At 59.5% G+C, this 56,439-nt stretch carries 64 protein-coding genes (2 of these 64 only partly in view); 38 read left to right on the top strand and 26 right to left on the bottom strand.

All coding sequences use genetic code 11. The features are described from left to right. Positions 1-509, bottom strand: partial view of a methylated-DNA--[protein]-cysteine S-methyltransferase gene (locus tag B1781_RS02420; protein WP_078118155.1) — the 5' portion only. The gene continues 415 nt to the left of window position 1, outside the view; 509 of the gene's 924 nt are visible here — the first part of the coding sequence; its start codon is at positions 507-509; its stop codon lies beyond the left edge, outside the window. A 164-nt stretch (positions 510-673) separates the two neighbouring features. On the opposite strand from B1781_RS02420, the gene B1781_RS02415 reads away from it, so the two are divergent. Beyond that, positions 674-1,741, top strand: a complete 1,068-nt coding sequence (locus B1781_RS02415) for a metal-dependent hydrolase (protein ID WP_078118154.1) — start codon at positions 674-676, stop codon at positions 1,739-1,741. A gap of 36 nt (positions 1,742-1,777) precedes the next feature. Here B1781_RS02415 and B1781_RS02410 read toward each other — a convergent pair whose 3' ends face one another. The 6 genes from B1781_RS02410 to B1781_RS02385 all read right to left on the bottom strand — a co-directional run bounded on the left by B1781_RS02410 (position 1,778) and on the right by B1781_RS02385 (position 7,640). Continuing rightward, positions 1,778-2,587 carry an ABC transporter permease subunit gene (locus tag B1781_RS02410; RefSeq protein ID WP_078118153.1) on the bottom strand — a complete coding sequence of 270 codons (810 nt, stop codon included), beginning with the start codon at positions 2,585-2,587 and terminating at the stop codon, positions 1,778-1,780. Then, on the bottom strand, positions 2,584-3,522 hold the full coding sequence (locus tag B1781_RS02405; protein WP_078118152.1) for an ABC transporter permease subunit: 939 nt from the start codon (positions 3,520-3,522) through the stop codon (positions 2,584-2,586). The genes B1781_RS02410 and B1781_RS02405 overlap by 4 nt, the downstream gene beginning before the upstream one ends. Continuing rightward, complete coding sequence (locus tag B1781_RS02400; RefSeq protein ID WP_078118151.1) at positions 3,500-4,633, bottom strand: ABC transporter ATP-binding protein; 1,134 nt, start codon at positions 4,631-4,633, stop codon at positions 3,500-3,502. Before B1781_RS02400 ends, B1781_RS02405 begins: the two co-directional genes overlap by 23 nt. Positions 4,634-4,639: 6 nt before the next feature. After that, positions 4,640-5,734: a polyamine ABC transporter substrate-binding protein gene (locus tag B1781_RS02395; RefSeq protein WP_078118150.1), complete on the bottom strand. Its 1,095-nt coding sequence runs from the start codon at positions 5,732-5,734 to the stop codon at positions 4,640-4,642. A 123-nt stretch (positions 5,735-5,857) separates the two neighbouring features. Continuing rightward, a complete protein-coding gene (locus B1781_RS02390) occupies positions 5,858-7,210 on the bottom strand; it encodes an MFS transporter (RefSeq protein ID WP_334223857.1) in 1,353 nt (450 codons plus the stop codon). A 199-nt stretch (positions 7,211-7,409) separates the two neighbouring features. After that, a complete protein-coding gene (locus B1781_RS02385) occupies positions 7,410-7,640 on the bottom strand; it encodes an EF-hand domain-containing protein (protein WP_078118149.1) in 231 nt (76 codons plus the stop codon). Between the two features lie 339 nt (positions 7,641-7,979). On the opposite strand from B1781_RS02385, the gene B1781_RS02380 reads away from it, so the two are divergent. The 3 genes from B1781_RS02380 to B1781_RS02370 all read left to right on the top strand — a co-directional run bounded on the left by B1781_RS02380 (position 7,980) and on the right by B1781_RS02370 (position 9,636). Further along, a complete protein-coding gene (locus tag B1781_RS02380) occupies positions 7,980-8,393 on the top strand; it encodes a YbaN family protein (RefSeq protein WP_164513223.1) in 414 nt (137 codons plus the stop codon). A gap of 57 nt (positions 8,394-8,450) precedes the next feature. Continuing rightward, positions 8,451-9,326 carry a protease HtpX gene (htpX, locus tag B1781_RS02375; protein WP_078118147.1) on the top strand — a complete coding sequence of 292 codons (876 nt, stop codon included), beginning with the start codon at positions 8,451-8,453 and terminating at the stop codon, positions 9,324-9,326. 106 nt (positions 9,327-9,432) lie between these two features. Continuing rightward, entirely contained in the window at positions 9,433-9,636 is a 204-nt protein-coding gene (locus B1781_RS02370) for a YjfB family protein (RefSeq protein ID WP_078118146.1), read from the top strand. Here B1781_RS02370 and B1781_RS02365 read toward each other — a convergent pair. Next, positions 9,626-10,684 carry a hypothetical protein gene (locus tag B1781_RS02365; RefSeq protein ID WP_078118145.1) on the bottom strand — a complete coding sequence of 353 codons (1,059 nt, stop codon included), beginning with the start codon at positions 10,682-10,684 and terminating at the stop codon, positions 9,626-9,628. The two genes, B1781_RS02370 and B1781_RS02365, sit on opposite strands and share 11 nt — an antisense overlap. Next, the gene (gene yidD, locus B1781_RS02360) at positions 10,668-10,907 is read right to left on the bottom strand and encodes a membrane protein insertion efficiency factor YidD (protein ID WP_078118144.1); all 240 of its coding nucleotides are present in this window, start codon (positions 10,905-10,907) and stop codon (positions 10,668-10,670) included. The genes B1781_RS02365 and yidD overlap by 17 nt, the downstream gene beginning before the upstream one ends. A gap of 158 nt (positions 10,908-11,065) precedes the next feature. Between yidD and B1781_RS02355 the strand changes: the two genes are divergently transcribed. Next, positions 11,066-11,668, top strand: a complete 603-nt coding sequence (locus B1781_RS02355; RefSeq protein WP_125931837.1) for a zinc ribbon domain-containing protein — start codon at positions 11,066-11,068, stop codon at positions 11,666-11,668. Positions 11,669-11,686: 18 nt separating this feature from the next. Here B1781_RS02355 and B1781_RS02350 read toward each other — a convergent pair whose 3' ends face one another. The 6 genes from B1781_RS02350 to B1781_RS02325 all read right to left on the bottom strand — a co-directional run bounded on the left by B1781_RS02350 (position 11,687) and on the right by B1781_RS02325 (position 16,583). Further along, positions 11,687-13,225 carry a GGDEF domain-containing protein gene (locus tag B1781_RS02350; RefSeq protein ID WP_125931836.1) on the bottom strand — a complete coding sequence of 513 codons (1,539 nt, stop codon included), beginning with the start codon at positions 13,223-13,225 and terminating at the stop codon, positions 11,687-11,689. 17 nt (positions 13,226-13,242) lie between these two features. Beyond that, on the bottom strand, positions 13,243-14,067 hold the full coding sequence (locus B1781_RS02345; protein WP_078118141.1) for an endonuclease/exonuclease/phosphatase family protein: 825 nt from the start codon (positions 14,065-14,067) through the stop codon (positions 13,243-13,245). Between the two features lie 2 nt (positions 14,068-14,069). Next, positions 14,070-14,711 (bottom strand): thiol:disulfide interchange protein DsbA/DsbL, encoded by a 642-nt coding sequence (locus B1781_RS02340; protein WP_164513222.1) that lies wholly within the window; start codon positions 14,709-14,711, stop codon positions 14,070-14,072. 260 nt (positions 14,712-14,971) lie between these two features. Beyond that, positions 14,972-15,577, bottom strand: coding sequence for a c-type cytochrome (locus B1781_RS02335; protein ID WP_078118139.1), 606 nt, complete (start codon positions 15,575-15,577; stop codon positions 14,972-14,974). 90 nt (positions 15,578-15,667) lie between these two features. Then, positions 15,668-15,979 (bottom strand): c-type cytochrome, encoded by a 312-nt coding sequence (locus tag B1781_RS02330; RefSeq protein WP_078121883.1) that lies wholly within the window; start codon positions 15,977-15,979, stop codon positions 15,668-15,670. A 139-nt stretch (positions 15,980-16,118) separates the two neighbouring features. Then, positions 16,119-16,583 (bottom strand): hypothetical protein, encoded by a 465-nt coding sequence (locus B1781_RS02325; protein ID WP_125931834.1) that lies wholly within the window; start codon positions 16,581-16,583, stop codon positions 16,119-16,121. A gap of 141 nt (positions 16,584-16,724) precedes the next feature. Between B1781_RS02325 and B1781_RS02320 the strand changes: the two genes are divergently transcribed. Next, positions 16,725-17,471 carry a ferredoxin--NADP reductase gene (locus B1781_RS02320; RefSeq protein ID WP_078118137.1) on the top strand — a complete coding sequence of 249 codons (747 nt, stop codon included), beginning with the start codon at positions 16,725-16,727 and terminating at the stop codon, positions 17,469-17,471. 31 nt (positions 17,472-17,502) lie between these two features. Here the strand turns inward: B1781_RS02320 and B1781_RS02315 are convergent, their stop codons facing one another. Together B1781_RS02315 and B1781_RS02310 are read right to left on the bottom strand one after the other, a co-directional pair. Beyond that, complete coding sequence (locus B1781_RS02315) at positions 17,503-17,940, bottom strand: PilZ domain-containing protein (RefSeq protein ID WP_334223856.1); 438 nt, start codon at positions 17,938-17,940, stop codon at positions 17,503-17,505. A gap of 96 nt (positions 17,941-18,036) precedes the next feature. Next, a complete protein-coding gene (locus B1781_RS02310) occupies positions 18,037-18,729 on the bottom strand; it encodes a pseudouridine synthase (protein WP_078118135.1) in 693 nt (230 codons plus the stop codon). Positions 18,730-18,849: 120 nt separating this feature from the next. On the opposite strand from B1781_RS02310, the gene B1781_RS02305 reads away from it, so the two are divergent. The 5 genes from B1781_RS02305 (at position 18,850) to B1781_RS02285 (ending at position 22,224) form a co-directional block, all read left to right on the top strand. Further along, a complete protein-coding gene (locus B1781_RS02305) occupies positions 18,850-19,434 on the top strand; it encodes a CBS domain-containing protein (protein ID WP_164513221.1) in 585 nt (194 codons plus the stop codon). A 59-nt stretch (positions 19,435-19,493) separates the two neighbouring features. Further along, the gene (locus B1781_RS02300; RefSeq protein WP_125931832.1) at positions 19,494-19,844 is read left to right on the top strand and encodes a hypothetical protein; all 351 of its coding nucleotides are present in this window, start codon (positions 19,494-19,496) and stop codon (positions 19,842-19,844) included. A gap of 59 nt (positions 19,845-19,903) precedes the next feature. Next, positions 19,904-20,194, top strand: a complete 291-nt coding sequence (locus B1781_RS02295) for an EF-hand domain-containing protein (RefSeq protein WP_078118132.1) — start codon at positions 19,904-19,906, stop codon at positions 20,192-20,194. A 113-nt stretch (positions 20,195-20,307) separates the two neighbouring features. Then, positions 20,308-20,439 carry a DUF3149 domain-containing protein gene (locus B1781_RS02290; RefSeq protein WP_078118131.1) on the top strand — a complete coding sequence of 44 codons (132 nt, stop codon included), beginning with the start codon at positions 20,308-20,310 and terminating at the stop codon, positions 20,437-20,439. 540 nt (positions 20,440-20,979) lie between these two features. Then, positions 20,980-22,224, top strand: coding sequence for a diguanylate cyclase domain-containing protein (locus tag B1781_RS02285; protein ID WP_078118130.1), 1,245 nt, complete (start codon positions 20,980-20,982; stop codon positions 22,222-22,224). 8 nt (positions 22,225-22,232) lie between these two features. Here B1781_RS02285 and B1781_RS02280 read toward each other — a convergent pair whose 3' ends face one another. After that, positions 22,233-23,123 (bottom strand): DMT family transporter, encoded by an 891-nt coding sequence (locus B1781_RS02280; RefSeq protein ID WP_078121882.1) that lies wholly within the window; start codon positions 23,121-23,123, stop codon positions 22,233-22,235. Positions 23,124-23,417: 294 nt separating this feature from the next. After that, positions 23,418-23,603: a hypothetical protein gene (locus B1781_RS02275; RefSeq protein ID WP_078118129.1), complete on the bottom strand. Its 186-nt coding sequence runs from the start codon at positions 23,601-23,603 to the stop codon at positions 23,418-23,420. A gap of 576 nt (positions 23,604-24,179) precedes the next feature. On the opposite strand from B1781_RS02275, the gene B1781_RS02270 reads away from it, so the two are divergent. Genes B1781_RS02270 through B1781_RS02260 form a run of 3 tightly spaced genes read left to right on the top strand, consistent with a single transcriptional unit; the run spans position 24,180 to position 26,996 of the window. Then, entirely contained in the window at positions 24,180-24,941 is a 762-nt protein-coding gene (locus B1781_RS02270; protein ID WP_078118128.1) for a (Fe-S)-binding protein, read from the top strand. Continuing rightward, the gene (locus B1781_RS02265; RefSeq protein WP_078118127.1) at positions 24,938-26,359 is read left to right on the top strand and encodes a LutB/LldF family L-lactate oxidation iron-sulfur protein; all 1,422 of its coding nucleotides are present in this window, start codon (positions 24,938-24,940) and stop codon (positions 26,357-26,359) included. The genes B1781_RS02270 and B1781_RS02265 overlap by 4 nt, the downstream gene beginning before the upstream one ends. Continuing rightward, positions 26,352-26,996 carry a LutC/YkgG family protein gene (locus B1781_RS02260; protein WP_078118126.1) on the top strand — a complete coding sequence of 215 codons (645 nt, stop codon included), beginning with the start codon at positions 26,352-26,354 and terminating at the stop codon, positions 26,994-26,996. Before B1781_RS02265 ends, B1781_RS02260 begins: the two co-directional genes overlap by 8 nt. A gap of 15 nt (positions 26,997-27,011) precedes the next feature. On the opposite strand, the gene B1781_RS23080 is transcribed toward B1781_RS02260, so the two are convergent. After that, positions 27,012-27,464 carry a tellurite resistance TerB family protein gene (locus B1781_RS23080; RefSeq protein ID WP_164513220.1) on the bottom strand — a complete coding sequence of 151 codons (453 nt, stop codon included), beginning with the start codon at positions 27,462-27,464 and terminating at the stop codon, positions 27,012-27,014. A gap of 390 nt (positions 27,465-27,854) precedes the next feature. On the opposite strand from B1781_RS23080, the gene B1781_RS02250 reads away from it, so the two are divergent. Continuing rightward, the gene (locus B1781_RS02250; protein ID WP_078118124.1) at positions 27,855-28,181 is read left to right on the top strand and encodes a PilZ domain-containing protein; all 327 of its coding nucleotides are present in this window, start codon (positions 27,855-27,857) and stop codon (positions 28,179-28,181) included. A gap of 72 nt (positions 28,182-28,253) precedes the next feature. Here B1781_RS02250 and B1781_RS02245 read toward each other — a convergent pair whose 3' ends face one another. Beyond that, a complete protein-coding gene (locus B1781_RS02245) occupies positions 28,254-29,579 on the bottom strand; it encodes a glycerophosphodiester phosphodiesterase family protein (protein ID WP_078121881.1) in 1,326 nt (441 codons plus the stop codon). A gap of 54 nt (positions 29,580-29,633) precedes the next feature. On the opposite strand from B1781_RS02245, the gene B1781_RS23075 reads away from it, so the two are divergent. From B1781_RS23075 to B1781_RS02185, 13 genes are all read left to right on the top strand, one after another. After that, positions 29,634-29,957: a hypothetical protein gene (locus B1781_RS23075; RefSeq protein ID WP_164513219.1), complete on the top strand. Its 324-nt coding sequence runs from the start codon at positions 29,634-29,636 to the stop codon at positions 29,955-29,957. A 42-nt stretch (positions 29,958-29,999) separates the two neighbouring features. Next, positions 30,000-30,272 carry a hypothetical protein gene (locus B1781_RS02240; protein WP_078118120.1) on the top strand — a complete coding sequence of 91 codons (273 nt, stop codon included), beginning with the start codon at positions 30,000-30,002 and terminating at the stop codon, positions 30,270-30,272. A 486-nt stretch (positions 30,273-30,758) separates the two neighbouring features. After that, a complete protein-coding gene (locus tag B1781_RS02235) occupies positions 30,759-31,031 on the top strand; it encodes a hypothetical protein (RefSeq protein ID WP_078118123.1) in 273 nt (90 codons plus the stop codon). Positions 31,032-31,688: 657 nt separating this feature from the next. Beyond that, positions 31,689-31,961: a hypothetical protein gene (locus B1781_RS02230; protein WP_078118122.1), complete on the top strand. Its 273-nt coding sequence runs from the start codon at positions 31,689-31,691 to the stop codon at positions 31,959-31,961. A gap of 510 nt (positions 31,962-32,471) precedes the next feature. Then, a complete protein-coding gene (locus B1781_RS02225; RefSeq protein WP_078118121.1) occupies positions 32,472-32,744 on the top strand; it encodes a hypothetical protein in 273 nt (90 codons plus the stop codon). 404 nt (positions 32,745-33,148) lie between these two features. Next, the gene (locus tag B1781_RS02220; RefSeq protein ID WP_078118120.1) at positions 33,149-33,421 is read left to right on the top strand and encodes a hypothetical protein; all 273 of its coding nucleotides are present in this window, start codon (positions 33,149-33,151) and stop codon (positions 33,419-33,421) included. Between the two features lie 445 nt (positions 33,422-33,866). After that, complete coding sequence (locus tag B1781_RS02215) at positions 33,867-34,139, top strand: hypothetical protein (protein ID WP_078118119.1); 273 nt, start codon at positions 33,867-33,869, stop codon at positions 34,137-34,139. Between the two features lie 359 nt (positions 34,140-34,498). After that, positions 34,499-34,771, top strand: coding sequence for a hypothetical protein (locus B1781_RS02210; RefSeq protein WP_078118118.1), 273 nt, complete (start codon positions 34,499-34,501; stop codon positions 34,769-34,771). Between the two features lie 544 nt (positions 34,772-35,315). After that, complete coding sequence (locus tag B1781_RS02205; protein ID WP_078118117.1) at positions 35,316-35,588, top strand: hypothetical protein; 273 nt, start codon at positions 35,316-35,318, stop codon at positions 35,586-35,588. Positions 35,589-36,267: 679 nt separating this feature from the next. Then, positions 36,268-36,705, top strand: coding sequence for a DUF7716 domain-containing protein (locus tag B1781_RS02200; RefSeq protein WP_125931831.1), 438 nt, complete (start codon positions 36,268-36,270; stop codon positions 36,703-36,705). A gap of 46 nt (positions 36,706-36,751) precedes the next feature. After that, positions 36,752-36,898, top strand: coding sequence for a GH-E family nuclease (locus B1781_RS23525; protein ID WP_408646327.1), 147 nt, complete (start codon positions 36,752-36,754; stop codon positions 36,896-36,898). A gap of 5 nt (positions 36,899-36,903) precedes the next feature. Beyond that, a complete protein-coding gene (locus B1781_RS02190; protein ID WP_078118114.1) occupies positions 36,904-37,398 on the top strand; it encodes an ankyrin repeat domain-containing protein in 495 nt (164 codons plus the stop codon). Between the two features lie 193 nt (positions 37,399-37,591). Further along, entirely contained in the window at positions 37,592-38,386 is a 795-nt protein-coding gene (locus B1781_RS02185) for a hypothetical protein (protein ID WP_078118113.1), read from the top strand. Between the two features lie 218 nt (positions 38,387-38,604). Here B1781_RS02185 and B1781_RS02180 read toward each other — a convergent pair whose 3' ends face one another. Next, on the bottom strand, positions 38,605-39,459 hold the full coding sequence (locus tag B1781_RS02180; protein ID WP_078118112.1) for a DUF1266 domain-containing protein: 855 nt from the start codon (positions 39,457-39,459) through the stop codon (positions 38,605-38,607). 425 nt (positions 39,460-39,884) lie between these two features. Here B1781_RS02180 and B1781_RS02175 point away from each other — a divergent pair, with 425 nt between their 5' ends. Continuing rightward, positions 39,885-40,949 carry a DUF1266 domain-containing protein gene (locus B1781_RS02175; protein ID WP_078118111.1) on the top strand — a complete coding sequence of 355 codons (1,065 nt, stop codon included), beginning with the start codon at positions 39,885-39,887 and terminating at the stop codon, positions 40,947-40,949. A 414-nt stretch (positions 40,950-41,363) separates the two neighbouring features. Here the strand turns inward: B1781_RS02175 and B1781_RS23070 are convergent, their stop codons facing one another. Then, positions 41,364-41,801, bottom strand: coding sequence for a hypothetical protein (locus tag B1781_RS23070; protein ID WP_164513218.1), 438 nt, complete (start codon positions 41,799-41,801; stop codon positions 41,364-41,366). Positions 41,802-42,021: 220 nt separating this feature from the next. Between B1781_RS23070 and B1781_RS02160 the strand changes: the two genes are divergently transcribed. From B1781_RS02160 to B1781_RS02145, 3 genes are all read left to right on the top strand, one after another. Next, on the top strand, positions 42,022-42,267 hold the full coding sequence (locus B1781_RS02160) for a hypothetical protein (RefSeq protein WP_078118108.1): 246 nt from the start codon (positions 42,022-42,024) through the stop codon (positions 42,265-42,267). 137 nt (positions 42,268-42,404) lie between these two features. Beyond that, positions 42,405-42,737, top strand: coding sequence for a hypothetical protein (locus B1781_RS02155; RefSeq protein ID WP_078118107.1), 333 nt, complete (start codon positions 42,405-42,407; stop codon positions 42,735-42,737). Positions 42,738-43,680: 943 nt separating this feature from the next. Continuing rightward, complete coding sequence (locus B1781_RS02145; protein ID WP_078118105.1) at positions 43,681-43,953, top strand: hypothetical protein; 273 nt, start codon at positions 43,681-43,683, stop codon at positions 43,951-43,953. Positions 43,954-44,087: 134 nt separating this feature from the next. Here the strand turns inward: B1781_RS02145 and B1781_RS23065 are convergent, their stop codons facing one another. Then, the gene (locus B1781_RS23065) at positions 44,088-44,321 is read right to left on the bottom strand and encodes a hypothetical protein (protein WP_164513184.1); all 234 of its coding nucleotides are present in this window, start codon (positions 44,319-44,321) and stop codon (positions 44,088-44,090) included. On the opposite strand from B1781_RS23065, the gene B1781_RS02140 reads away from it, so the two are divergent. From B1781_RS02140 to B1781_RS02115, 6 genes are all read left to right on the top strand, one after another. Beyond that, on the top strand, positions 44,308-45,678 hold the full coding sequence (locus tag B1781_RS02140; protein WP_334223855.1) for an efflux transporter outer membrane subunit: 1,371 nt from the start codon (positions 44,308-44,310) through the stop codon (positions 45,676-45,678). The two genes, B1781_RS23065 and B1781_RS02140, sit on opposite strands and share 14 nt — an antisense overlap. Positions 45,679-45,764: 86 nt before the next feature. Beyond that, positions 45,765-48,335: an FHA domain-containing protein gene (locus B1781_RS02135; RefSeq protein WP_078118103.1), complete on the top strand. Its 2,571-nt coding sequence runs from the start codon at positions 45,765-45,767 to the stop codon at positions 48,333-48,335. After that, positions 48,332-49,711, top strand: coding sequence for an HlyD family efflux transporter periplasmic adaptor subunit (locus B1781_RS02130; RefSeq protein ID WP_078118102.1), 1,380 nt, complete (start codon positions 48,332-48,334; stop codon positions 49,709-49,711). Before B1781_RS02135 ends, B1781_RS02130 begins: the two co-directional genes overlap by 4 nt. A gap of 78 nt (positions 49,712-49,789) precedes the next feature. After that, a complete protein-coding gene (locus B1781_RS02125) occupies positions 49,790-50,545 on the top strand; it encodes a peptidylprolyl isomerase (protein ID WP_078118101.1) in 756 nt (251 codons plus the stop codon). 63 nt (positions 50,546-50,608) lie between these two features. Next, positions 50,609-53,659: a peptidase domain-containing ABC transporter gene (locus B1781_RS02120; protein ID WP_078118100.1), complete on the top strand. Its 3,051-nt coding sequence runs from the start codon at positions 50,609-50,611 to the stop codon at positions 53,657-53,659. Next, positions 53,656-54,948, top strand: a complete 1,293-nt coding sequence (locus B1781_RS02115; RefSeq protein ID WP_078118099.1) for a sigma-54 interaction domain-containing protein — start codon at positions 53,656-53,658, stop codon at positions 54,946-54,948. Before B1781_RS02120 ends, B1781_RS02115 begins: the two co-directional genes overlap by 4 nt. A gap of 10 nt (positions 54,949-54,958) precedes the next feature. On the opposite strand, the gene B1781_RS02110 is transcribed toward B1781_RS02115, so the two are convergent. Continuing rightward, complete coding sequence (locus B1781_RS02110; protein ID WP_078118098.1) at positions 54,959-55,741, bottom strand: PP2C family protein-serine/threonine phosphatase; 783 nt, start codon at positions 55,739-55,741, stop codon at positions 54,959-54,961. Positions 55,742-55,762: 21 nt separating this feature from the next. Continuing rightward, positions 55,763-56,439, bottom strand: partial view of an FHA domain-containing protein gene (locus B1781_RS02105; protein WP_078118097.1) — the 3' portion only. Its footprint extends 232 nt past the window's final position; the window shows 677 of its 909 coding nt (coding positions 233-909); the start codon falls outside the window, past its right edge; the stop codon is at positions 55,763-55,765.

The following is a 56,439-nucleotide window of genomic DNA, read 5'->3' as shown; positions in this document are numbered from 1 at the left end:
CAGGTCGACGTCAACGCCTGCAGCGCTGCCGACTCATCGCCCTCGGCAACGAACGACAGATGACAGATGCCGCGTGCGGTGAACGCCACCAAGGCCTGGCCGAACGGCGAATCGCCGAAACCGTAGCGGATGTCGGCACCGGCGGCAGCCTGCTTGAATTCACCCGGCGACATCGCCTCCATGTTGACGAACAGGTCGTGCAGGCGGCCAGGTCCGGACAGGCCGCTGTCCAGGGCCAGACCCAACAGGTCGCCGGTCTCACGCATACGCGATTTTGCGTATTCGACGGTCAGAAACTGTAAGAAGCGTTTGGGGCTGATGCCGGCCCACCGGCTGAACAGGCGCTGGGTCTGCGAGGCGCTCAATCCGAGATACGCAGCCAATTCGGGCAAGGCCGGCTGCGCGTGCCGGTTGTCGCGCAAAAAGGCTATTGCGCGCTCGATGCGCCGAAAGGTCTCCGCAGACTGCACGTCGCAGCCGGCATCGGTGAGTTCGATCAATCCGTCCATCGCAGTGAATTTATAAGGCGCGACAGCGTCTAACCACCCGTTTCTTGCATTCAGCCGGCAATCGGCCACCGGCGCGGTCACATCATCGCGATTTGCCGGGTATTTTGCCAAGGCCGAAGCGGCCGAGCGGTTTATGCTTGCACGGGTATTTGGAGGAGACGGATTTGGATTCGGTCACACAGGCTGCGCTGGGCGCCGCCGTCGGCGTCGCCGTCATGGGCAGAACGACAGCACCGTGGAAAGCGGCACTGGTGGGCGGCATGGTCGCCACCCTGCCCGACCTCGATGTGTTCATCGACAAGGGCAATGCGGTGGACGACATGCTGCTGCACCGCGCCGAAACCCATGCCTTCTTCTGGCAGTTGCTGGTGTCGCCCCTGATAGCGGCGGTGATCGCACTGCTGACCCGCTCATTCGAACGCTACGGGCGCTGGTGGTTGCTGGTCGCGCTCGCCCTCGTGACCCACTCGATGCTCGACGCGATGACGATCTACGGCACGCGTGTGTGGTTGCCGTTCAGCGCAACGCCGGTCGGCCAGGGCAGTCTGTTCATCATCGACCCGCTGTACACCCTGCCCCTGTTGATCGGCGTCTTGATCACTGCGTTCAAACGGTCCGGCCGAACCTTCGCCAACACCGCCGGACTCGTGTTGTCCACGGGCTATGCATTATGGTCGGTCGCGGCGCAGACCTACGTCACAGAGGTCGTCGAAAACTCACCGCAGGCGCAGGGCTTGGGCGGCGAACAGATCATGGTCACGCCGACGCCGTTCAATACGGTGCTGTGGCGCGTGGTACTGATGCGCGATGATCACTACGAAGAAGGTTTTTACTCGCTGCTCGACCCGCTGGTTGCCGCGGATCGTCCGCTGAAGTTCACGCAATACGACCGTGGCAGAAACCTGGAGGCACGGACGCGCGAATTCGATTACGCCAATGCGATCCGCGACTTCTCCAAGGGCTTTTATGTGCTCGCCGACGATGGGAGATATCTGAGCATCTCCGACCTGCGTATGGGACAACACCCCTACTACGCCTTCAATTTCCTGTTCGCCGAACACCACAGCGAACCGGTCGTCGCCATCACGCCCAAACGCATCGCCCGCCGCATCCCGTTCGAACCGGGCATTCAATGGCTGTGGCAACGCATGCTGGGAATGGATGTTGCCCCTCCGGGCACCGAATACCGCGAAGTCAGCAATCGCAACGACAACCCGTCCGGAGATACCTGAAGCCACGCGGCGGAACATCCACCGCAACACCATGCTTCACGCCTCGCGTTTCGCCTTGCGCTGCATCGACCAACCTGCGATCACGATGCCGGTCGTAACAATCACCACGAGCACGGTCGCCAAGGCGTTGATCTCCGGGCTGACGCCCAGGCGCACGCTGGAGTAAACCTTCATCGGCAGGGTCGATGCACCCGGCCCGGAGGTGAAGCTCGCGACCACCAAGTCATCCAGCGACAGTGTGAACGCCAACAACCAGCCTGCCGCGAGTGCCGGCGCGATCAGCGGCAGGGTGACGACAAAGAACACCTTCCACGGACGCGCACCGAGATCCATGGCCGCCTCTTCCAGCGAGGGGTCGAGCCGGGTGAGGCGCGACTGCACGATGACTGCGACATAGGCCAAGGAGAAGGTCACGTGGGCAATCGTGATCGTCGTCATACCGCGCCCGGCCGGCCAACCGATTGCCTGCTCCATCGCGACAAACAACAGCAGGGAGGCCAGGCCGAGAATTACATCGGGCATGACCAGCGGCGCACCGACCATCAATGCCAACGCGGACCGTCCGCGAAAGCGGCCGAAACGCACCAGGGCGACGCCGGCCAGGGTGCCAAGCACCACGGCCAAGGAGGCATTCATGACGGCGATACGCAGACTCACCCAGGCCGCACCAAGGAGTTCCTCGTTGTGCATCAGGCTGACGTACCACTTGGTCGAGAACCCGGCCCACACGGTCACCAGACGTGATTCGTTGAACGAATAGATCACCAGCGACACGATCGGCGCATACAAAAAGGCGTAAGCAAACGCCATCAGCGAGAACACGAGCACCGGTCGGCGCGCTGTCATGCGTCCTGCTCCTTCTCGCGGTAGCGCTCAAACAACATCACCGGCACGACCAACAGCGCAAGCAGACCGACCGCGATCGCGGCCGCTACCGGCCAATCGCGATTGTTGAAATATTCAGTCCACAGGACCTTGCCGATCATCAGGCTGTCCGATCCACCGAGCAGATCGGGGATAACGAATTCACCCACTGCCGGCACGAACACCAAAAGCGAGCCGGCGATGATGCCCGGCATCGTCAACGGCACCGTGACCCGCCAAAAGGCACAGGTCGGCCTGCAGCCCAGGTCGGACGCGGCCTCCAGCAGGCTGTCGTCCAGGCGGGACAGGCTGGCGTACAGCGGGAGCACCATGAACGGCAGGTAGGCATAGACAATGCCGAGATAGACCGCGAACTCGGTGTACAACAGGTGCAGCGGCTGATCGATGATGCCGAGCGACATCAACAGGTTGTTGAGCAGCCCGTTGTCCTTGAGGATACCGATCCAGGCATACACGCGGATCAGAAAACTGGTCCAGAACGGCAGGATCACCAACATCAGCAGCGGCACCCGCCAACTCGCCGGTGCGCGCGTGATACCGAGCGCCAAGGGATAGCCGAGCAGTAGACACAACAGTGTTGCCGAGCCGGCAATGCGCACCGAGTTGAGCAGCGCATCGACGTAGGTATTGTCTTCCCACAACAACAGATAACTGGCAAAACTCAGACGCAGCTGGACGATGGCGTCGCTGCCCCATTCAAGCAGATCGGAATACGGCGGCACGCCAACGACGGCTTCGGACAGACTGATGCGCGCGACGATCAGAAACGGCAAGCCGAAGAACAGTGCCAGCCAGAACAGTGGCACCCAACCGACGGTTGCCTTGCCGGGGCTCAAACGCTTCGCAATAGAAGGTGCGATGCGCTTGGCGGCGTTACTCAAGGAGGGCAATTGCATCGTCTGCGCTCCAGGCAACCCACGCCTCGTCACCCCAGGTGAGCGATGCCGAAACGTGGCGTGCCCGGTTCGTGACCTGCGCCTCGATCAGCGCGCCGCCCGGCACGCGCACATGGTAGATCGAGACATCGCCGAGATAGGCAATCTCTTCGACGGATCCCTTGAGGTGATTATCGGCACCTTCGGGTCTGTCGATGCTGATGCGCACCTTTTCCGGGCGCACCGCAACGCCCAGCGGCGTGCCCGGTGCCACCGCGTGCTGCGTCGTGACATGCAGCTCACCCTGAACCGATTCGGCATGCACAGCCAGCGTGGCGTCGTGTTGTTCGACTACCCGCCCTTCGAATTGATTGACTGCACCGATGAAACCGGCAACGAAGCGGTTGGCGGGAAACTCGTACAGCTCGCTGGGAGTACCCAGCTGACGGATACGCCCTTCGTTCATCACCGCCATGCGGGTCGACATGGTCATCGCCTCTTCCTGATCGTGCGTAACCATAACGAAGGTGATGCCGAGACGTTCCTGCAGGTTGACCAGTTCGAACTGCGTGTGTTCGCGCAGCTTGCGGTCGAGCGCGCCGAGCGGCTCGTCGAGCAACAGCAGCTTCGGCTGTTTGATCAAAGACCGCGCCAGGGCCACTCGCTGGCGCTGACCGCCGGATAGCTGGTGCGGTTTGCGTTTGGCAAAGCTCTCGAGGCGCACCAACTCGAGCATGGCCTCAACGCGCTGCTTCACCTCATTACGTGCCACGCCCTCCTGGCGCAGGCCGAACGCCACGTTCTGCGCGACCGACAGGTGCGGGAACAAGGCATACGACTGAAACATCATGTTGACCGGCCGGTGATACGGCGGCATCTCAGTCACATCCTGCCCGGCGATCAACAGGCGGCCTTTATCGGGCCGCTCGAATCCAGCCAGCATGCGCAGCAGTGTCGTCTTGCCGCAGCCGGAGGCACCGAGCAGGGAGAAAAATTCGCCAGGGTAGATGGTCAGCGAGAGGTCATCGACAGCGTAAACGCTGTCGAAGGTCTTGGTGACATTCTGGATCTCGACCAGCGGCGCAGCAGAAGGATCCTGCCACGCCGCCAGGGTCGGTTGCGATCCCGCCATCGGTCGTCAGCGACCCGTCTTGACACGCGTCCAGGCGCGCGAGCGTGCGCGCTGCACGGCCGGCCCGAGCTGCGCCGGCGAACGCAGTTTTTCCTGGACTTCCTTCGGCGGGAAGATACCCGGATCGTTGCGCACTTCCTCTTCCAACAACGACAAAGAAGCGGGCACGGCATTGGCAAACGAGACATAGTTGGTGATCTTGGCAACCACATCCGGACGCAGCACGAAGTTGATGAACTTCTCCGCGTTCTGCGGATGCTTGGCATCTGCCGGGATCACCATAACGTCGACCGCCAGGATCGCGCCTTCGCGCGGTATCGTCAGTGCGACCTTCACGCCGTTTTTCGCCTCATCGGCACGATCACGCGCCTGCAACACATCACCCGAATAGCCATGGGCAACGCACAGGTCGCCATTGGCGAGGTCGTTGATGTACTGCGAGGAATGGATATAGCGGATATACGGCCGAATCTTCTTGAGCATCTCGGTGGCCGCGTCGAGGTCGGCCTTGTCGGTGCTGTTGGGATCTTTGCCCAGGTACATCAGCGCCGCGCTGATCACCTCGGTGGAGTCGTCGAGCAGGCTGATACCGCAATCGGCCAACTTCTCGGCATTGGCCGGATCGAAGATCAGTGACCAGGAGTCCAGCTTGGCGTCCGTACCGAGGCGCTCGGCAACCTTGTCGACGTTGTAGCCGATGCTCGTCGTGCCCCACATGTAGGGCACGGCGTACTCGTTGCCTGGATCGATGTCGGCCAGGTTGCCCAGAATAACCGGGTCGAGATTGTCGTAGTTGCTCAGCGCCGACTTGTCGAGCTTGCGGTAGATGCCCGCCGCAATATGGCGCTCCGCGAAGGGACGCGCGGTCGGAAACACCAAATCGTAACCGCTGTGCCCGGCGAGCAGCTTGGCTTCGAGAACCTCGTTCGAATCGTAGACGTCGTAGACGACCTTGATGCCGGTCTCTTTCTGAAACTCCTCCAGCACCTCATTGGTGATGTAGTCGCTCCAGTTATAGATGTTCAGCTTCGCTTCTTCAGCCGCTGCATCGCCTGCGAAAATCGCCAAAACCAACGAACCCAACAACAGATACCGTTTCACCGTTTCAGCCTCCGCGGCCGATCATAAAGGGGAGGATAGCGTGCACCTAATTGTAGGCAGTCGTCACCTGATTTTTTTGCGGTCGGCGCAAAGCCGTCGGTCGGCACTGCCGGCGGCCACCGGTTATCGGCCCTCGCTGACTTCAGACAGGCGCAACGACTCCACAGCCGCCAGCAGCGACCACGCGCCAAGGAGCGCGATCACGGGCACGACACCCAACCAGTCACCGATCAACCCGACCAGCCCGCCGAGCAACATCGCAACGCCGATCACGCTGTTGGATACCGCGACATACGCGGCGCGCGTCTTCTCGGTGGCCATGTCGACCAGGTAGACCTTGCGGCCGAGACGCACACCACTGTGCATGATGGTCAGCAACATGAAGATCACCGCGTGCACCCAACCGTGTTGCAGCCAGCTCAACCCAGTAAAAGCCGCGATGCTCACGAACAAGGCCAGAACACCGGCGCCGGCGGCGGCAAGCGCCATGACGGTCCGGCTCGATCGATCGCCCAAGGCGCCCCAGAACGGCGAACTGAGGGCTGACGCCAGGCCGCTGGCAATCACCATCATGCCCAGCCCGGCCAAGTCGCCGTCGGCTTTCTGATGCGCCAACAACACAAAAAACGGCGGCGCCAACGCCACCGCGAGCAACGACATGCGACCGAATACGAATTGGCGAAAGGGCTTGTCGTCGCGCAGCATGCGCAGGTTTTCCAGCGCAACACTGAAGGCATTGCCGCCACCTTCCGTGGCACCGGGCTGTTCACGGATCACGTTGAACGACAGCAGCGCGATCAACCACAGCAGGCCCCCGCCGGCGAACATCATGGCAAACACGCTCGGACCGAAGCGATCGAGCGGCACCCCGCTGAGCACCAATCCGAGCACCAGGGTGAAGACGCCGCCGATACCGGCACTCCAACCCATCAAGCGGCCGCGCCGGCTCTTGGATACGGTCTTGCCGAGCACATCTTTGGCCGACACCGAGCACAGACCGCGGGCCAAGCTGAATAACACCAGCATGCCGATCACGGCCCACCCCGCCGCAGCCCCGTCGAGGGTCAGCGCCGCCGCGGCTATGCCGAACAGCGCCAGGGCCGAAAGCAGCGCGCCCACCAGCCATACGGGCTTGCGCAGGGGCATACGGCGCACATAGGCGGCCACCGCCATCTGCGGCACGAGCACGCCAGACTCGCGGATCGGCACCAGGAAGCCGGTGAAGGCCGCCGGCACACCAAGGCTGCCGAGCATCCACGGCAGCACCAGCTTGGCGCTGCTCAGCTCGTCGGCAACCTTGTTGAGGGTATTCGCACTGAGGTAGGCAAAAAAGTTTCTCGGCTGGTCGTCGCACGATTCGCTCGGAATGTCTTTGCAGACCCGGGCATCTTCATCGCCGGTAACCAGGTTGTAGATTCGGTCGAGCCGGGTTTCCTGCAGGTCGCTCACGCCTGCCGCGTTCAACGGGTCACTCACCACCATGGCCTCAAATGCTGCTGCGACTTGCGCAACACATCAATGCAAGTCGCTGTCAGTCGATCAAACCATAAAGTGACGCGGGGCGGAAATACGGCACGTGCCGACGTCGGGCGAGAAACGCGAACGCCCCCGTGAACAGTTGTTCAGCGGGGGCGTTCAATGTGGCGCCGTGGCGAAACCAAGGCGCCGATGGCGCTTATTCGCAGTCTTCTTCGGTAGCGGCCATGTACTCGTCTTTGTTCAACGAGCCGTCGCCGTTCTTGTCGATTTTCTCGAACTTGCGCTCGATCTTGGTGGCGGCGAATTCAGCGGCGTCGACGCTGCCGTCGCCGTTGGCGTCGGCTTTCTTGAACGTCGGGGCAGCACCCGCCACACCAGACAAAACGAATGCAGAGGCTGCAGCAAGGGTCAAAAGGGTCTTTTTCATGTGTTCATCCTGGTTTCATGCAGAATCAGTGCGCAGATCAGCCAAAATGCCGCAGGCTGAGAAACGACGGGTACTGTAGGCCGATCGCCGAGTCTGCGTCGACCCCAGCGCGCCCCAGAAACGCTGTTGTGAACCGGTTCTTTAATCTTAATCAAGAACTTGCAACTCAGGCGTTTCGACTTCGTCTGAATAAAGACCTCTAAATTTCAGGGATGTTCCGACGTTTGACGCGCCAATTTCCGACGCCGGATCGCGCTAAAGTTAAGTATGGCGGCGCCCGACATAGAGGCAACGGACCATGGCGGGGCTTTTGCGGCCGCACACATTGAGGCGAACAGAGTGCCAGACAGCAAGAACGGAAAATTGGGCAGACACTTTTGCCTGGCATTGGGCTGGGTGTGTGTTGTGCTCGGGATCATCGGCGCCCTGCTGCCGTTGATGCCGACGACCGTGTTCCTGCTGATCGCCGCCTGGGCGTTCTCGCGCTCGTCCGAGCGCTGGCACCAATGGCTTCGCCAGCATGCCAGGTTCGGCGAAACGATCCGCGCCTGGGAAGAGCATCACGCCATGCCGCGCCGTGCCAAGCGCATTGCATTTCTCGCCCTGGCCGCTTCCTACGGCTTCACCGCCTTCATCTACGGCCCGTTTTCATGGGCGGCACTGATCGGCGGCGTATGTATCGCCGGGGTCGCACTGTACATCGCCCACATCCCGGTACTGGTCAAACCCAGCGAGCAGACCGCCGAGTCTTGACTTCGGCCCCACCGGGCCCCATATCTCCGACAATCTTTTTGTTTGGAGAACGCCCCGATGATGCGTCTTCTGCTTTTTCTCGGCACCAACGTCGCCATCATTGCGCTGATCAGCATTACGTTTCGCGTACTGGGGATCGACGACCTGCTGGCAGAAAACCGTGTTGACCTGGACATGAATGCGCTGCTGATCTATTCGGCCATCATCGGATTCTCCGGCTCGTTCATCTCGCTGTTTCTGTCCAAGTTCATGGCCAAGAAGACCATGGGCGTGCACATGATCGAAGAGCCACAGAACCGCGATGAACAGTGGCTTCTGCAAACCGTAAAACAACAGGCGGACGCCGCCGGCATCAAGATGCCGGAGGTCGGCATCTTCCAGGGATCGCCGAACGCCTTTGCCACCGGCTGGAACAAGAACGACTCGCTGGTGGCGGTCAGTACCGGTCTGTTGCAGAGCATGAACCGCGATGAGGTCGAGGCGGTATTGGCCCACGAGATCAGCCACGTGGCGAACGGCGACATGGTCACGCTCACGCTGATCCAGGGCGTGGTCAACACCTTCGTGGTGTTCTTCTCGCGGGTGATCGGTCACGTCGTCGACCGGGTGGTGTTCAAGGTCGAACGCGGTCATGGCCCGGCGTTCTGGATCACCTCGCTGATCGCGCAGTTCGTGCTGGGCATTCTCGCGTCGATGATCGTCATGTGGTTCTCGCGCTGGCGCGAGTACCGTGCCGATGCCGGCGGTGCCAATCTTGCCGGACGACACAAGATGATCTCGGCATTGCGCCGCCTGCAACAGGCCAGCGGCGCCCAGCCGCTGCCGGACGAGATGGCCGCTTTCGGTATCACCGGCGCCGGCCTCAAGGAGCTGTTCGCCAGCCACCCGCCGCTCGAGGCCCGTATTCAGGCGCTGCAGCAAGCCAACGGCTGAGCAGGCCCAGAATGCGGCCGCGGCCGGTGCGTCGGCGGCACTGCCCTCCGGGGAAACGCGTTCTCAGGTTGTTCAAGAACCCTGAGAACGCGTCGTTATCCAGGGTATGAACATCTCCAGCATTCCTAGCAGCCTGCTGCAGCAAATCAACAACGGTGCCACCCAGACGGGTGATGCCGTGGCGATCTCGGTCATGCGGAAGACGCTCGATATCCAGGCGTCGCAGGCAAGCCAGTTGATTTCAGCAGCAGCGCAGGCTGGGCCCGACCCATCCAACCCAGTGGGTCAGAACATCAACATCAAGGTGTGATCGCCAGCGCCCGCAGCTCGGCGTCGATGTCGCCGGCTGTCAGGCGTTCGAAATCGGCTTCGTCAAACACCGTCACCGCACCCGCAGTCTCCGACCACGCGAATCCGCTGGTCCACTCACTTTGGCGATAGCTACCCTGCAACGCGCGCACTATCAGGTACATATCGCCCGGGCGATAGATCAGGTTATAGGTACTCCCCCGATCGTGAAGCTCCTGGATCGAATGCCAGGCGAGTGACGCATCGTCGAAACGACTGACCCTGAGCGGGTATGCCTCGTCACCGCCGTTATGCAGCCATTGGCTGCCCTCGATTGGATAAACCGTGTGCTCGGCCGTGACGTAGAACTGAAAATGCAGATGGTTGACCGACGCAAACGCACCGTAGGCGTTGTAGGCGACCCTCACGCCCGGCAGACCGCTCCCGAGACCGGCGGTGGCCTGCCATACCTTGTCGTGAATCGCGCGGGTCAGAAACTGCGGATGTTCCGCGGACGGCTGCGGCACCAACAGACCGTGCAGCGGCGCAAACGGAAACTTGTTGAACAACAGGCGCCACGGCACGTCCGACAGCTCGCCCTCCCAGAAGATCTCTTTACGCAAAAACGGTTTGTTGAAATGAAACGCGTCGCGTTCGAATGGCCGGCGCAGGCTGTCGACCGTACTGCCGCTCATCCGCGGTGGCCGGAATGCCCGCATCGGATTGAACTGCAACAACCACGGTCCCACGTTTCGCCAACGCGTCGGCGTGAGGTTGTCGAAGCCGTAGCGGCATAGCTGCTCGAACACCCGTTGATCGTCCGGCGCAGCCTCTGTCACCAAGGGGTCGCCCTTATCCAGGCGTTGCTTCCATACGGCGAATGCTGTGGCGAGCGCGCGGTGCATGCGCTCGAACATTGCAGACTCGAAACTCGCGTTGGCCAGCACCAGAATGAACACGCCCAACTGATCGATGTCGAGCATCGCCTGCAACCGTTGCTCGAACGCCGACTGCAGCGCATTCAGCGATGCGAATGGCGGCGTGCTTCCCTGCTCAGTGTTTGTGTTCATGTTCGGGAGGATCCGGCACAGGGTCGTAACCGCCTTCATGGAAGGGATGGCAACGACCGACACGCCGAATCCCCATCCACAGCCCGCGCAGCGGACCCCATTTTTCCATCGCCTCGATGGTGTAGGCGGAGCAGCTCGGCATATAACGGCAGTTGTTGCCGAGTACCGGGCTGATCAACAGCTGATACCCTCTGACCAGTTTGATCAGGATGGTCTTGAACATCGTTTCCTCAACATGTGCGGCTGGTTATGCCGTGCATTCAGTCTCGCCGAACCGACCAAGCTGCTTGTCGCGCAGCGTACCCGGTCCATCACTTCGCCGTGCCTGTCGGCCTACCATCCCGCCCGCACTGCGGGTGTGTCAACACGCGGCGCCCCGCCTTGCCAGTCTCACGCCCCTACGGCACCATGCGCGCCATGGCCGATCTGACCAGTCTCTTTCTCGCCCCGCAGGATCCGTTCGCCGATGCGTCTGGCCACGCAGTGTCGCAGGTGTTGCGCGAGCTGAAGATCATTGGTGACACTCTGGGCGACGATCTCTACCGCGCGGGCGACAACTTCAGCCGGCACGTGGTGTTTGCCGGCTGTTCGCCGCACCTGGTCATGGAGCCACCGGAAGGCGGCAGTCGCCGTTTCTGCCACGTCGCGCTACATGGTCCGTTTGCGCAACCGAAATTGGTAACGGGGCCGAATACGGTCAAGCCGCGCTGTCCGCATTGTCGCAAACGATTCGACGACTGGCGCGAACACTTGCAGCAATGGCTGCGCAACGGTCAGCAGGTGCGATGCGGGCACTGCGGCACGGTAAACAGCGTGCATACGATCGATTGGCGCGAACATGCCCTGAGCGGTCGCTACCTGATAGAACTGCGCAACGTGTTTCCCGGCGAAGCCACGCCCAGTGATGTGTTCCTGCAAACGCTCGAACAGGAAAGCAAGATGCCGTGGCGCTATGCCTGGGCGGCGTATCTCGACATCGATTGACCGCGCAACGCCGCGTGCTCAGTTGGCAACGACGCGATTCTTGCCCTGATGCTTGGCGTCGTACAACGCCTTGTCGGCGCGTTCGAAGACCTTCTCCGGATCGTCGCCTTCGGCGAATGCCGACATGCCACCCGACACGGTGAGCTTGACCGGTTTCCCATGCGAATGCAGACCGATATTCTCGATCGCCTGACGCATCACATCGGCGACTTTCAGCGCATCCTTCGGTGATGCGCCAATGAACACCAACACGAACTCCTCACCCCCGTAGCGGGCGAGAAAGTCGGTTTCACGCAGCCGCGTGGTCAAGGTCTTGGCGACCATCGCCAATGCGCGGTCACCGGCCTTGTGGCCGAAGGTGTCGTTGAGTTTCTTGAAATCATCGACGTCCCATACCAGCAACGCCAGCGGCTCACCAAAGCGTTTCCAGCGGGCGAACTCTTGCGCAATGCGCTCGTCATAAGCACGCCGGTTGGGCAGCCCGGTGAGCGCATCGCACATCGCCTCCTGGTAAGTCTGCGCCACCTCGCGGCGCAGATCGAAGGTATCGCGTTCGAGCTGATTCAACTGCTGGCGCAACTCGCCGGCCTCGGTTTCGGCCTTCTCGCGACGTGCATTCTCGTCATCGAGGTGGGCACGCACGTGGGCATGCATCCGGTCGAGACTGCCGAGCACACTGGCCTGCAGCTGAGCAAGATCGACGCTGTCGCGCACACTGGCCGACAGTGAAACGACCTCGCTGTTCATCTGTTCGCCGAGCCGCTTTCCACTCTCGCGCGATTCTTCACGCCGACCGCCTTCGTCGAGCATATGCTGATCGAAGGCCAGCAGGCGCTCACTCAGTTCGTTGAGGAAGGTTTCTGCGGTTTGCGCGTTGACGTGCGCCTGCTCCATGGCGCGCAACACCAGGTCGCTGATCTTGCGCACCACGTCGACCCAGGCATCGCGCTTGGCCTCGCCGGACAGGGCGCTGCGGAATTCTTCGACCTCTTCGGCCAGGTGATTCGGCCACTCGATGCTCTGCAACAGCTCGAGCAAGGCCTGATTCGGCGGAGTTCCGATATCGGAAGGCGACTTGCCGACCAAACGGGACAGCAGGCCGCCGCTTTTTGTCTCGGCAGCAGCGGGCGCAGCGGATGCATCGAGCGCCTTGCTGAGCAGTTCGGTCAAGCGGTCGAGCGTCTTGTTATCGACCTTCGCCGGATTGGTCTGCGCCTTGGCCCACAGCTTCATCACTTCGTCTTGTTCACGCTGCGCCAGCTTGGCCCGCTGCAGAAGTTGCTGCAGCAAGTTAGGCTGCACACGGTCTTCCGAAGCGCGCATCAGGTCGTCAGCGAGATCGCCGGCCTGACGCAACAGGGCATCGGTCTTGCCGGTGCGGGCGACATTGCGCAGGCGTTCGAGATGGGGGTCGAGCCCGGCATCCAGACCGGATACCGCAACGCACAGACGGGTGATCAGTCGCGTGAAATCTTTGCCCGCCTCTTCGAACTGGGCGGCTTCACGTTCGTGACGATCGGCTAGTTGGAGGTAACGTTCGCGCCAGTCGTCGGCCATGACGTAACCGCCGGTGCTCACGCAGCCAGACGGAGCCCCTCCGGCAACAGCAGTTCGACGCAGATCGGCAGGTGATCGGACAGCGCATAGTCAACGACGCGCGTGTTACGCACCTCGAGGGTCTGCGATACCAGGATGTGATCGATACGACGCACCGGTCGCCAGCTGGGGAACGTGGCCTGGTCGCAGGCGGGTTCGGTAAGCCCTGCCTTGTCGATGAACGAACGCACCTCGGTGCTTTCACAGCCGGCATTCAGATCGCCCATCACGACGATGTGGCGATGCTCACCGACCAGTTCATTGATGAAATCGAGTTGGCGTGCGCGCACGCGCCGGCTCAGTGCCAGGTGCATACTGCATACGACCAATGCATCCGGGCCTTCGCCGAATTCGAGCAGCATCGCGCCACGGCCATTGCCCGGCGGCAGACGGTGATTGCTTACACGCGTCGGGCGGATGCGGCTGAGAAAGCCATTGCTGTGTTGGGCTAGCAGGCCCATGTTGCGATTGACCTGGCGATACCAGTGCTGATAACCGCTGCGGTGAGCCAGGTACTCAGTCATGTCGACGAAACCGCTGCGCAGGCTACCCGAATCGACTTCCTGCAGGCCGACCAGGTCGTAACCACGCAGCATCTCGGCGATCAGGTTCAGGTTGCGCAGGCGTTCGCGGTTGGGCAGCAGATGCTTCCAACCCTTGGTGACGTATTCGCGATAATGGCGGGTATCGATGCCGGCCTGGATGTTGTAACTCAGCAGGCGAAGACTGCGCCCGTCGGCCGCCGTGGGCTCAACGGCTTCGTCCTGATACGGCGCATTCATGGCGGCTCCCAGACCCAACATCGTTATTTTGCCTGCTCCTGGCGTTGTGCAAGAACCTTATCGACCATGTGATCCGCAACTTCAGTCATTTCCTGGTAGCTGGCGAATCCCTTTCCACTACGATAGCGCCCATCGACGACCAGCGCAGGAACACCGCGTATGCCGTAGCGACGCATCAAGGCGCGTGCACGATTGACCTTGGCCGCCACCGCAAACGAATTCATGGTGCGCGAGAACTGTTCGATGTCCACGCCGTTTTCTTGCAGAAACGCCTCGATTTCCGCCAGCGAGCGCAGCTTGAGCTTCTGCACATGCATCGCGTGGAACAGTTTCTCGTGCAGCCGCTGCAGTTCACCCATGCTCTCCAGCGAATAGTACATCTGGGCATGCAGGTCGGCCGCACCACCGAACATCACCGGCACCTGTGAGAATTTGACGTTTTCGGGCAACGATTGCGCCCACTGCGAGACGGTAGGCTCGAAGTCGCGGCAGTGCGGACAGCCGTACCAGAAGAACTCAACCACCTCGACTTCGTTGCCAGTACCAACGGCAGGTTGAGGTTGGATCGGTACGTATTGCAGACCCTCTTCGAACGACTTGGCGATCGACGGTGCCGTCGCGAGTATCACAAGGCCGCTCAACAAGGCCGCTAGCAGTTTTTTCACAGTTTCGACTCCGGTTTTCATTCACCGCCTATCAGACCGGTGCGAGCGCCCTGAGTTCAGCGACAACTTTTTGTTCGATGGGGCATTTTTGCCCGTAAAGACGACCCGTCGCAACCGCAAAAGCAAACTTGAGCCAAGCGCGACGCAAGGATCACGGACGCGTCTCACGACAACAGCGACGTACAACTGATTTTGCCGGCACAGGGGCACAAAAAAAGGCGGCCGAAGCCGCCTTTTTCGACGTCAAGCGTCGCTGTCGATCAATGCAGTCCCTGAACGTACTGGGCGACTGCTTCGATCTCCGCGTCGGTCATCTTGGCCGCGATGTTGCGCATCATGGAGCCTGCATCGTTGGCACGCGCACCGGCGCGGAAGTCCTTGAGCTGCTTCATGGTGTAGTCGGCATGCTGACCGCTGAGGCTGGGGAACTTCGCCATCGGATTGCCGGCGCCGGTCGGGCCGTGGCACGCGGCACAGGCCGAAACGCCACTGGCGCTGTTGCCGGCACGGTAGACGGTCTCACCCGCAGCCACCTTGTCTTCGGCAGCCTGGCCTTCGGTCGCTTTCTGTTTGGAGTAGAAGGCAGCGAGGTCTTCCATGTCCTGATCGCTCAGCGCGGCGGCCATGCCGTTCATGGTCGCGTCTTTACGCTCACCACTCTTGAACTCTTTAAGTTGTTTGACGATGTAGTCGGGATGCTGACCGGCAATCTTCGGAAAGTTCGGAGCAGCACTGTTGCCGTCGGTTCCGTGACACGCCATACACGTGGCTGATTTCGTTTTGCCCGCTTCGGCATCACCGGCAGCGTGCGCAGTACCCAGCGCAGCGACGCTGGCGAGAGAGACCATCAACAACAACTTTTTCATATCTGTCATCCGACTAGGGTTGTGTATATATGTTTCAGCCTCGGGACCGGACCCACATTGCAGTCCTGTCCCGAAACCCTTGGTGCAACCTTATTTCAACGTCGCGACGTAGGCGGCGAGGTTGTCGATGTCCGCGTCGTTCAGACCGGCGGTCATCGCTTTCATGGTCGCGTTGTCGCGTTTGCCCGATTTGAAGGCAAGCAACTGCTCTTTGACAAACGCGGCATCCCGGCCCGCAAGTTTCGGGTACTTCAGTGCCTCGTTGCCAGCGCCGGTCGGACCATGACAACCTGCGCACACGGCGAATTTTGCTTTACCGGCAGCGACGTCGCCTGCAGCGACAGCGGTGCCGATCGATCCCGCCAACATCAAGGCTACGGCGGCGATAACGCACTTCTTCATCTCTTTCATCTCCTGGCCTGTCCAGTCTTTTTTTGTCGTGAAAGCCCGTAATTCGGGTGAGCCGAGCCTGCTTAATTCGGCACGCGTTTATATCAGAATGCACTTAATTAGGCAAACTAACCACGCTCCCATTAGGGCTTTAGGGGCGCACGGTGTGGAACGCAAAAGGCACTTCAAGTCGCTGATTAGCTTCCAAAAGTACCGCTGCCTCCCATTCCATCCGCTTTTGACTGCACACCGGAAGGATGGTTTCGCCCTCCCACATGCCATCCGCCGATTTGTTCAGGACGGTACGGTTCAATCCCATCTCCATGTTCAGCCCGCGAATCTCCACCACAACCGCGGTGGGCTCAAGACCCTGCGCACTGACGATCAGGCGCAGCGGCTTCATCAATGGAATGCTCTCCGGCGCGATCGCGAAAACGACGCCGCCGCCCGGCACCGGCTCGCGACACGGGCCCGCTCGCAGGTTGCACAGATGCTGCGCTTCGACGCGCGTGTAATCGGATTGCGAGGTCTGCCAGTAGCGGGCGCCGAAGTAAGCCGCCGCGCTGAGGGCGACCGCAGCGACCAGCACAAACAACCCTCTCGTCTTTTCGCTCACCGCTCACACCTCATCCGTTTCCTGCCGCCCGCCAGTCTGGCGATTCCCCAATACCCGGCGAGGGCCCGGGTTGCTTTCGCGCCGCAGGCCACTAGCTTGCAGTAGGGAGCGCGCATTTTAGAACCAACGAGGCGGAATTACATGACCCGATGGATCGAGGGGCGGATTGCCCGTAAAACCCGGTGGAACGACACCCACTATTCGCTCGCTATCGACGCCGAGGCACCGACATTCACCGCCGGCCAGTTCGTGCGCATCGGCCTGGATATCGGCGACGAGCGTGTCGGGCGGCCCTATTCGTTGGTCAACCCGCCGCAAGAGCCGCTGCTCGAGATATTTTTCAACACCATTCCCGAAGGGCCTTTGAGCAACCGCTTGGCGGCGTTGGATACCGGGGACACGATCTGGCTGACCGACGCGGCGAACGGCCTGTTGACGCTTTCAGAGGTTCCCGACGAAAGCAAAGACCTCTGGTTGCTCGCTACCGGCACGGGCGTGGGGCCCTTCCTGTCGATGCTGCAAACGGCCGAACCCTGGGAGCGTTTCGACAAAGTCGTGCTGGCCTACGGTGTACGCCAGACCAAGAACCTCGGCTATCTCGACCTGATTGAACGCTTTACTCGCGAGCACCCGGACAAGTTCCATTTCGTGCCGTTCGTAACCGCCGAATCAGTGGAAGGGGCATTCAACTGCCGAATCCCGGAAACCCTCGCCAACGGCGCGCTGGAACAACGCCTGGGGTTGCAATTGCAGGCAGAACGCAGCCACGTGATGTTGTGTGGCCATTCGGGCATGATCAGCGACGCGGTCGAGATCCTCGAATCACGCGGACTCAGACGTCACCGGCGCAAACAGCCGGGACACATCAGCACCGAGAAATACCACTGAATCATCAGAAACGGGCGCTGCGAACGCAGCGTCAGTGCAGGCCGGGAAACTTGTCGGCGAAGCGCTCGATCCATTCCCGCGCGGCCTCTTCGCTGGTGAGGTAACGCCCCTCATCCTGCTGAACCTGCTGGCGATAGTCTTCGATGTAGCACAACTGCTCCACCATGCGCACGCTGAAGCGATCCTGTGAGGTGGTGAAGCGCACGCCAATCTCGAAGCCGCTGCCCGCCGGAGCCGGACGACACCAGGCGACGCTGCCTTCCACCTCGAATTGCTGCCCGAGCACCGGGATCGTTACCCGGATCAATACGCCGGCATCCAGTTCGATCTGCGAGGCGAAACACAGACCGCCTTCGCTGACGTTGCGCAGGTATTCCTCGCGCCGCGGCATGTCACCCTGGATATCGAATCGAATCGGCATCCTCGACGGATGACGAATGTACTGCCTTTCAGCAAACGGAGTCTTCACGCGATGCTTTCCCATGCAGCGTCCATACCCGGTCGTTGTTGGTTGCTTATTTGACCGTTTAGCGGCTCGCTAGCAGTTTAGTCCATTCATTCACATCTAAGCCAAACAATCGCGTTCTTCGCGAGTGAGTTCACGCCATTGCCCGGTCTGCAATCCGGCATCGAGATGAAGGCGGCCAATGCGCTCACGATGCAGGCTCAAAACCCGGTTGCCGAGTGCGGCAAACATGCGACGGACCTGGTGATACCGACCTTCGGAAATCGAGATCTTCACCTGCGTGGCACACAAGCGTTCAAGAATGGCCGGTTTGGTTGGCTGGGCCTCGTTACGCAGCAGCAAGCCCGCCGCCAAGCGCTGCTCGGCATCCTCGACCAACGGCTCGGCCAGCTCGGCCACGTAGGTTTTGTCGATCGCGTGTTTCGGTGACGCAATGCGGTGCGACCAGGCGCCGTCATCCGTCAGCAGCAACAGGCCGCTGGTGTCCTTGTCTAGGCGACCGACCAAGTGAACGCGCGCGGCGAGTTCCGGTGGCAGCAGCGACAACACGGTTGCCTGCTCGCGATCCTCGGTGGCGCTGAGCAATCCGCAAGGCTTGTTCAACATCAGGTAGACGGGACGCGGTAGTTCGAGGCACAGATCGCCGCGGGTAACTGTTTCGGCTTCACCGACCGGGCGCGCGGCATCCTTGGCGACCTCGCCGCCAACGCTGATTTCCCCGCGCCGGATCAGCAACCGCGCCTGGCTGCGCGATATCCCCGCGGACTGACTGATGAAACGGTCCAACCTCACGTCTGCTTACCTCGGCCACATTGCAAAATCGTGTTCCCGACCTACCTTTGAAGTGATAACGACGAGACAGATGCCGTGATTCCTGCCCCGCCGGAAATGTACATTCTCCGGAGACCGCCGATGAGTCAATTCCGCACCCTTACCGCAGGCACACTCGACAGTGGCGCCAAGTATCAACGCCCGCGCCAGACGCTGCCCGACCACGTCACACTCGACAGCCCGGCAATGGATGTGATGACCGATCTGGCCAAGGTCGCGGCTGAGACCGTGCCGGCCAACGCCTCGGTCGACGAAGCCGAGGAACGCATGATCGCCAGCGGAGTCCGTCTGCTGTTCGTTACCAATCAGCTCAATCAGGTGATTGGCATCGTCACGTCGAAAGATCTCAGCGGCGAAAAGATCCTGCGTTACATCAACGACTCGAACAGCGCACGCAAAGACCTGATCGTGCGCGACATCATGACCCCGCAACACAAGGTCGAGGTGCTCGAGATGGGCGACGTCGCCACGGCACGCGTCGGCGACATCGTCGCGACCATGAAACGCATGGGACGACAGCATGCCCTGGTGGTCGACCGGAATGCCGATAATCGACAGACGATCCGCGGCCTGTTGTCTACCACGCAGATCAGTCGACAGCTCGGACAGGCGATCGAAACGACTGACATTGCCGGAAATTTCGCCAATCTTGCGAACGCGGGTTGATCGCTGACGCGGCTGCGGGGGTAAACTTCCGCCGATATGATCAGGCAGGTAGCAAGCGCGTGAAGTTTTCCCAGGTTCGCCCCGGCGCCCGTTTCGAGTTCGGTGGCACCGTCTACACCAAAACCGGCCCACTGCAGGCCAGCGCCGAAGGCTCTGCGGTCAATAAACTCATCCCACGATCCGCTGAGGTTGTGCTGCTCGATGCGAGCGGCGCGCCGGTTGTGATGAAGCTGCCGGATACGCTCACCAGCGACAGCGTCGAAAAGGGCGTCGCAACATTGTTGGAGAGCTACGCGCGATCGTTGGGTAGAATCGAACCGAAGCTGAGCGACGAGCAGAAAAACCGCCTGATGGACGCTTTGCACGAAGCGCATCAGCACTTCGTACACACCCTCACGCTCGAATCCTGATACCCGCTCGCCGGATCGGCGCAGCCCGATCCGACCTGAATCAACGGAGACCCCACCTGGTGAAAAAAGCCTTAATCGTCGCCGCGCTGCTCAGCGCCCCCGCCTTCGCTCAACAGCCCCCGCAGATGCCGAACCTGGAAGAGATGTTCTTCAAACAGTTCGACGCCGACGGCAACGGTGAAGTCAGCAAGCAGGAATTCATGAAGCCGACCGAAGCGCAGTTCGACCACATGGACAAGAATGGCGACGGCAACCTGGATAGCAGTGAAGTCGCGGCGTTCAACAGCGAAATGAAACAACGCATGCAGGAGATGCAACAGCAGATGCGTCAGCGCATGCCGCAACGTTAACCTGTGATAACTAACCCGGGCAGGCAAAACGCGCGCGATTGACGATTGTCAGATCGCCGCGGCCGAACTGGGCCTAGCATGATCGCCATCCTCAACCGTGTGCGGAGGCTGTCATGGAACTGTTCTCAGAATTGTTTTCCGACTGGGTCGGCATTCTGTCTTTCGGCGTTATCGCCTTCATCCTCGTCATGGGCGGGTTCTTCCTCTGGTTCTTCCTGTCGCGCTCGTCTGACCCGAACGCCTGAGCTGCCCTCAAATGGCGGCCTTCGCCCAGGCTGCAGTTCGCCTGGGCGATCCGCACCATGAAGTCGTCCCTGCACTGGACCGGCGGGCGGTCTTGCCTCGCTGAAAACGCCGCGCTCAGCCCCTCGGCAAACCCGTCCGTCCGTGGCCGTTCGGCTGCCGCCCCCCCGCACCAAGCGATACACCGTAAGCCGATTAACCTAGGTTTCGGCCGGCAATTTCCGACGGGCCTATACTGAAGCCGTGGGTTTTGTACCGGGGCGTTTCCGGCGTGATGTTGTGTGCCGAGTGGCGCAGCTGCTTTCACTGAGTGACAGCCCGTATCCACGCACCACCCCATGCCGGGCACCCCATGAGCAGGAGCGAACCGGCACTGCCGATCGGCCGATAGTCTTTGAATTCCCAAATATCAGTAAAACGCCCTACGGCCGCTAACGTTGGGAGGACTCCGGCAACCGGTTGGTACCGGCCACGGGTTCGGCTGTCTGGCATTTGAGGTAACGCCCACCAACGGGCCCGAGAAACGAGAGATCCACCGGCACATGCCAACCGGGAACCGAAAACGAACCAAGTTGCTGGCGAGTTGCGATCCGCACGACGAACACGCCCAGACAGCAACGATCGAGCAGATGGTGCAGCAACGGCTGGTGCGCCAGATGTTGGCGAGCGTCCAGTCGACGCTGGTCGCCGGGCTCGTGGTTTCGTACGCGGTGGCCCTGGCGGTTTACCGCACGATTCAATCGGACTACGTGCTGCTGTGGATCGTCGCCATGACCGCCCTCACCTTCGGGCGTATCGGCTATATCCGGCTGCTGAGAAAAAAGCAGAATTCGAGCAGCCCTGAATGCGTCGGTCGGCAATATGCCCTTACCTCGCTGTTGGCGGGGCTGGCCTGGGCATCCATCATCTTGCTGGATCACCCAGATCACCCGATCGCGACCCGCCTGTTGATCCTGATCACACTGCTTGCCATGCCGGTCGCCAGCCTGTCGTCCAATGCGATGTACCGGCCGGTGTTCTATGCGTTCTCGGTACCGATCTTTGCCGGGATGCTGGCCTGGTCGTGGTGGTTCAGCCCCGAGGTCAATATCGAGTTCGTGCTGATTTCGATCGGCTACATTGCCTTGGTGGCGGTCATGGCCAACCGCTATAACGAGAACCTCAAGCGCAGCATCCAGCGCGATATCGAAAACGAACGCCTGCTGCACGAGGTGAGCAGCATGAACGCGGAACTGCAGCGGCTGGCCTATGAAGACCCGCTAACCGGCCTGTCCAACCGGCGGAGCTTCGAGGAGTCGGCCACCGAACTGCTGCAACGCCTGCGCGGCGGCGATGTGATCGCCCTGATGCTGATCGACATGGACAACTTCAAGTGGATCAACGACTCGCTCGGGCACGCCGCCGGAGACGAGGCGCTGGTGACCCTGTCGCGACGTATCGACGAGAATTCACGGCTGACCGAAATGATCGCCCACACCCAGATGGGTGCCGCACGTATCGGCGGCGACGAGTTCATCGTGCTCTACCGTATCGCCACCGAATCGGAGGTCGAACCGCTGGCGAAACGCATCCTGGATGCCGTCACCGCGCCGATGTCGTTCGATGGCATCGACTACGAACCCAGCGTGAGCATCGGCATCGCGCTCGCACCGACGCACGCAATGACGCTCGACGAACTGCTCAAGCATGCAGACACGGCCATGTACCAGGCCAAGAGCCGCGGCGGTCACTGCTATGTCGTCGCCAAGGTGCCGATGGAACCCACCGGCACCCAGGCGAGCGCCTGATACCGCGCTCAATTGGTCGCGGCCGACCTGCCTCGACGCCATCCATCTCCCCACTGATAGCTGGCAAGGCCGGCCATGATCACCAAGGCGCCCATCCATTCACGCGCAGTCACCGCTTCACCGTTCAGCCATTGGCCGATCACCAGCGCAATAACCGGGGTGACCAGCGTGACCAAGGCCACGCGGCTGGCGAGGCTATGGCGCAGTACGTAGAAGTACAGGGTGAAACTGAGCACCGAACCGAACACCGCCAAGTAGAGGATCGAGCTCAGCGTGCGTTGCGAGACATCGTCCGGCCACTGGCCGTCGCCGGCCCACCAGGTGAGCAGGTAGAGCGGCACCGCAACGATCAACGCACCGGTGGTCGTCTCTAGCGGCGGCGTACGCTCGCCGAGCCGCTTGACCAGCACCATGCTCAGCGAGTGCGCGGCGACCGAACCCAGGATCGCGAGCATGCCCCACAAGGCCGACTGGCCGAACGCCGGTGCCTGACCAAAGATCACCACCAGGCCGGTCAAGCCAAGCAGCATTCCCAACACGCGAAACGGCGTGAACACCGGTTCGTGCAACCACACGGCCGCCATCCAGCCGGTGACGACCGGGGTCAGCCCGAACAAAACGGAGACCAGGCCGGAAGGGATCTGCTGCGCCCCCCAGTAGACGCCCGTCATCGCCGCCCACATCCCCAGCCCGGCGACCAGGTAGGTCATGAACGCGGCACGGTGCCAACGCATACGGCGGCTGAACAGCGCGACCAACAGCAGACAGATGACCAGACTGATCACCATCCGCCCGGCCACACCGAACAGAAAGCCCACACCTTCACCGCTCCACTTGATTCCCAACGGGGTCGTTGCCCAGATCAGGATCAATCCTGCATAAGCTGCCGGGACAGACACGTTTTCCTCCTTGCGTAAAAACAAAAAGGCCGCAGCTTTTTGGGCTGCGGCCTTTTCAGAAACAGATGAATAATCTGTTTATAAAGGCACGCCGCCTCCTTTCCAACCGTGCGCTACACGGCGGATATAGAGGCAAACAGACATGGCGAAACCTTTATTCATGGGCTCAGTGTGCATCAGGCCGTTGCCATCAGGCAAGGCAGAAATCACGGTTGGCGAACAACTCGCCGGTATCGGATCGGCATCAAACATTTATGACCGTCGTCGACGTCGCGACGCGGCGACGGCTGTTACTCAGTTGTAACCCGGAATCGCGAGATGCTCCTTCACGCGCGCATCTTCGCAATCTTCATGCGCCAGATACTCGCGCACCATGCGCTTCTCGAACTCTTCCTCGCGATGATGGCGGCGATCGATCCTGCGGGATGCTGCTTTGATTTCATCCCAGCTGGCAGGAATGCCATCGTTTTCAAAAGACATGCAAGCTCTCCTTAGAGCAAAAAAAGTTAAACACGATCTAAGGTGCTGAATATTCAGCACATAGGCACAACCATAGACCAGCTTTCAGGCAGGCGCACCAATATGGTTCGACAATTCGGTGTCGCTTCACACTGGCAACCGCAATGTGCATTTGCACATGCCGGAGTACTACATCGTAAGGCGTGTGATCTTCTGATCGACCGTCGGTTCCACTTCTGTAGACCGGTGTGCGAACTAAACGTTTTCACCCCGTCAGAAGTTGAGCCAGATCATCTCCCGAGACCGACAAACTATTCCTCTCGTCGCATCGCTCGGCCTGTTTCACTGCCCCTACAAGAAACATCATGTCTCGCAACGTGCTTTTCAAGGACTTCGCGTTGCCTTGAACAGCTTGTCGGGCAGCCGGCGTCCATCACCGCTATGCTGGCAGCAGGTCGGGCGCAATCTCGACCGCCCGATACGTCGGCAGCGAGGCTTGCCGCCACATGCATCTTGTCGGTTACGATGCCTGGGGCCGGAGGGACGGCGAAACGTTTCACACACGCGCACAAACTGAGCACACAATCACAACAAGGCATGAGTTCGAATAACGAAAACCCGCCCGAGGCGGCACCGCAACGTATCTACTTCTTCGCCACCTGCCTGATCGATCTGTTGTATCCGAACGCCGGCCTGGCCGGCATGCAGTTGCTGCGCCGCGCCGGGGTCGACGTGGTCCTGCCCGAGGCCCAGACCTGTTGCGGACAACCGGCGTTCAACAGTGGCTACCGCCAGGAGGCCCTGTCGGTTGCCCGCGCGCAGCTTCGCTGTTTCCCCAACGATTACCCGGTCGTGGTCCCTTCCGGCTCGTGTGCCGGCATGATCAAACATCACTGGCCGGAGCTGTTCGCCGGGGAACGCGACGAGCAGCAGGCGTTGCGCATCGCGCGCAACACCTACGAACTCACCGAATACCTGGTCGATATCGTCGGCATCGAGCTGACCGACCTGGGCCGGCCGACCAAGGTAGCCATCCACACCTCCTGCTCGGCGCGCCGCGAGATGGGTGTCGCCGATCGTATCGAGCGTTTGGTCGGACAACTCAGCGCAGTCGACGTGGTGGAGCAGGAACGTAAGGCGGAATGCTGCGGTTTCGGCGGCACCTTTGCGGTCAAGCAGGCCGACGTGTCCGGCGCGATGGTCAAAGACAAAACGGCCGCCTTGAAAGCCACCGGCGCCGATATCGTCGTAAGTCAGGACGTCGGCTGCCTGATGAACATCGGCGGCGCCCTCGATCACCAGGGCGACGACACCAAAGCGCAACACATCGCCGAGTTTCTCTGGGACCGCACCTCATGAATCAGACCGAGGCGTTCCACGAGCGCATCGACGAAGCGCTGCACAACGACCAGATGCGGCGCAACTTCCGCTCGGCGCTGTCGGGCATCCAGGCGAAACGCGAACAACAGTTTCCCGATGACGCCCAACTGCAGGCGTTGCGCGAGCAGGCACGCGCGGTGCGGGCCAATGCGCTGGTCAAGCAACCCGAGCTGCTCGAACAGCTCGAAGCCAAGCTGACTGAGAACGGCATCCGGGTGCATTGGGCGGAGAATCCGGAGCAGGCAAACCAGATCATTGCCGACATCCTCGACGCCGCCACCGCCAAAACGGTGGTGAAAGGCAAGTCCATGGTGTCTGAAGAGACCGGCCTGAACACCTATCTCGAACAGCGTGGCATCGAGGTGGTCGAATCAGACCTCGGCGAGTTCATCATCCAACTGGCCGAGGAACCGCCGTCGCACATCGTCGCGCCGGCGATCCACAAAAACCGCCAGGAAGTGGCACAGCTGTTTCACCGCTTCTACCCTGACCTGCCGTACACCGAAGACATCAACCAGCTGACCGAAACCGCGCGCCAGATACTGCGCGACAAGTTTGCCCACGCTGATGCCGGCATATCCGGCGTGAATTTCGCGGTGGCCGAGACCGGCACGCTGTGCCTGGTCGAAAACGAGGGTAACGGGCGGCTGAGCACGACCGCGCCGCGCGTGCATATCGCGATCACCGGCATCGAAAAGGTCGTCGAGAAACTCTCCGATGTGCCGCCGCTGCTCGAGATCCTCACCAAATCGGCTACCGGCCAGCCGATCACCACCTACTTCAATATGATCAGCCGGCCACGCCAGGCCGGCGAACTGGACGGGCCGCAGGCAGTGCACCTGGTGTTGCTCGACAATGGCCGCACCCGCATCAAGGTCGACGAGCAACTGTTGGATACGCTGCGCTGCATCCGCTGCGGCACCTGTATCAATTATTGCCCGGTGTATGTACAGCTGGGCGGCCACGCCTACGGCACCGTCTATCCCGGCCCGATCGGGATCGCGCTCGAACCGCAGCGGCTCGGCATCGACCAGGTCGGCAGCCTGACCTCCGCATGCACCTTGTGCGGTGCCTGCGGCCAGGTCTGTCCGGTCGAGATACCGCTGCCGAAACTGATCAACCGCCTGCGCGCCGAGGCAGTCAATGCGGGGCGCGAGGCCAGCCCCTTGATCGGTCGAGGCGCACTGCGCAACAAGACAGAGGCAACCAGCTGGAAACTGTGGCGTTTGGTATACGCCAATGCCTTTGTGTACCGCTTGTTCGCGCTCGCCGCGACGCGCCTACGCTGGTTGACGCCGAAGAAACTGGGCGGTTGGACCCGCTACCGTAGCGCACCCAAACCGGCAAAGCGCACGCTGAACGAACTCGCCCGGCAAAAGGGGTTTCGCAGTGAGTAAGACCCGCGACGCCATCCTCAGACGGCTGCGTGACAACCGGCCGACGGACCAGCCGCTACCCTCGCCCTACCGCAAACCGCTTGGCTGGGATAGTGAACAGCGCATTGCATCGTTCACCGAGCGTATGCGCGCCGTGCGCGGCGACGTGTATAGGACCACACCTGCCGACTGGGCGAGAACGGCGGCGAAGCTGTGTGAAGAACGCGGCCTCAAGCAGGCCCTGGTGGGTCACGGACCGATCGCTGACCAGTTCGTTGCCGATGCCTCCGACAGTGTCGACATCCGTCGCTACGCCCAACCGGTCGAGGAATGGAAACCGACGTTGTTCCGTGCGGTCGATGTTGCCGTGACCGGCTGTCGCGCCGGCCTGGCCGAGAGCGGCTCCTTGGTGTTGTGGCCCGACCGCAATGAGCCGCGCCTGATGTCGCTGGTACCGCCGGTGCACATAGCGGTACTCGACGCCACCCGCCTGTACGAGAACTTCGCGGAGATGCTCGCGGTTGAACAGTGGGCTGCCGGCGGCATGCCGACCAATGCGCTATTGATCTCCGGCCCGTCGAAAACCGCAGACATCGAACAGACACTGGCCTACGGCATCCATGGCCCCAAGTCGCTGATCACCCTGATCGTTGAGTAGTGCAGCGCGACGTGGTCAATCCGTGCCGCGCGCGTCGAGCGCCAGGTGCTTGGTGCGGATGAAATCGGAGTGCGACACATACATCAGATCGGCCAGGCGGCGTATCAGCAGTTCTTCGTAGTGGTGAATCTGGCCGTCGGCGCAGGCGACACCCCACAGCCCTTCCATCAAAGCGAGCTTGCGCGGCATATCGAAGTTGCCGTTGATCAGGTCGATCTGCTGGTGCAGCGAGGTGTGCTGTTCGGCCTTGTCGCGCGCGACGTCGACCAAGTCTGCAAGGTCGGCATCGCTCAGACCCCATTCCTTCTGCAGCACCCCCCTGAGTTGGTCGAGCTCGAGTTTATCCAGCGAATGGTCGGATTTGGCGACCTCGATCAGCAGTACCGCGGCCGCAAGGTGTAACGCAGCATCGTTGTCTTGCGATGCTTCGGGCTCGGTCGTGAAAAAGCTTTTGAGTTTGTTCAGCATATCGGTTGGGCACCTGTGGCCAGGCGCAATCATTATTGCGTTTTGATTAGTTGAGACCATCGCAATGCGCACAAGTGCCCAATACGCTGGCCGACCGCGTTCGGCAGACGCCCCGGGCAAATCGGCTGGCGCTGACTGGGCCGGCCCGACGGTTGCACAGTCACCTAGCCGAGCAGTCAAAAGCAAGGCATTGCACCGGCAAAGCAGCCCAAGGGCTCGCCACCGGCAATCGCGATGTCGGCAACATGATCCCATGTCTTCGACAACACGCCACAATAAGGCCGATGCATTACTTTAATTCCTTACGAGGCGTGGCGTCTTCGTCTAGTCTCCCCAAGCAGTGGTGGTCGAATAACGCGTAATCCCAATATCTTGTGAGGAGTGGGACGAATGATCGATTATTCGGAAAAACGGAACTTCATCCGTATGCCGATGAACTGCCCGATATCGATGCTGACGACCGGAAAGGACGAAGCAGACTATGGGCAATTGCTGGACCTGAGCGCCAGCGGCATGCGTTTCATCAGCCCGCGCGAACTCGACCGCGGCGATCGCCTGCAGATCGGCGTCAGACCAATGCGCCCGATCACCCCACCGCTCGAGGCCGAGATCGAAGTGGTGAGGTGCACCGAACGCAGCGACGGCTTCGATATAGCCGCATCGATCGTCGAATTGCAGCCACCGGCCTACGACGACACAAACACGCTACCCATCTGATCGCGCAACACTCAAAAGAACGCCGGCTCACAGCCGGCGTTTTTCATTCAGGGCCGATAGCGACCCGGCCGATCAACGCAACCCTTTGCAGCTGGCGTAATAGGTGACCGTGGCCGGCCAATCACTGAACACACCGATGACGCCGACCTTCTTCGCCAGCGCATCGAGCGCCTTGAACTTGTCGCCCGGTTTCTCCACTGCACCGACCGTCGTCTGGTGGTACCAGTCTCCGCCACCATCGGTCAGGTTCGAACGCTCCAGCGTCCAGGTGATGATCTTCAAGCCGGTACGCTTGGCCATGCGCGCATACAGCGACGGAACGATCTCACCATCGTCGGTCGTCGTCAGCAGCATCCACATCGGCGGCGCGATGATGCGCACACCGGAATTGCTGATCTCCTGCATGTAGCTTCGCAACGCGCGGCGGCTACCCATCAACTCTTCGAACGCCTCTGCCTCCATCGTCTCGTAAGAGTCGTCGAGGTAAACGGCCTGTTTGCCGAAGCGCGGCTCGTTCTGAATCCAGTACACCACGTCTTCGAAATTGAACGATTGCGCATACACATCGCGCGGCGACACACCGGCCTCTTTGTATTCATCGATCATCTGCTGCGCGTATTCTTGTTGTGTGTATTCGCCGTCGTAGGGCATCTCTACACTTGGCGTCTTGAGCTCGGGTGTCATCTTCACGTCCAGTTCCTTGAACAACTCGATGCTTTCCTTGTGCGACATCAGCGTCCCGAGACTGTTGAGCTTGTCGGTTCCGGCATACAGATCGGTGCGCCAATCGGCGGTGCCGCCGACATACTCTTCAACCGTTGTCGCCAGCGGGTTCGAAGCGTCCATCTTTCCCTTCAGGGACTTGAACTCGTCGAGCGTGATATCGCTGGTGCAGCACATGGCGCTGGCAGGCAGTGGTTCACCATTTTCGTCGACCTCGGTGCCGTAAGGGGAAAAAGGCACGGAGCATTTTTCGGCCAGCGGGGTCAGCAGGATGTTGGTCGTGGTATGCAGATCGCACTGCGAATGGCGGCACACCAACTCGCGGTCCTTGGTAAAGGTGACATCGCATTCGACGATACCTGCACCCATGCGCGCGCCGGCGATGTAAGACTCTTTGGTGTGCTCGGGGAACTGCAGCGCCGCGCCGCGGTGCCCAATCGAAAAATCGGTCTTGTAGAAAGGTCCGTCCTTGCACTGCTCGAGCGCATCCTTCAGTTGAGAATCGTCCATGTTGTCGACCAGAAAGAACGGACGCGGACCGAGCTGAACGCTATCAGCGTGCCGCGGAGTATGGTGCGGCTTGGTGTGCTTGCTCGGCTTCCAGTCGCGGTCGAATGCCAGCGCACTGGCGCACAGCGATGCGGACACCGCCAATAGGGTGAGTTTCAAACGCATTTCTTTGAGATCCCCGGTTATTGTTGCGAGTCGCCGGATGTCGGCGAAATCTGCATGCACGCTAACGAGAATCTATTTCCGATTTGCGGCGCGGGCGTGAAGGCTTCGTTGCAGAAGCATGAACGCGGTCGACGGCCAACAATCCGGAATCCCCATATCCGGCGGTTTGTTTCTGCAATGCAGACAAGCATTCGAATTTCGTCTTGCCAGCAAGCACTTCCATCAGGCGCCGCACAACACTCTGGCTTGTGGCGCGATTCCGCGAAGTCAATTTTTATCTTTATTTTTCAGTATTTTATTTGTCAATTCCAGGTGCAGGCGGTCGACTTGGCACGCCGTTCGCTATATCTCCTGCAAGCGCAACGACGCGAAGCTTGATAACCCGGAACCACTGAAAGAACACATTTTTGGAGAGAGACCATGACCGCACTGAACATCGAAAACCTGGCCCTGAACGCTGATCTCGACAAAGCCGCTATGAGCGCTGTTGTCGGTGGTGGCCGCGTCGCCTACGAATTCCTCGGCTCGACCGTCGGTTCGATGTCGGCTTGGAGCTACACCGGTCGTTCGACCCGTCGCTTCCTCGGCAACGTGTACCTGAGCGGCAAAGGCTGGACCCGTAAGTACCGTACCTCGTACCAGTACAAGCGCGTTCAGTACAAACTGAACCACTTCAACGAGTTCTACCAGTAAGAACTCCACCACCGGCACCTCGGTGCCGGCTGGTAACCACAAAACGGGACCTTCGGGTCCCGTTTTTTTTGTTTGTCGCGCAGAATGCCCGCGATTCACACCGCCAGCTCTACGCGTTCGACCAGACCCTGACCGAGTCCAATCGTTGAAAAGCATCGTCGCGCGACCTCTTTCAAGCCGGTGTATGCGGGGTGATTCGACATCGCCCGAGCCAGCGCTGCGTGACTGCCTAATCTGAGCGGATCTACCCAACATTCCACTCAGAATCGTTTTCTCAGGTCAGACATACATTACATCCTGCGATGTGCGCCTCCCCGCCCGCACTTGATGAAAAAATTTAATTTTCATTTGGGAACAGTATGTTACAAGTTTCTCGATCAGTTTTCGCCAAACCTGGCACGCCGCTCGCTATATCTCCTGCAAGCGCAACGACGCGAAGCTTGATAACCCGAAACCATTGAAAGAACACATTTTTGGAGAGAGACCATGACCGCACTGAACATCGAAAACCTGGCCCTGAACGCTGATCTCGACAAAGCCGCTATGAGCGCTGTTGTCGGTGGTGGCCGCGTCGCCTACGAATTCCTCGGCTCGACCGTCGGTTCGATGTCGGCTTGGAGCTACACCGGCCGTTCGACTCGTCGCTTCATCGGCAACGTATACCTGAGCGGCAAAGGCTGGACCCGTAAGTACCGTACCTCGTACCAGTACAAGCGCGTTCAGTACAAACTGAACCACTTCAACGAGTTCTACCAGTAAGAACTCCACCACCGGCACCTCGGTGCCGGTCGGTAACCAAAGAACGGGACCTTCAGGTCCCGTTTTTTGTGCCCGAATGGCCACATACGGTCTGCGCCCGGCAAACGGGCGCGTGCTTACCCGCCTGCGGCCGGCAGTCTCACCGCACGAGTTCGGCGACGCAGACAAGCGCGCGGACAGCAACGCGCCGGCTATTCGCATAGTGGTAAACGCACACGCGCTCAACTCGCTCTGGCGACTAAGCGCCCTCCTTCGAGCCCAAGGCCGCTCCCGAAGAGAATCAGCACGCCCGGCGCCACGCACCCGGACCACGGGCCGGAGCCCGGTCGAGCACGCCATGCTTCCACCAATCACTCACCCAGGCGGCGCCCGACAATGCAATGCGGCAGGCGACACCTACACGTGAGAGGCAAGGCGCTACCCAACAGTTGCTAATTATTCGTTCCTCTACCACAAACTACTAAGCAGTAGCGGCTCCTCATGATTTCGGGATGGCAGTCCCGACTAGAGATTATTTATTTTTTAAAAACAATAATTTGCAATTTATCTGCACAGCAAAAATCAGAACTGGCACGCCGCTCGCTATATCTCCAACAAGCGCAACGACGCGAAGCTTGATAACCCGAAACCACTGAAAGAACATTTTGGAGAGAGACCATGACCGCACTGAACATTGGAAACCTGGCCCTGAACGCTGATCTCGACAAAGCCGCTATGAGCGCCGTTGTCGGTGGTGGCCGCGTTGCTTGGGAATTCCTCGGCTCGACCGTCGGCTCGATGTCGGCCTGGAGCTACACCGGTCGCTCGACCCGTCGCTTCATCGGCAACGTGTACCTGAGCGGCAAAGGCTGGACCCGCAAGTACCGCACCTCGTACCAGTACAAGCGTGAGCAGTACAAGCACAACCACTACAACGAGTTCTACCAGTAAGAACTCCACCGCCGGCACCTCGCTGCCGGTCGGTAACCACGAAACGGGACCTTCGGGTCCCGTTTTTTGTACGACCACTCGTCGGCTCGCATAACACCCCCCTATCTGGTCCGGCACGCAAGCCAAGGGACGCGACCCTTTGCCGCGCATCACTCGTTACGGCGCGAAGTTTGGTCCCCCACAGACGCCCTCATCGCAGACGCGCGATAGTTGGCGGCTACGCAACCGGGTTGGCAATGCCAACAGCGATACGCCGCCAAGCAACAAAAAAACGAACCGACACTACTCGCTCGCAAGTCAGCACCGCGCGGACATTTAGACAGCTGCAGGAACAGCTGCGAACCAGCTATTCATTTGCCAAGAGCTGCGAAGGCACCCTGAAAACAGGGGGTTATGGAATTATCGCTCCATTTGATAACCCGGCTGGCACGCCGCTCGCAATGTCAGATTGGAGCGTGAACAACGCCAAGCAGGACCACTTAAACCATCAAACGGATATTGGAGAAACCCATGACCACATTGACCATCGAAAACCTGGAGCGACATCGTTGCTTCGACAACAGCGCGCTACGCGCGATCATCGGCGCCGGCCTCGTCTGCCGGCGGTTCGTCGGATCGACAATCACCGCCTGGACACCCTGGCGCTATACCGGCCGTGTAACACGCCGCTTCTTGGGCAACGTCTACCTGAGCGGCAAGGGTTGGGCACGCAAGTATCGCGCTTCGTACCAGTACATGCGCTGCCAGTTCAAATACAACCACTACGACGACTTCTACCAATAAAGCCTGACCGATGCCCGGCTGAGTTTGGGCATTCACGAAATGGGGCCTTAGCGCCCCATTTTTCTGGCACCCGCGGTCACACCCATGATACGTGCCGTAAACGCCCGCGCCGGACCCGCCCATAGAAACCTGGTCTCAGGCGACTCAGCAGGCTACAAGTCTAATTCCAACACTAAGTAGTATTTCGTCTCTTCTTAACCAACTTAATACCGGGGGACAGCGCACTCGCTATCCGCGGACAGCATCTGCTGGGAAACTTTTTTTACCTATAAAAACATACTGTTATGGACTTTTTCATTCGCCAAGGGAGAACCTGGCACGCCGCTCGCTTTATCCCCTACAAGCGCAACGACGCGAAGCTTGATAACCCGAACTACTGAAGAACACATTTTTGGAGAGAGACCATGACTGCACTGAACATCGAAAACCTGGCCCTGAACGCTGATCTCGACAAAGCCGCTATGAGCGCTGTTGTCGGTGGTGGCCGCGTCGCCTACGAATTCCTCGGCTCGACCGTCGGTTCGATGTCGGCTTGGAGCTACACCGGTCGTTCGACCCGCCGTTTCCTCGGCAACGTGTACCTGAGCGGCAAAGGCTGGACCCGTAAGTACCGTACCTCGTACCAGTACAAGCGCGTTCAGTACAAACTGAACCACTTCAACGAGTTCTACCAGTAAGAACTCCACCACCGGCACCTCGGTGCCGGTCGGTAACCAAAGAACGGGACCTTCGGGTCCCGTTTTTTGTGTGCGCCAGCCACCCCCTTCGAATTGAGCATGACCTGCACGCCCCGTCCGTCCATCACGCAGCGCCAATCCTATGAACGCCGACGGACGCGAGCACACCGCCCCTTTTCGCTCGCCGGCAAGGCGTATGGATAAGCAGACAAAATTCCCAGATAGGTCTTTCCAAAGCCAACAGCTATCGCATCCACCGCGATACCTGCGACCACACAGCGAAAGCCTTCAGCACATTTTTATTTCTTTATAAACAGTAAGTTAAAGCGTTTCGACTGCCGCTTTTCCGAAACCTGGCACGCCGCTCGCTATATCCCAGACAAGCGCCAACAACGCTGAGCAGCAACCTTTAAACGACACAGACAACGACTTTTTGGAGAGACCCATGACTGCACTGACCATTGACAACCTGGCCCTGAACAAAGAAATCGACAATGCCGCTATGAGCGCCGTGATCGGCGGTGGCCGCGTCGCCTGGGAATTCCTCGGCTCGACCGTCGGCTCGATCTCCGCATGGAGCTACACCGGCCGTTCCACCCGTCGCTTCCTCGGCAACGTGTACCTGAGCGGCAAGGGCTGGACGCGTAAGTACCGCACTTCGTACCAGTACAAGCGTGTTCAGTACAAACTGAACCACTACAACGAGTTCTACCAGTAAGAACTCCACCGCCGGCACCCTGGTGCCGGTCGGTAACCAAAGAACGGGACCTTCGGGTCCCGTTTTTTGTGCCCGGCATATCCGTCGTAGCCGATCGGCCAAAGCTACGCGTGAGCCACGCGGCACTCCCGCTGCAGAGACATCGCCCACCAACGCGCCTTTTCGGATACCGCTTGCAACGGTCGCTCACACCCTGCGCCATGCCGAAGCCATCTTCCTCGTTAAGAGCAGGACACTGTTGAAGCCTTCCACGCAACAAGCAAAACGGGCGTGAGGTCACTCGCTATACTCTACAAAGCGCAGCATCACGAATTTTGAGTTTGCGATATCATCCAAACAGATTGACTTGGAGAGAAAGCATGGCCGGATTGACCATCGATAACCTGGAACTGGATAAGAACCTGGATAAGGCCGCCATGAGCGCCATTGTCGGTGGTGGCCGTGTTGGCTGGGAATTCCTCGGCTCGAGCGTCGGTTCGATGTCGGCCTGGAGCTACACCGGTCGTTCGACCCGTCGTTTCATCGGCAACGTGTACCTGAGCGGCAAGGGTTGGACCCGCAAGTACCGCACCTCGTACCAGTACAAGCGCCAGCAGTACAAGTACAACCACTACAACGAGTTCTTCAAGTAAGCAGCCCGCCGTCGGCACATCAGTACCGACCGGTAATCCAAAGAACGGGACTTTGCGGTCCCGTTTTTGTGCCCACACCGCGGCCCGATACCTGGCCTTCAGCCGACAACTAAGACACCTCCTCACGAGCTACCCGTATTGCGAACCTCCATGCGCCACGTGTCGTTGCTGCAGCCAGGCACGGCAACAACCCATCGCGGATCCGAGCACAAAAGCCGGGAAAGACGCACTTAGCAGGCCCACTTACCCACCACTTGATGACGCGAACCGGCTGCCAGACCGAACACGGCCAAATGGAAACATGAACCAACACCCCGGCATTTTCTGTCTCTGTAAAGCGAACGTTTTCTAACCAAGATCTCTCGACGCCATGTGCCGATAAATGTTGCCGAAGAAATATTCATTCGAACAAACAACAACTTAGGAAAGATTTGCAGGCGCATCACCAAACCTGGCACGCCGCTCGCTATATCTCCTACAAGCGCAACGACGCGAAGCTTGATAACCCGGAACCACTGAAAGAACACATTTTTGGAGAGAGACCATGACCGCACTGAACATCGAAAACCTGGCCCTGAACGCTGATCTCGACAAAGCCGCTATGAGCGCTGTTGTCGGTGGTGGCCGCGTCGCCTACGAATTCCTCGGCTCGACCGTCGGTTCGATGTCGGCTTGGAGCTACACCGGTCGTTCGACCCGTCGCTTCATCGGCAACGTGTACCTGAGCGGCAAAGGCTGGACCCGTAAGTACAAGACCTCGTACCAGTACAAGCGCGTTCAGTACAAACTGAACCACTTCAACGAGTTCTACCAGTAAGCACTCTACCGCCGGCACCTCGGTGCCGGTCGGTTACCAAAAACGGGACCTTCGGGTCCCGTTTTTTGTTTGGGCGACGCATGCCCGCCAGCCATCCAAAGAAGCCATTACGCCCGCTAGCGGTTGGACTTACGATGTCGGGCTGTTCGCGCCGCCGCTTCTTTTGCTCTAGATTTCATCTTGGAACGACACGATTCGAAAGGAGGTCAGCGGGATGCTTGCTGCTCTCAGGGCCATTTGAGAATTTCAGGTCGAAAACCAGGACGGCGAAATCGTTGACCTGTGATCACGCGCCGTCTCGACCTTCGGGGCGAGACCGAGGCGCTTGAGCGACGAACGACAACGCGGGCGGCGCGACCACCTGCAAGATCCGCTTCCAGGGCCAGTGGGAGGCGAGGAGAGCGGCCTCCACTACAACCGCTTCCGCTACCACGACCCCGAGGCCGGCCAATGCCTCGGCCCCGACCCGGTAGGGCTGGCAGGGAGCACAAGACCATAGGGGTATACGGCCAATTCCAACGGCTGGGTCGCCCCCTTAGGGCTGGCGGGGTGTCCGCAAGGCTTGCGTTCCGGAGAAGGCGACATCGGCACCTACGGCGACTTCATTCGCAGTGGCTCACCTGGGGATAACATCACGTCTCACCACATGCCGTCTGATGAGTTGATGAACCGTCATTGAGTGAGCAAAAATACTGGACTATCTGGCCTCTCTGATCACACGCGGCATGGTGACCTGAACGCCCCGGTTCCGGCGCCCCTTGCATCCGATCCGGAGCGGTCCAACGGAGAATGGGGCATGTCGGATGATTTGATGGATTTGCGGACTGTTTTGGAGAATGCCACCAGCTTGACTTGGTCCGACGCGCTCTTCATGCCACCCGACCGTCCCCGGTCGCTTGACACGCCCTGCATCGTGCATGATACCGACGACATTGAAGACGATGATCTGGATCTGCCCAATGTCGCCATTTCGCATGCGTTCAACTACGTCATTGGCATCCAGACAGTGCAGAGTATTGTTGAGAACGCCCAGCTACAGAAGGCCGATGCCTCGATCGACGATCTGTTCAATGCGTTCGAATACTACCTAAGCCACGACGCGTTCATTACTTTCTGATACCTGCGTCTGAACGGTCGGACCAGGCCTTTGGGACAAGCCTGAGGTGCCGGAACGCCGCGAACTCCACCGTCGCTACATGGACGGAGAGATCACGAAGCGGCAGTTTCTCGAGGAAATTCGGAACCCGGGCAACTACCATCCCGAAGATCCGCCCGCTAACAGGAGTCACGAATTCATGGAGGACTGGTGAGCGAAATGAAGCCCAACATAAACGAACTGCTAACCAACATCGCCTATGGCGACCGCGAGGAAATCGTCGCAACCTTCGACGGAATGGATTGCAGCTTTACGGACGCCAAGGGACAGAACGTGCTGTTCCCGGCCATCGCCAAGAAGCGCGGTCTGACGGCATTCTTCCTCGATCGCGGCGCGGGGATGGATCAGCAGAACATCGACGGCAACACGCCGCTGCACCTGGCCGCGGCCAACATGGACATCGACTCCGCTCGCGTGCTTCTGGAGCGTGGGGCGGACGTCACGCTTGAAAACAAGCACGGCAACCAGGTGCTCTGGGCCGCGTTGATGGAGGCGATCAAGGTGGTGAACCTCCCCCAGGGGTACGAGCTTCTAGAGATGCTTCTTGCCCATGGAGCGGAACGGGATCACCGCAACCATGCCGACATGACGCCCCGCTTCTTCGTCGAAAGCAACGTGCGCGACGCGCGAATCCGCGCTATGTTCCTTACCTGAACGTCTTGGCCTCTGGCGCGAGACCGAGGCGGTCGATCCGCGTCATCTGGCTCCGGCAAACATCCGGGATGTGCATACACAGCTGCACAGTGTGGCCACGTCCAATCCGGGAAACATCTATGCTGGACCTATCGCACCCTAGCATGTGTACTGATCCCCTAACGGTCTACTCCACTTCCTCCCTGGCAACCGCATGAGCGTGACCCATCTGTTCGAAGCTCTCGGCCATAGCGCGATCGCGGGTCTGATCGAAGACGACATCACCGGCCTTTTCCCCACTTTCGTCGCGCCGGCTGAGTGGTACGGCTACCCGCCTGCGCTCATTCCGGCAATGAGCGACGGCTCCCTGCCGTGCTATATCGGTCTGTGGCGTAACTGGTTCGGGGAACGGGCAGACAGCTTTGTCGAGATGAGTGTTTCGCGCGACCATATCGTGCATGAAATCGCACGCAGCGACCGTCAGTTGATCGATTTGCTATGCGCCCGTCTGATCGTGCTGCACGACGGTATAACGGACGAGATCAGGGCCTTTGCTGCACGACATGAGGCCACGGATCTGGATCAGATCGACGAAGCGACGCTCGACACGGGCGATGCGCCAAGCGGACTCGCCGGGCTATCGTCCTTTGCCGGCTCCCTGCCGCTGGAATCGACGGATGCCGCAACCTATGACGGGGCATTCCCAGTCCCCGGCCGGACCTTGCCGCCTACAGCCCTCGCATTCGAATTCGATCCTGAAACCTTCGGAGATGTACCCACGGTTCCCGGCTGGCTCGACCAGAACACGGACAAAACGGCGGCTTTCCGTGAGTGTCTGAGCCAAGGCGACATGCCCGGCGCATGGCGGTATCTCAATGCGAGAGGCTGGTCGTTCCGCGAAGCTGCCGAGGCGCTATCAGCAATGGCCGAAGCTTCGACGGACCCCAATTTCATCGAGATGAGTGCGCTATGGATCGCCCATGCCAAAGCGACAGATGGCGGATACTGACTGGGCGGCAAGGATTATTCCTAGCGAAGCCCCCTTCCCCGAATTTGCGAATTCCTCGCAACAGCGAAACCGGCAAAAGGATTAGCTGATTTCCAACCTAGCCCGCAACACTAAGTTGCAAACAGCTACGGGCTGAATTCCGAAATCTCGATGATCCGTAAACAAATTTTAGATTGCCGACAACGAGCGGACGGCTCTGAAAATTCGAACTTATAGCGTCAGCCACGTTGGGCCACAGGCGACGAACTACCGGATGCAAGCCAACCTTCAACATTCCATGGGCTTGCCGAGGCTGTGAGCCAGTAGTTCGCAATCTCTTGCATATTGTTGAAGTTAGGGTCGTCAACTCCCCCCCATATTCCGCGACCCAGCACGAAACTACGCGCGAATTCGTTCCAGGAAGCGAAGTGTTGCGTACAGATACTCGCTGCTTTCTCGATCAAAGGCCGGGCTTCTTCTTCTGACAGATAGCCTGCGCCTACCGCTACTCGTGTCACCGTAACGGCGCGCCCCAGATCGAATCCGTATGTCGTCAGCTCACCAGCCGCATTGGCTTCGAGGTAACCTGCATTGCGGAATGTGGCCTGTCCATTCACAAAATTGTCCACGAACTCATTGATTTCCGCGACGCCTTGAGGCCCGTGATCTCCAGACAAATATTCGCGTAGCTGATGTTCATCCATCACTGTTGACTGCTGCAAAATCTCATCAAACAGATACACGTGCGTACCGTCGAGCAGCGCCTGGATCTGCATCATCGCTTCCGACGGACCGTTAACATTCCACGCGCCACGTAACCAATCCTGCATTTCCGCTTTGGGCTTGCAGGGATCTATGACATTAACAGGAAACAGGTTTGACTCGCTGAGGATGGCGCCAACACTCAGTTGTCTCGTTAGGTTGCGATTATGCTTGTGTGGGATTCGGCTAAACCAACCCAACTCGTCGGCATCAGCGCGCTTTAGTGCTGCGCGCGCTCGTCGGATATCCCACCAACGAGACCCAGCAAAAATCACTGCGCCGACTGTCAAGCCGGCGATAATTTTAATAATGGTATCCAGCGTATCTGTCATGAGATTCTTCAAATGCTCGACGAGAAGTAGACAGGGACCGCCCCGATTATCCCAGGGTTTATCACCCAAGCATTACGCGACGCCTATCACGAATTGATCGGCTGATTTTGCGACCAACCCGATTCGTACTCATCATTTTGGAGGTCTGTTTACGCACATCTTCACGAACACGCATCGTAGTATTGTAAGCGGACGTGGTTCAATCCAGTTCGACAAGACAGGCGGACCAGTCGTAAGGCCGGCTTGTTGAACGATAGCTTCCCGCTTGGGTAAGCAAGTATCACCACGGGTTTCGTGCGAGTCGAACGTTTGAACGATCCCTGAAGCCAGTGCATATTCTTTGTTTGCTTTGCGTCATCCAACTAATCTCCTGAGTATAAAATGCGCCGTCATGCGCAAGATTTTCAAGAGCGTCCGGAAATAGCATGTTGCAAAACCACCCTGGCGAGACTCATTTTCCCGTTCGCCCGCTTGGGCTGCTCGCAGCCTTCGAATACCTACCGCGCGCTCAAGAACTCGGCGGGCGCGTACTCGTTGCAGCAGCGATCGTTCTTGTGGCTTCAGGCCTTGTACTATTTGGCATTCTCTCCGATGCTCCCGAGCCACCCGCCTGGGGGCTACCCACAGTAGCCACATTCGGCGGCACAGCGATTGTGTGCTTGCTGGGAGTCTATTTGCTAGCCCATCGTGCGGCTTCGGCACCAGCACGAGAACAGCAGACCTATTATTCGCTTGGCAACGTTCCCTACCCGTTGGACGATGAGAAGAGGGCAGCCTTACAACTCGACGGTGTAAACGCAGAACGGAGTTGGGCAGAGACGCTCGAGTTTTGGCCATCTGCGGCGCGCTTTGAGCGCGACGCTCCCGTGTTTCGCACCTTCAAATTAGCGACACGTGAGGAAATGAAACTTGGCCTTGAAAATGACTGGCGTATTTTATCTACGATGGCATATCGCTCGACTGTCGATCAACTGCGTGCAGGTGTGCACTCGCGACAGTTCATCGAAACGGCTTTTGGTCCGGAAGGAGACGCGATGTTGAATCGGGTCGCAAATCTCACCGAGCTGCCGTTAGCGACCGTCGAGACAACGCTTAAAGCAGCTGGTGACCGGCCGGCCCAGTTGATATGGGCATGGGATCTATGGCGCATTATCCCACTTTCACGCAAGGCCTTCATGGCTGGACTAATCACTGAGGAAGAGGCTTGGCGCGAAATGTTAAAGGCAAGCAGTGCGGTACATGCACTGTTCGATGATCTACACGCTTATCATGAAAACCAGCGGATAGGCCACGCGTTCTGGGCGAACAACTTTGCTGCCGCTCAGGCACGGCGTAAACAACTTGATGCGTTCGAAAAGAATGAACTCCAAAGACCCATTTGTGAGCTCGGGTGGATAAAGCACCCGGCAGATACGCTGCACACGCTGATCACACCAGTGTCTAATGCTGACTACGTAGATGCGATCGACGATAGCCGCCTGCTGCACTGATACTTTGGGTCGAACTACTGTCGTCGCAACATAACCCGACGTCACCTGGCATCACGCCATGGTGACCCGCCTGCTGCTCGATTCAGTCGCCCCATACTCACTACGCGCCTCGCGGTAAGGGCCCAAAGGATCGGCACCGATGGTGCCTCTCACATAATCAAGATAGGCAGGACTCTGCACCGCCAATAGCTTCCCTCGGGTCCGTTCCAAGCGTTCGCTCATGCACACAGTCTCGGCAACCGACGCATAGTGTTCCAGATGCAGGAGCTCCTCCAGGCTGTGGATATGCCGCTTCCATAAGGCCACGTTGCGCTGCTCTTTGATCTCTAGCCCGAACATTTCACCAGTATTCGGAGAGCCGGCGCGTTTCGCAGCCGTTGGGGCGCCGGCTTGGAGCGAAAGTCATAGCCGTCGCTATGACTTGAGTGAAAGCCAAGCCGCAGCGAGCGAGAAACCGCAGGAATCCGAATAGAACGACGCCGGGTACAAACTGACCTTTTGGCGTTCGCCTAACGATTCAAGGAAATCTTCGCCGTTCCAGATACTTAAACCAAAGGCGATGTTCGACTGGTGAAATGTTCGGGCTAGGCGCTCCTGGCACCAATCCGACGTCAACAGATAATCGAGCGTAAACAGCTTACGTATCTCCGGATCGTGAGCATCCCGACCGCGGTAGCTGCCTTCGGCCATGATGTACAACAAGGCCCGCAGCGGCGGGCAGGCATCTTCGATCGTGCGGTCATCCAGGTAGCGCCGCGCCTGGATAGAAAAGCGCCGAAGCCCGAAGCCACCCGGCGGCCTCCCTGCTGGGCGCCACCGCAGCAGGGGCTGTTCGACGAGACGGGGTGACAACGCCAGGATGACTTCGTTCGGGCTGTGCCGTCAGCGGCACAACCATGGCGGCGGCTGGCCGGCGGCAGATACCCGGGCTGCCCGGGCCGATCAGGCGAGACTGCCCACTGTAAGCCAACAAACAGATGGTTTTTACTGCCTTTACGCTCGCACGCATTTACGAACTCTACGGCGAAGTAGGCTTCGAGGGTGAGCATGCCGCTTATCTCAAGATGCTACGATGACCGCCGGGGACAGCCCGCCCGACGACATCTACGCCTCGGTCGAGGCGCTTTCCGCGGAAGGCAACGACCTGCTGGACGATGACGACCCGGCCGGTGCCGTAGCGCGCTGGCAGGCTGCGCTGGCGCTCCTGCCCGAGCCCAGGGCGATCTGGGACGGGAGGACGACAGGGTCGATCCGCTGCTTCGGGCCGATATGGCCGAGGGTCAGCAGATCTTCGAGGATTTCGGACTGGACTACCTGACCCCTCTGATCGAACGCGGTCTGGTCAGCTGAACGCCTGCCGCGGGTCGAGCATTTCAATCGCCGGCATGGTGGAAACTGGCAGAACGATACATACGGATCGCCGAACAACCCGTCCTGGCCCGAGGAGTTCTGACCATGTCCAAGATAATCGTGACCGCCTCGGGGGCGGAGTGGCCGGCCTCGGCGCTGATGGAATTGAAGTCGCTGACCGGGATGGCACCGGCAGAGGCCAGGGCGGTCGCGGCTGGCAAGCCGCTTCTGGAACGCGAGCTCTTCGGGAACGATCACAACGCTGTGGCCGCCGCGTTGCGCGGCGTGATGGCGCTGGATGCGGCAGCGGGTCTCGGGCTTGCTTATTACGAGCTTGAGCCCGACGAAGACTTCAGCGCCGCGCCGCTTGCCGAACGCAAGATCGACGCCGGTGTTCTGGAAAATATCCTGGCCGAGGCGGACGGTCTCTACAGCTAATGCGCCAGGTTTAGCCGAGCCTTGGCCTCTGGGGCGAGACCGGGACCGTCGAACGCCCCGCCGCGAACGACAAAGGGGACGGGCGGACAATCGGCAACGTCCGTTTCCAGGGCCAGTGCGAAGACCCCGAACCCGGCTCGCCCACTGGGGCGAGGCCTATCCCCACGGCGTGTCGAACCCCGAGCTCTTCTTCTCGGCCAGCATGCATGCCTTTCACAGGACCACGCGCGACGTTTCCGAGATCACACTTCTCAATCTGGTCCATGACATGGAGACGGGCCGTGTCGTCGAACCCGCGACTTGGGTCGTTGGCGGAGCTGCAATGCCGTCCGGCCCGCTTCAGCCGCTCGCGGTTGCGGTTGCGGTTGCGGTTGCGCCGATGATCGCGCTCGATCAGGCGGAGGCCATGGCTGGCGCGCACCCTTCCCGACCCGCTGATCTGGGCCGAGACGCCCAATACCGATGACTATTCGACAAGCCGCTTCGCCTTTTGCCGCCCAGAGACGGGCGAAGGGGGGATCGAACCGGACACTTGCCGTTTGCCCACAATCATCCGGTTCGTGGTGATTGAGTCAGCCTATGACGCAAAGGTCAATTTCGCCTGACGCCTTACAAATGCTCGGTTGCAAGCGGAGCGGAACGAAAGACCCCGGTCCGCACATCACAAAACGATGCTCTATGCCGCTCGGCGCTGGATTTAACATCGAACACTTTTATATTTTTTGTATGTTTACACCAAACATATCAACCCTGCTCTAGCTCTTGCAGACCCTCGCACTACACTCAGGGATGAGTTTTTTATTAATTAAAAACAAATACTTAAAAGTTTTTCGCCGCGAAACGGGCAAACCTGGCACGGCGCTCGCTATATCTCCAACAAGCGCAACGACGCGAAGCTCGATAACCCGGAACCACTGAAAGAACACATTTTTGGAGAGAGACCATGACCGCACTGAACATTGAAAACCTGGCCCTGAACGCTGATCTCGACAAAGCCGCCATGAGCGCCGTTGTCGGTGGTGGCCGCGTTGCTTGGGAATTCCTCGGCTCGACCGTCGGCTCGATGTCCGCCTGGAGCTACACCGGTCGCTCGACCCGTCGCTTCATCGGCAACGTGTACCTGAGCGGCAAGGGCTGGACGCGCAAGTACCGCACCTCGTACCAGTACAAGCGTGAGCAGTACAAGCACAACCACTACAACGAGTTCTACCAGTAAGAACTCACAGACCGGCGCCAACGCGCCGGTCATTGAACGGGGCTTCGGCCCCGTTTTTTCGGTCGACGAATCGACCGGAACACGAGTAGGAAAATACGCAAACAACTGTAAGCCCGATGACGAATCCACCCTGATCAACCATGCTTCAGGGTGAAGTCGGTCGACCGGGACGATGTTTTCCTAGATTGTTTTCTCCTGTCGCTGTAGGTTTCATAAAAAAAGCCTGAGATGGCAGGAAAAATAGCCGCACAGGCCCTGGGGAATGCCATGACGATTTTTAGTCGAAACAGCACGCGAAGCGCTGCTGGTGCCGGACGGTCCGGGCTGATCGCGCTCGGATCCTGCTTAATAGTTTTGTTTGCCTTCACCGGTGCAGGCTGCAAGTCGGTCGCGGGTCCTGATTACAAATCTCCGGATGCACCGCAGAAGGCGGACTGGGTCGGCGGCACCGAGCTTGCCGATATCGCGGCGGCCAAGAAAGCCATAGAACCGAACTGGTGGCATGGCTTTTCCGATCCCTACCTCAATCAGCTCATTGATCGCGCGATCGATGGCGATTTCAATCTCAAAATCCTCGCCCTGCGCCTCGAACAGGCAGGTCTCGGGATCGAAGATGCCGAGAACTTGCGCAAACCGACCGTCAACTTTCAGGCAGGCGGTAGTTTTCAGAAGCAGTCAGGGCAGGCATCTACCGAGTCATACACGCAGTCGACCGGCCTGAACTGGGAACTGGATATCTGGGGCAAGGCCAAGAAAGCCGTCAATGCCAAAGAAGCCGAGTACAAGGCCTCCGAAGCCGACTGGCGTGCGGCCTACCTGACCCTGGTGTCGAGTGTCGCGACCCGTTACTTCGAGATACTGCAGTTCGACGAACAGATCCGTAATCAGGCTGCGACCCTCGAACACAACGAAAAGCTGCTGCGTATCTACACGGCCCAACTGCGCGAAGGCCTGGTGCCGGAATCGCGCCTGTTGTCGCAACGCGCAGAGATCAACACGTTGCAACGCGACCGATTGGAACTCGAACGGCAACGCCGTGAAGCGGAGTTCACGCTGGCGACATTGATCGGTGTGCCGGCCGGTTCGGTGAAAGTGCCCGGTGGCCGCCTCACCGACAAGGTGAAGATTCTCGACATCCCGGCGGGGCTGCCGTCGGAACTGCTCAAGCGTCGTCCCGATATTCTGTCCAAGGAGTATCGCGTGTTGGCAGCGCACAACCTGCTTGGTGAAGCGCGCTTGGCGCAGCTCCCGAAAATCTCGCTGACAGCTTCGGCCGGCAGTGCGTCGAACATGCTTTCGAGCCTGCTGAAAACCTGGACCTTCGGCCTGGCACCGTCGATCAGCATCCCTATCTTCGACCCCAGCATCAAGACCAACATCAAGTCCAAGACGGTCGATATGAAGGTTGCAGAAGAGGAATATCGCAGTACGGTGGTCAAGGCCTACGAAGAGGTCGAGACCGCGTTATTGAACGTGTCTTATCGCAAACAGCAGAAAGAAGAACTGCGCAAACAGATTGCGAACCTGCGGGTTGTGCGCAATGTGCAATATGCCCAGCTCGAAGAAGGTCTTGTTTCACAGCTTGAAGTGTTCGAAACGGATCGATCCCTGTTGGGCGCGCAACAAAGCCTGTTGACCACGCACCAGCAGATCCTGGCGGACATGGTCAACCTGTACAAAGCCCTGGGTGGCGGCTGGCCCGCGGAAGTCGTTAGTCAGGAATAATCAAACCTGCATAGCAGGCTGCATGATCGGCTTGTGCGCCCTGGGCGCACGGCCGACCCTCATAGTTCAGAAGAGATAATAAGTATATGAGCCTGACGCTCACTCCAATCGGCAATTCAGACCTCGCTACCTTGAGCCTCACTGAGGGCATGCTGGCCGTCGGCCGCAATGACGAGCCGTTCTCGTCCTATCCTCGCGCGCTGTCGGGACGCCTGTCTCGGCGCCATGCAAGGCTGTTCTTCGAAGATGGGAAGTACTACGTCGGCGATCTTGGCAGCCGCAACGGAACCTACGTCAACTCGCAACGCGTCGGCTCCGACCCCGTCGTTATCCGCAGTGGCGATGAAGTCAACTTCGGTGGCGACATCAAGTACCTGGCCGCCGTAGAGAAACCCAGCGAAAGCGAAACTGCTCAGTTGGCAAAGCTCAACGTGACCCTCGAGCCGAAACACCCGCAGTCAGGCGTGCTACGCGTCGTGTTCCAGCAACTGCCGGTACTGATCGGCAAGGGCAACGAACCATTCTCGGCGTATGCAAAGGCGTATCCCGATGAAGTCGCCTTCCTGTCGCGACGCCATGCGCACATCTTCTCGCGCGACGGCAAACTGTTCATCGAGGACCTGGGCAGCACCAACGGTACCTATGTCAACGAGCAACGCCTTGAAGAAGAACCGCACGCACTGAGCGGTGGCGAAATCGTTGCATTCGGCGGCGACTTCTTTGTGTTCACCGTGTCACTCGGTCTCGGCGATGCCGGGGGCGCCACCCAGGTAATCGATGCTGATGCCACCCGCGTGTTGTCGGCAAAGGCCGATCCTGTGCAACCGGCATCACCGGCAACAAGCACCGGTCAGGCGGTCGTCGAGACACCAAACGACGACTCGAAGCCAACGGCAACCACCGGCAACACGCCTGCACCCGCAGCAGTCGCAGCCGAAGCCGAAGCCGAAGCCGCATCAGCGCCGCAAGCGGACGAACCGAAAACCGTGTTCGTTTCCTCGGCAACATCGTTTCTGGACATCCTGTGCAGCGAACAGGCCGACAACGATCCGGACGGTGCAGATGCCCAGCGCGAAGGTGCCGGCAGCAATGCGCGTGGCAGCGGGGCACAGGGCCAGGCCGGCACTTCCGGCCGTTGGGTGGCACGGATCGCTGCGCTGGTGTTTGTTGTCGTAGCCGTCGCCGGCATCATTTATCTGCTGCCGAAGAGTGACGAGTCAAAGATCGAGTCGCTGATTGATGCCGGCAAGTACCAACAAGCCGCCGAGCTCGGTAACGAGGCATTGCCGACAGCCGATGCCGAAAGCAGCCTGGCGACGCTCACCGATCGCGCGTTAATGAACCATGTCGTCCCTGCGTGGACCACGCACCTCGACGCAGCCGAATTTGATGCAGCCAAAGCCGTGCTGGCAGAGGCCGAAGCGCTTACCAGCAACAATCCGCGAGGCGCCCGCTTGTTGAAACTCCTGGGCTGGATAAGCGAGCAGTACGCTTTCGTTGCCGAACACGGCGGCTCGGAGATTCAGATCGCGATCTACAAAGATGAACCGGCGCTCAAAGCGCTGCTGAGCGGCTGGGAAGCAGACGAGACCAACAACCGCCGCAGTCTGCAAACGATTTCGACGTATGTACCGCAGTTCGCGACTACCAGTCGCGACATGTACAGCCGCCTGCGCAACCTGCGGGCCGCGAAGTCACTGTACGTCACGGCGATCAACGAACTCTCTGCGGGTATCTCCAAGAAGCTGCGGGCAAGCATGCCGCAGACGCCGGAGCAACGCGAACGCACGTTGGAGGCGGTCAGCGACGACATCGCCAACTTCCGTAGCAAATACCCCGCGGTCACCGGCGTCAATGCGCTGGATACCGACTTGCAGCAATACCGGGAAGTGATGGCGTCGATCGATGCCCGCAAACTTGCCGCAGTGACCGACCAGTTGGAGAGCAACAAGCCGTCGACAGAACCTTTCATCAGTCACTACGAGTGGATGACTGCGTCGTATCTGCCGTCGGGAGATTTTCTTGACGGCTACCGACGCGCCGTCAACGCATGGCAGGCGGGCGATACCGCGCTGGCCATCGCAGAGCTCGACAAGCTCGATGCAACTGCCTGGGACGGGCTTGCGGCCAACAAGAAGGCGCACTTCCAGCAGGTCAGCGACGCATTCGCCCAATTGAACGCGAACAAAGGTGCAGACGACTACACCGACAGACTGATCATGTTCAACGCAATGCTCGACCAGAGCGCCGACAGCTACTTCAGCAAGGCAGTCGCCGGCGACTTCCATGCAGCGAGCAGCGAGATCGCAACCAAGGCCGATGCCTTGTTCGATACCGCACGAGGTCACTGGCGAGCATTTCGCGATGCGGGCGGCATCGACGGCGGTATTCGAATTCAGCCGACCATCACGGATGCCTACCGTGAGCAGACGACGCGCTTGTCCGAAGCGCTGTCGACGGCGACACAGGCCGCGCAGCTGTACAGCTCGATCGGCAAGACACTGCAACCCAACAATCGCGATCTCCACACAGAGATCAAACTCGAAATCAAACGCCAACGGATGTGGCTGAACGATCTGGGCATGGTCATGGGACCGACCCTGACCCAGGAAAAGTTGGCCCTGCTGCCGAGCGTCGAAGAGGAGAATGCCGAATGAACAACAAAGACGACAAGTCGCTCGATACGCCCTTCAATCTCGATGATCATGATTTTGCCGGCCAGGAGATCCTGACCTCTGAGCCCTCACGGCTGATGCGGATCAGCATACTGGTGATCTTCGCGATGATCGTCGCCGCCGTCGCCTGGTCGTTCTTCGGCAAGGCCGACGTCATCGTCAAGGCCAACGGCATGCTCGCGCCCGAGGGTGAGGTCAAACGCATCTATGTGCCGATCGAAGGTGAGATCGTCGACAACTTCATGGTCGAAGGCAGCCCGGTATCGAAAGGCGATGTACTGCTGCGCATCAACTCGCCGGGCGCGGTTCAGCTAGCGACTGCGGCGGAATCGGCGCAACTCAAACTCAAGGTCGCTGAGCAGAAGTCCGAGCTCTATCCCGAACAACGCAAAGGCATGGAGGCCCGCCTCGAGCTGATCAAGGTGCAGATCGCATCTGAACAGCAGCTTCAGGACAAGCGTATGGAAGAGAGCATGGCCAAACTCAAGGAACAACAGACGCTCAAGCTGCAGAAGGCCAACGTCAACCTGAAGCGCGCCCAGCAGGCAATGAATGCCGCCTACGAAGACTGGCAGGCGCATGTGCGTCTGCGTAAGACCGAGGGTGGTGGCGGCATCTCGGCACGCAAGGTCGACGAGAAACGTAGCGAGTATCAATCGAAGCGCGCCGAGTACGAACTGAAAAAGACCGAGCTTAGCGAATTCGAACTCGAGTTGACCAAAGAAAAGCTCAAGATCGTCGAAGAGATTCAGAAGAAATCGGAAGGCCTTTCCAACCTCAAGGTACGCCTTGCCGAACAGCAGGCGCAGATCGACCAGGGTGACCTGCAGAACGAGGCCTCCGTCCGCATGGCACGGGCCGAGGTACGCAGTGCCGAGCGCATCCGCTTCGATGACCTCGATGAAGATGCCTTCCTGTTGGTGCGTGCGCCGACCACCGGTGTACTGACCGACGTCGAAGCCACCCAGGATGGCGTCAAGGTAGACGGCAAGAAGCCGGTCGCCGGCATCGCACCGAGCGAAGCGAAGATGGTGTTCGAATTGGAGATCCCGGAGAAGAACCGCGCCTTCCTCAGAGAAGGCATGACGCTGAAGCTCAAACTCAATGCGTTTCCGTTCCAGCGCTACGGCGCCATCGAAGGCACGCTGCACTACATCGCGCCAACCGCCACGCTCAGCGCGTTGGATCGCAAGCAGATCGTTTACAAGGCGCGCGCCCACATCGACCGCGAGAACATCGAAGTCGGTGAAACGAGCTACCCGTTGCGCTACGGCATGCTGGGGGTCGGTGAGATCGTTGTACGCAAGCGCCGACTGATCGACCTCGCGCTCGACCCGTTCAGGCAAGTAGCCGGATAGGCCAGTCTGAACAACGTCAGGAGAATGAAGGGACACGCAGTTCCTAATGGACTAACCCAATAAGAAAGGTAAGCAAACATGACTACAATCGCTCGCATCGATGACAAGGAGATCACATCAGACGATCTCATCCGTTACTTGAAGATCGGCAACAAGTTCGATCAGATCGTAGAGGACATCATCACCCAGGAGATCACCGCCAGCGAGGCAGGCCGCATGGGCTTCAACGTCGGTGACGATGAGATTCAGGCAGAATCCGACAACCTGCGACGGGTGCTGGGCTTGCACGCCGCCAAAGAGACGTTTGATTTCCTCGACAGCGTCGGCTTGTCGCTGGAAGGCTTCGAGGACTACCTGCGCGATTCGCTGATGCGCACCAAGGTACTGCAACACGTCTGCTCCGAGCAGGCGATCAAAGACTTCTTCGACCTGCACTCACCCAAGTTCGAATCGGTCGAGGTCAGCCAGATCATTGTCGATTCCGAAGGCAAGGCACGCGAACTGATTGCGATCCTCGAAGAAGACCCGGAAGAGTTCCCCAACATGGCCAAGTCATTCTCGCTCGATCCCGAGACGGCTGAGAAAGGTGGCGACATCGGCACCGTGGTTCGCGGCGGCCTCAGCGGCGAGATCGAAGCCAAGATCTTCAACTCACCGGTCGGCGAACCCCTCGGCCCATTCGAAACCGATGACGGCATGTTCCACGAAGTCTACATGGTCACCAAACGTCACAACCCGACGCTCGATCTGACCACGCAAAAGATGATCACCAAGCTGTTGTACGAGAAGTGGCTCGATGAGCGTCTCGAAGAGCATCGCGTCGAGATCCTTTAAGCCGCAAGACCTTGCGCCAGGGATAACGGATTGACATCAAAATAACGAAAGACAACAAAGACCATGGAAATCAAAGAGCTCGTGGAATTTCTGCGCAGCGTGGAAATTCTCTCTGTATTTAACGATGACGAACTGTCGGCGCTTGCCGGCAAGCTGGAGACTCAGAGCTACGAGTTCGGCGATTCCGTGATCGACGCCGGTAACCCGGCGGACGGACTTTATATCGTCAAGACCGGCACCATTCGTCTGTTCAAGCATGAACACGACAAGGAGCTGAGCGTCGGGCTGCGCAAGGCGGGGCAGACGCTGTCGGAGTTGGCGATTCTGCGCGAACATCGCCACGAATACTCTGCGCGCGCCTCGAGTGACGCCGAGGTGGTGATGATTCCACGCAGTGCGATCACGCCGATCCTCAAGTCGAATGCCGAAGCGGCATCTTTCGTTACCAATCACGTCGCCATCAGCAGTGCCGGCGGCCTGCTGACGCAGATCTTCGATCTGCGACGCAAGGTCAAGCAGGACGAACTCGAAGACCTGGTGCGCAGCATTGGCGTCAAACGTTTCTCTGCCGGCACCGCCATCTTGGAACAGGACGGCAGCGGCGATCGCCGCTTGTACTTCGTGCGCACCGGCACGGTAAAGATCACGCGCGCCGAGAAGAAGGCCGAACGCCACCTCGCGACCATTCGCCAAGGTGAGTCGTTCGGTGAAAAAGCGGCGTTGACGGGACAACGTCAGCCGTTCGCGGCCACGGCCGAGACGGACGTGACGGTGATGATCGTGCCCGAGCGCACGGTCAAGCTGATCCTCGACCGCAACCCCGACTTCCGCCAGGTGCTCGAGAAACGCGCGCAGGCCACCGAGCGCGAATTCGAACGCCAGGAAAAACTCGCGGCGGAACGCAAACGCACCTCGCTGTTCGACCTGCGTTCCAAGTCCGGGCCGGGCCAGAAGGTGCTGCGCCGCTTCCCGCTCGTCGAACAGGCCGAGGAGATGGACTGCGGTGCCGCATGCCTGGCGATGATTGCCAAGCACTACAAGATTCCGATCACGCTCGGCAAGCTGCGCGAGATGGCGAACGTGACAACCGAAGGCGCCACCTTGGACAGCCTGGCAAAGGTCGGCGAATCGCTGGGTTTCACCACGCGCGGCCTCAAATGTGACTACGACTCTCTGCTCGGTCTCGAGCTGCCGATCATCGCGCATTGGGAAGGCTATCACTATGTCGTGATCTACGGCGTGTCCAAAACACACGTCTGGATCGCCGACCCCGCAATCGGCTTCGTCAAGATGGACCGCGCCCGCTTCGAGCAGGGTTGGGCGGGGATTGCGCTGGTATTTACGCCTAGCGGCAACCTGGCGCAATTCGGCGTATCCCAGTCGCCGTGGCGGCGATTTGCATCGTTCCTCGCACCCTACAAGAAAACGCTCGGCTATTTGTTGATGGCGACGTTGGTGATCGAGGCCCTGGGCATCGCCCCACCGGTCATCGTACAGAACGTGCTCGACAACGTGATCGTTCACCAGAACCTCGACCTGCTGACGCTGCTGATCGTGGGCTTGGTGCTGACGCATGTCTTTATGCAGACGACCACGGCCATGCGGGGGATGTTATCGAACTTCCTGGTGCGCAACCTCGACTTCTCGATGATGTCGAGTTTCTTCAAACATACACTCGCGCTTCCGCTGTCATTCTTTACCAAGCGGCGTACCGGCGACATCTTCGCCCGCTTCCAGGAAAACGCGACGATCCGCTCATTCCTGACCGAATCAACGATCAGTACCCTGCTCAACGTACTGATGATGTTCGTCTACCTGATCGTGCTGTTTATCTATAGCGTCAAGCTGACGGTACTGCTCCTCATCCTGATCGTACCCATTGCTTTGTTGACCCTGGCGGCTACGCCCAAGATCAAGCAATACGCGCGTCGCACGTTCGAGGCCTCCACCGAAGCCGAAGCGGTACTGATGGAGACCATCAGCAGTGCAGAAACCGTCAAGGCGATGGGTGTCGAGCGCTCGATGCGGCTCAAGTGGGAGAGCAAGTACGCCAATGCGTTGAACGTACAGTACGACGCCGCCAAGTTCGAACTCGGCCTCGGGGTGATCAGCCAATTGCTGAATGCCTCGATCAGCGTGACGATCCTATGGGTCGGCGCACAGCTTGTCGTATCTCAGGAGCTGACGGCCGGCCAGTTGATTGCGTTCAACATGCTGGTCGGCAGCGTCATGTCACCGATCATGGGGATAATCGGCCTGTGGGATGAACTGCATGAGGCCGGGGTGTCGATGGAACGCCTGGGCGACGTGCTCGACCTCGATCCGGAGCAGAAGCCATCCGAAGCGGCATCGCGCATCGTCCTGCCCGACCTGAAGGGAGATATCCGCGTCGAGAACCTGTTCTTCCGCTACGGCGGCAAAGAGACACCCTACGTACTCAAAGATATCAGTTTCTCCATGAAAGCCGGCGAGCAGGTGGCGATCGTCGGCCTGAGTGGATCCGGCAAGACGACACTGGCAAAGCTCTTGGTCGGGTTCTTCCCGCCAACCGAGGGCAAGATCTATATCGATGGCTACGACCTGGAGCTGGTCGACCTCGAGTACCTGCGACGACGCGTAGGCTACGTCATGCAGAGTAATCTACTGTTCTCCGGCACCATCTCGGAAAACATCGCACTCGGTGACGAGAATCCGGATCGCCGGCGTATCGTCGAGGTCGCCAAGCACGCGGATGCACATCGCTTCGTCAGTAACCTGCCGCTCGGCTACGAACAGGTCGTCGGCGAACGCGGCGTTGGCCTGTCGGGCGGGCAGATACAGCGTATCTGTATCGCGCGCGCCTTGTACCACGACCCGCAACTGCTGATCTTCGATGAAGCCACCTCGGCACTGGATTCGCAGTCTGAGAGCAACATTCTGACGAACATGCAGCACGTCTTCGAGGGACGCACCTCGATCGTCATCGCCCACCGACTGAGTACCGTTATGAATGCCGACAAGATCCTGGTGCTGTACGAAGGCGACATCGCCGAGGAAGGCACCCACCAGGAACTGGTCGACCGCAAGGGCATGTACTACCAGTTGGTCCGTAAACAGATGGCGAACGAGCGATGAGAAAGTTTGTTCGACGTGGTTCCATCGCCCAGGGACTGGGTACGGTTCTGGAAAAGATCGAGATCCTGCGCGCCAGCCTGCGTTGGGCGGCGCGTACCAACGAGGTCGATGTCGCCAAGCTGCTGAAGCAGTGCAATGAACTGCGTGACGAAGCGGTCGAGCAACTGCGCAAGGATCGATTGTTCACCGCAACGGACGGCGACGGCGACAAGCCCGAACCACTGCGCAAACCTGTCGATGAGGCAAAGTCGAGTGCCGCCGAGCGGCGCAAGGCACTCGACGAACGGCAGTTCGTGTTCGAGGGCGTGTTCGGCGACAGTCCGGAGTTGCTTGATGCGATGGAGATCGCCGAGCGCGCTGCACCCACCGAGTTGCCGGTATTGATTCAAGGCGAGAGCGGTACGGGTAAAGAACTGTTGGCCAAAGTGGTCCATGCCAACGGCGACCGTAGCGACAAGCCGTTCGTGTCGGTCAACTGCGGTGCAATCCCGGAAAACCTGCTCGAATCCGAGTTGTTCGGCCACAAGAAAGGGGCGTTTACCGGTGCATCGGGCGACCGCAAGGGCAAGTTCGAGAGCGCGCATACCGGCACGATCTTCCTCGACGAAGTCGGCGAATTGCCGCTGCAGGGCCAGGTCAAACTCTTGCGCGCCCTGCAATCGAGTGAGATCCAGCGCGTAGGCTCCGACCAGCCGATTACCGTCGACACGCGCGTGGTCGCGGCGACCAACCGCGATCTGCTCGAGATGTCACGACGCGGCGAGTTCCGCGAAGACCTTTATTATCGCTTGAGCGTCATCCAGGTAACGATTCCCCCGTTGCGCGACCGGCGCGACGAGATCCCGCTGCTGTTGGAATTCTTCCTCGAAGAGGCCACCGAGAAGCTCAAACGCGAAGTGCTGCGGCTGTCGCCGCGGCTGCACGCGTTTCTGATGAACTATCACTATCCGGGCAACATTCGTGAGCTGCGCAATATCATCTTCCGCCTGGCCTGTTTAGCCGATGACACAGCAGATGTTCCTCACCTGCCGAAACACGTGCTCGAAGAACAGCCGGGACAGATCCCGATGGGCGACGTGCTGAGCGATTCGCCGCAGTCGCTATCCGACGTCAAGAAGGCCGCGAGCGATGCGGCCGAACGACTCTACCTCGAACAGGCGCTGAGCGAGGTCAATGGCAAGGTCACCGAGGTCGCCAAGAACCTCAGCATGAACCGTACGCACGTGCAGACGTTATTGAAGAAGCACGGGATCAGCTCGAAGAGCTTCAAACGCACCAAGACAAGCTGATCGCCGGCAATCAGCTCGCAGACAGGCTCGGATTGATCAGGGTCCGCGTCTCGTCGTCATCGTCTGCCTGTGCGTGCACAACGATCAACGACACGTTGTCCCGCGCCCCGCGCGACAATGCCAGGTCGAGCAACTGGCGCGCTGCCTGAACACAACGCCCACCGTCGAGGTACTGCGCGATCTCGGCATCCGGCACTTCGTTGTACAGACCGTCGGAACAAATCAGGTAGGTGTCGCCCGGCTGGACGTCGAATTTCTCGATATCGGCCTCGAGCAGATCTTCAGCGCCGATAGCACGCGTGATGATATTGGACGGCGGATGACTCTCAACATCGTCGCGGTCCAGCAGGCCCATGGCAATCCATTCTTCGAGCTGACTGTGATCGCGACTGATCTGCTCAAGGCGCCCACCACGCACGCGATACACGCGGCTGTCGCCGACCCAGATCGCAGCGGCCTTGTCGCCCACGCTGATCAGTACTGCGGCCGTGCTGCCCGATATCCCATTGCCGGTATCGCGGGCCTTCTTGATCAACGAGGCATTGGCATCTTTCAGTGCCTGCTCGACATCGGCCGCCAAATCGTCCAGTGACTGCGTTGCCGAAACCGATGCCAATGCGTCGACTACCGACCGGCTCGCCTCGGCGCCGGCGTAGTGTCCACCCATGCCATCCGCCACAGCCCACAGGCCGGCATCACGCCGGTTCAGCACCGCATCTTCGTTCGCCGAACGCACCTTGCCCGCATGCGTTTCAGCAACCGATTCCCAGGTAATGTCCTGCTGTCCATTCATTCTTGTTTTAACTCTTGGTACTTATTGCGCATCGGCTTCGCCTTCGGCCCAGAAATAGACCACCTTGCCTGCCGTTGAACGTGGTCGGCGGCCGAGGCTGATCCAGCCCTCCCCGCGCAGAATCAATTCGTCATCGTGGATGAAGACTTCGCTGTCGTCGATCTGCACATAGGTGCCATTGGTGCTGTGATCGGCCAGCACGAAGCAGGAATGCAGGTAATCTACATGGGCATGGTCACGTGACGCAAAGTCCGATTCAATCGCTATGTCGACGTCACCACCGCGTCCGATCGTGATGCGCGATGTATCCGGCTGCAGCACCATCTGTTCGTTGCGCCAACGCAGCCGCAGTTTGCCCACCCGGGTCACGGCCTGCGCAGCACCGATCGCCGGTGCAAGCCGAGTCGCCACGTCTTCCTGCCAACTGACGGCGTAGACCTTTCCTCGCCCATCGCACAACTCTTCCCGCCACTCATCGGGGTCCACTTCCGACAGCTTGTCGCGCAAGGCCAGGTCGAAATCGGCGGCACTGCTCAGGCACGCCAGTGTCTGTGAGGAGGAAGCCAAACGCGCCAGTTCGCGACTCTTGGCAATCGCCAGCGAAGCATCGCCATTGCCAGCTGTCTGCCGCTCGTCAGGCGCCACCAGGCCGATCTTGATGATCACACCGTGCTCATGCGCTTTGGCTGCCGCGAACT

The sequence above is a fragment of the Thiosocius teredinicola genome, from assembly GCF_002009425.1.
Lineage (GTDB): Bacteria > Pseudomonadota > Gammaproteobacteria > Chromatiales > Chromatiaceae > Thiosocius > Thiosocius teredinicola.
Note: the sequence above shows the minus strand (reverse complement) of the source record. Positions and strands in the feature narration are given on the sequence as shown.

Excerpts from the sequence above, each read along its gene's own strand:
- B1781_RS02410 (WP_078118153.1), bottom strand. The coding sequence starts at position 2,587 with ATGACAGCGCGCCGACCGGTGCTCGTGTTCTCGCTGATGGCGTTTGCT.
- B1781_RS02405 (WP_078118152.1), bottom strand. The coding sequence starts at position 3,522 with ATGCAATTGCCCTCCTTGAGTAACGCCGCCAAGCGCATCGCACCTTCT.
- B1781_RS02400 (WP_078118151.1), bottom strand. The coding sequence starts at position 4,633 with ATGGCGGGATCGCAACCGACCCTGGCGGCGTGGCAGGATCCTTCTGCT.
- B1781_RS02385 (WP_078118149.1), bottom strand. The coding sequence starts at position 7,640 with ATGAAAAAGACCCTTTTGACCCTTGCTGCAGCCTCTGCATTCGTTTTG.
- htpX (WP_078118147.1), top strand. The coding sequence starts at position 8,451 with ATGATGCGTCTTCTGCTTTTTCTCGGCACCAACGTCGCCATCATTGCG.
- B1781_RS02370 (WP_078118146.1), top strand. The coding sequence starts at position 9,433 with ATGAACATCTCCAGCATTCCTAGCAGCCTGCTGCAGCAAATCAACAAC.
- B1781_RS02365 (WP_078118145.1), bottom strand. The coding sequence starts at position 10,684 with ATGAACACAAACACTGAGCAGGGAAGCACGCCGCCATTCGCATCGCTG.
- yidD (WP_078118144.1), bottom strand. The coding sequence starts at position 10,907 with ATGTTCAAGACCATCCTGATCAAACTGGTCAGAGGGTATCAGCTGTTG.
- B1781_RS02350 (WP_125931836.1), bottom strand. The coding sequence starts at position 13,225 with ATGGCCGACGACTGGCGCGAACGTTACCTCCAACTAGCCGATCGTCAC.
- B1781_RS02345 (WP_078118141.1), bottom strand. The coding sequence starts at position 14,067 with ATGTTGGGTCTGGGAGCCGCCATGAATGCGCCGTATCAGGACGAAGCC.
- B1781_RS02335 (WP_078118139.1), bottom strand. The coding sequence starts at position 15,577 with ATGAAAAAGTTGTTGTTGATGGTCTCTCTCGCCAGCGTCGCTGCGCTG.
- B1781_RS02330 (WP_078121883.1), bottom strand. The coding sequence starts at position 15,979 with ATGAAGAAGTGCGTTATCGCCGCCGTAGCCTTGATGTTGGCGGGATCG.
- B1781_RS02320 (WP_078118137.1), top strand. The coding sequence starts at position 16,725 with ATGACCCGATGGATCGAGGGGCGGATTGCCCGTAAAACCCGGTGGAAC.
- B1781_RS02305 (WP_164513221.1), top strand. The coding sequence starts at position 18,850 with ATGAGTCAATTCCGCACCCTTACCGCAGGCACACTCGACAGTGGCGCC.
- B1781_RS02290 (WP_078118131.1), top strand. The coding sequence starts at position 20,308 with ATGGAACTGTTCTCAGAATTGTTTTCCGACTGGGTCGGCATTCTGTCT.
- B1781_RS02285 (WP_078118130.1), top strand. The coding sequence starts at position 20,980 with ATGCCAACCGGGAACCGAAAACGAACCAAGTTGCTGGCGAGTTGCGAT.
- B1781_RS02275 (WP_078118129.1), bottom strand. The coding sequence starts at position 23,603 with ATGTCTTTTGAAAACGATGGCATTCCTGCCAGCTGGGATGAAATCAAA.
- B1781_RS02270 (WP_078118128.1), top strand. The coding sequence starts at position 24,180 with ATGAGTTCGAATAACGAAAACCCGCCCGAGGCGGCACCGCAACGTATC.
- B1781_RS02265 (WP_078118127.1), top strand. The coding sequence starts at position 24,938 with ATGAATCAGACCGAGGCGTTCCACGAGCGCATCGACGAAGCGCTGCAC.
- B1781_RS23080 (WP_164513220.1), bottom strand. The coding sequence starts at position 27,464 with ATGCTGAACAAACTCAAAAGCTTTTTCACGACCGAGCCCGAAGCATCG.
- B1781_RS02250 (WP_078118124.1), top strand. The coding sequence starts at position 27,855 with ATGATCGATTATTCGGAAAAACGGAACTTCATCCGTATGCCGATGAAC.
- B1781_RS02245 (WP_078121881.1), bottom strand. The coding sequence starts at position 29,579 with ATGCGTTTGAAACTCACCCTATTGGCGGTGTCCGCATCGCTGTGCGCC.
- B1781_RS23075 (WP_164513219.1), top strand. The coding sequence starts at position 29,634 with ATGCACGCTAACGAGAATCTATTTCCGATTTGCGGCGCGGGCGTGAAG.
- B1781_RS02240 (WP_078118120.1), top strand. The coding sequence starts at position 30,000 with ATGACCGCACTGAACATCGAAAACCTGGCCCTGAACGCTGATCTCGAC.
- B1781_RS02235 (WP_078118123.1), top strand. The coding sequence starts at position 30,759 with ATGACCGCACTGAACATCGAAAACCTGGCCCTGAACGCTGATCTCGAC.
- B1781_RS02230 (WP_078118122.1), top strand. The coding sequence starts at position 31,689 with ATGACCGCACTGAACATTGGAAACCTGGCCCTGAACGCTGATCTCGAC.
- B1781_RS02225 (WP_078118121.1), top strand. The coding sequence starts at position 32,472 with ATGACCACATTGACCATCGAAAACCTGGAGCGACATCGTTGCTTCGAC.
- B1781_RS02220 (WP_078118120.1), top strand. The coding sequence starts at position 33,149 with ATGACTGCACTGAACATCGAAAACCTGGCCCTGAACGCTGATCTCGAC.
- B1781_RS02215 (WP_078118119.1), top strand. The coding sequence starts at position 33,867 with ATGACTGCACTGACCATTGACAACCTGGCCCTGAACAAAGAAATCGAC.
- B1781_RS02210 (WP_078118118.1), top strand. The coding sequence starts at position 34,499 with ATGGCCGGATTGACCATCGATAACCTGGAACTGGATAAGAACCTGGAT.
- B1781_RS02205 (WP_078118117.1), top strand. The coding sequence starts at position 35,316 with ATGACCGCACTGAACATCGAAAACCTGGCCCTGAACGCTGATCTCGAC.
- B1781_RS02190 (WP_078118114.1), top strand. The coding sequence starts at position 36,904 with ATGAAGCCCAACATAAACGAACTGCTAACCAACATCGCCTATGGCGAC.
- B1781_RS02185 (WP_078118113.1), top strand. The coding sequence starts at position 37,592 with ATGAGCGTGACCCATCTGTTCGAAGCTCTCGGCCATAGCGCGATCGCG.
- B1781_RS02180 (WP_078118112.1), bottom strand. The coding sequence starts at position 39,459 with ATGACAGATACGCTGGATACCATTATTAAAATTATCGCCGGCTTGACA.
- B1781_RS02175 (WP_078118111.1), top strand. The coding sequence starts at position 39,885 with ATGTTGCAAAACCACCCTGGCGAGACTCATTTTCCCGTTCGCCCGCTT.
- B1781_RS02160 (WP_078118108.1), top strand. The coding sequence starts at position 42,022 with ATGACCGCCGGGGACAGCCCGCCCGACGACATCTACGCCTCGGTCGAG.
- B1781_RS02155 (WP_078118107.1), top strand. The coding sequence starts at position 42,405 with ATGTCCAAGATAATCGTGACCGCCTCGGGGGCGGAGTGGCCGGCCTCG.
- B1781_RS02145 (WP_078118105.1), top strand. The coding sequence starts at position 43,681 with ATGACCGCACTGAACATTGAAAACCTGGCCCTGAACGCTGATCTCGAC.
- B1781_RS02135 (WP_078118103.1), top strand. The coding sequence starts at position 45,765 with ATGAGCCTGACGCTCACTCCAATCGGCAATTCAGACCTCGCTACCTTG.
- B1781_RS02130 (WP_078118102.1), top strand. The coding sequence starts at position 48,332 with ATGAACAACAAAGACGACAAGTCGCTCGATACGCCCTTCAATCTCGAT.
- B1781_RS02125 (WP_078118101.1), top strand. The coding sequence starts at position 49,790 with ATGACTACAATCGCTCGCATCGATGACAAGGAGATCACATCAGACGAT.
- B1781_RS02120 (WP_078118100.1), top strand. The coding sequence starts at position 50,609 with ATGGAAATCAAAGAGCTCGTGGAATTTCTGCGCAGCGTGGAAATTCTC.
- B1781_RS02115 (WP_078118099.1), top strand. The coding sequence starts at position 53,656 with ATGAGAAAGTTTGTTCGACGTGGTTCCATCGCCCAGGGACTGGGTACG.
- B1781_RS02110 (WP_078118098.1), bottom strand. The coding sequence starts at position 55,741 with ATGAATGGACAGCAGGACATTACCTGGGAATCGGTTGCTGAAACGCAT.